Origin of the sequence: Shewanella marina JCM 15074, from assembly GCF_000614975.1 — a bacterium.
In the GTDB taxonomy this organism is placed as follows: domain Bacteria; phylum Pseudomonadota; class Gammaproteobacteria; order Enterobacterales; family Shewanellaceae; genus Shewanella; species Shewanella marina.
Genome location: NZ_BALM01000003.1, coordinates 115,343 through 173,013, shown reverse-complemented (window position 1 = coordinate 173,013; position 57,671 = coordinate 115,343). Strand labels below are relative to the sequence as shown.

51 protein-coding genes, 7 pseudogenes and 1 riboswitch (2 of these 59 running past the window's edge) are annotated in these 57,671 nt (G+C 41.6%); of the genes and pseudogenes, 29 read left to right on the top strand and 29 right to left on the bottom strand.

The genetic code is table 11. The annotated features are described in order from the left end of the window. Positions 1-596: the 5' portion of an ABC transporter permease subunit gene (locus JCM15074_RS03990; protein ID WP_025820033.1), read on the bottom strand. The gene continues 1,660 nt to the left of window position 1, outside the view; the window shows 596 of its 2,256 coding nt (coding positions 1-596); the start codon lies at positions 594-596; its stop codon lies off the left edge, out of view. A gap of 213 nt (positions 597-809) precedes the next feature. Here JCM15074_RS03990 and JCM15074_RS03985 point away from each other — a divergent pair, with 213 nt between their 5' ends. The 8 genes from JCM15074_RS03985 to JCM15074_RS20800 all read left to right on the top strand — a co-directional run bounded on the left by JCM15074_RS03985 (position 810) and on the right by JCM15074_RS20800 (position 10,350). After that, positions 810-1,301: a glycine cleavage system transcriptional repressor gene (locus JCM15074_RS03985; RefSeq protein WP_025820031.1), complete on the top strand. Its 492-nt coding sequence runs from the start codon at positions 810-812 to the stop codon at positions 1,299-1,301. A 91-nt stretch (positions 1,302-1,392) separates the two neighbouring features. Continuing rightward, a complete protein-coding gene (locus JCM15074_RS03980; protein WP_025820030.1) occupies positions 1,393-2,211 on the top strand; it encodes a DUF2797 domain-containing protein in 819 nt (272 codons plus the stop codon). A gap of 9 nt (positions 2,212-2,220) precedes the next feature. After that, positions 2,221-2,784 (top strand): DUF1415 domain-containing protein, encoded by a 564-nt coding sequence (locus JCM15074_RS03975; RefSeq protein ID WP_025820029.1) that lies wholly within the window; start codon positions 2,221-2,223, stop codon positions 2,782-2,784. Continuing rightward, positions 2,777-3,199: a hypothetical protein gene (locus JCM15074_RS20810; RefSeq protein WP_037469016.1), complete on the top strand. Its 423-nt coding sequence runs from the start codon at positions 2,777-2,779 to the stop codon at positions 3,197-3,199. Before JCM15074_RS03975 ends, JCM15074_RS20810 begins: the two co-directional genes overlap by 8 nt. A gap of 155 nt (positions 3,200-3,354) precedes the next feature. Next, positions 3,355-4,896 (top strand): glutamate synthase-related protein, encoded by a 1,542-nt coding sequence (locus tag JCM15074_RS03965; protein ID WP_025820027.1) that lies wholly within the window; start codon positions 3,355-3,357, stop codon positions 4,894-4,896. 558 nt (positions 4,897-5,454) lie between these two features. Then, entirely contained in the window at positions 5,455-7,251 is a 1,797-nt protein-coding gene (locus JCM15074_RS20805) for a molybdopterin-dependent oxidoreductase (protein ID WP_234400159.1), read from the top strand. Then, the gene (locus JCM15074_RS24760) at positions 7,238-8,092 is read left to right on the top strand and encodes a molybdopterin dinucleotide binding domain-containing protein (RefSeq protein ID WP_234400158.1); all 855 of its coding nucleotides are present in this window, start codon (positions 7,238-7,240) and stop codon (positions 8,090-8,092) included. Before JCM15074_RS20805 ends, JCM15074_RS24760 begins: the two co-directional genes overlap by 14 nt. 140 nt (positions 8,093-8,232) lie before the next feature. Continuing rightward, a complete protein-coding gene (locus JCM15074_RS20800) occupies positions 8,233-10,350 on the top strand; it encodes an FUSC family membrane protein (RefSeq protein ID WP_025820025.1) in 2,118 nt (705 codons plus the stop codon). A 68-nt stretch (positions 10,351-10,418) separates the two neighbouring features. Here the strand turns inward: JCM15074_RS20800 and JCM15074_RS03950 are convergent, their stop codons facing one another. From JCM15074_RS03950 to JCM15074_RS24755, 3 genes and pseudogenes are all read right to left on the bottom strand, one after another. Further along, entirely contained in the window at positions 10,419-12,014 is a 1,596-nt protein-coding gene (locus JCM15074_RS03950) for an ABC-F family ATPase (RefSeq protein ID WP_025820023.1), read from the bottom strand. 212 nt (positions 12,015-12,226) lie between these two features. After that, the gene (locus tag JCM15074_RS20795) at positions 12,227-14,596 is read right to left on the bottom strand and encodes a heavy metal translocating P-type ATPase (protein WP_373278870.1); all 2,370 of its coding nucleotides are present in this window, start codon (positions 14,594-14,596) and stop codon (positions 12,227-12,229) included. Beyond that, positions 14,576-15,214, bottom strand: a pseudogene (locus JCM15074_RS24755) (cation transporter); the annotation flags it as partial. The gene JCM15074_RS20795 and the pseudogene JCM15074_RS24755, both read right to left, overlap by 21 nt. A 265-nt stretch (positions 15,215-15,479) precedes the next feature. Between JCM15074_RS24755 and JCM15074_RS03940 the strand changes: the two are divergent. Together JCM15074_RS03940 and JCM15074_RS20790 are read left to right on the top strand one after the other, a co-directional pair. Then, positions 15,480-15,887 carry a MerR family transcriptional regulator gene (locus tag JCM15074_RS03940; RefSeq protein ID WP_025820020.1) on the top strand — a complete coding sequence of 136 codons (408 nt, stop codon included), beginning with the start codon at positions 15,480-15,482 and terminating at the stop codon, positions 15,885-15,887. 86 nt (positions 15,888-15,973) lie between these two features. Beyond that, positions 15,974-16,297, top strand: coding sequence for a hypothetical protein (locus JCM15074_RS20790; RefSeq protein WP_025820019.1), 324 nt, complete (start codon positions 15,974-15,976; stop codon positions 16,295-16,297). Here the strand turns inward: JCM15074_RS20790 and JCM15074_RS03930 are convergent. Both JCM15074_RS03930 and JCM15074_RS03925 read right to left on the bottom strand, forming a co-directional pair. Beyond that, a complete protein-coding gene (locus JCM15074_RS03930; protein ID WP_025820017.1) occupies positions 16,294-17,544 on the bottom strand; it encodes a valine--pyruvate transaminase in 1,251 nt (416 codons plus the stop codon). The genes JCM15074_RS20790 and JCM15074_RS03930 overlap by 4 nt on opposite strands. Before the next feature lie 69 nt (positions 17,545-17,613). Continuing rightward, a complete protein-coding gene (locus JCM15074_RS03925) occupies positions 17,614-17,844 on the bottom strand; it encodes a DUF3565 domain-containing protein (protein WP_025820016.1) in 231 nt (76 codons plus the stop codon). 315 nt (positions 17,845-18,159) lie between these two features. Between JCM15074_RS03925 and JCM15074_RS23420 the strand changes: the two genes are divergently transcribed. Continuing rightward, positions 18,160-18,576, top strand: a complete 417-nt coding sequence (locus JCM15074_RS23420; protein ID WP_051536812.1) for an alpha/beta hydrolase — start codon at positions 18,160-18,162, stop codon at positions 18,574-18,576. Further along, a complete protein-coding gene (locus JCM15074_RS23415; RefSeq protein WP_051536811.1) occupies positions 18,576-19,031 on the top strand; it encodes a hypothetical protein in 456 nt (151 codons plus the stop codon). The genes JCM15074_RS23420 and JCM15074_RS23415 overlap by 1 nt, the downstream gene beginning before the upstream one ends. 31 nt (positions 19,032-19,062) lie before the next feature. Here the strand turns inward: JCM15074_RS23415 and JCM15074_RS03915 are convergent, their stop codons facing one another. The 10 genes and pseudogenes from JCM15074_RS03915 to JCM15074_RS03870 form a co-directional block, all read right to left on the bottom strand. Further along, a complete protein-coding gene (locus tag JCM15074_RS03915; RefSeq protein WP_025820015.1) occupies positions 19,063-19,293 on the bottom strand; it encodes a hypothetical protein in 231 nt (76 codons plus the stop codon). Between the two features lie 85 nt (positions 19,294-19,378). Further along, the gene (locus JCM15074_RS03910; protein ID WP_025820014.1) at positions 19,379-20,137 is read right to left on the bottom strand and encodes an SDR family oxidoreductase; all 759 of its coding nucleotides are present in this window, start codon (positions 20,135-20,137) and stop codon (positions 19,379-19,381) included. A 4-nt stretch (positions 20,138-20,141) separates the two neighbouring features. Next, positions 20,142-21,047, bottom strand: coding sequence for a 3-hydroxyisobutyrate dehydrogenase (mmsB, locus tag JCM15074_RS03905; RefSeq protein ID WP_025820013.1), 906 nt, complete (start codon positions 21,045-21,047; stop codon positions 20,142-20,144). 13 nt (positions 21,048-21,060) lie between these two features. After that, a pseudogene (locus JCM15074_RS20780) lies at positions 21,061-22,016 on the bottom strand (enoyl-CoA hydratase/isomerase family protein). 101 nt (positions 22,017-22,117) lie between these two features. Continuing rightward, positions 22,118-22,889: pseudogene (locus tag JCM15074_RS20775) on the bottom strand (enoyl-CoA hydratase). Positions 22,890-22,899: 10 nt separating this feature from the next. Further along, positions 22,900-24,057, bottom strand: a complete 1,158-nt coding sequence (locus JCM15074_RS03890) for an acyl-CoA dehydrogenase family protein (protein ID WP_025820012.1) — start codon at positions 24,055-24,057, stop codon at positions 22,900-22,902. Between the two features lie 12 nt (positions 24,058-24,069). Further along, positions 24,070-25,563 carry a CoA-acylating methylmalonate-semialdehyde dehydrogenase gene (locus tag JCM15074_RS03885; protein WP_025820011.1) on the bottom strand — a complete coding sequence of 498 codons (1,494 nt, stop codon included), beginning with the start codon at positions 25,561-25,563 and terminating at the stop codon, positions 24,070-24,072. Positions 25,564-25,586: 23 nt separating this feature from the next. Beyond that, positions 25,587-26,761: pseudogene (locus JCM15074_RS20770) on the bottom strand (thiolase family protein). A gap of 194 nt (positions 26,762-26,955) precedes the next feature. Further along, positions 26,956-27,899 (bottom strand): annotated as a pseudogene (gene metA, locus JCM15074_RS20765) (homoserine O-succinyltransferase MetA). Positions 27,900-27,976: 77 nt separating this feature from the next. Then, complete coding sequence (locus tag JCM15074_RS03870; RefSeq protein WP_025820010.1) at positions 27,977-28,381, bottom strand: YbaY family lipoprotein; 405 nt, start codon at positions 28,379-28,381, stop codon at positions 27,977-27,979. A 127-nt stretch (positions 28,382-28,508) separates the two neighbouring features. Between JCM15074_RS03870 and JCM15074_RS03865 the strand changes: the two genes are divergently transcribed. Next, positions 28,509-29,249, top strand: a complete 741-nt coding sequence (locus tag JCM15074_RS03865) for an SDR family NAD(P)-dependent oxidoreductase (RefSeq protein ID WP_025820009.1) — start codon at positions 28,509-28,511, stop codon at positions 29,247-29,249. Positions 29,250-29,337: 88 nt separating this feature from the next. Here JCM15074_RS03865 and JCM15074_RS03860 read toward each other — a convergent pair whose 3' ends face one another. From JCM15074_RS03860 to ompW, 4 genes and pseudogenes are all read right to left on the bottom strand, one after another. Next, positions 29,338-29,679, bottom strand: a complete 342-nt coding sequence (locus tag JCM15074_RS03860) for a GFA family protein (protein ID WP_025820008.1) — start codon at positions 29,677-29,679, stop codon at positions 29,338-29,340. Positions 29,680-29,813: 134 nt separating this feature from the next. After that, entirely contained in the window at positions 29,814-30,176 is a 363-nt protein-coding gene (locus JCM15074_RS03855) for a cupin domain-containing protein (RefSeq protein ID WP_025820007.1), read from the bottom strand. Between the two features lie 154 nt (positions 30,177-30,330). Then, positions 30,331-30,621 (bottom strand): hypothetical protein, encoded by a 291-nt coding sequence (locus JCM15074_RS03850; protein WP_025820006.1) that lies wholly within the window; start codon positions 30,619-30,621, stop codon positions 30,331-30,333. A 94-nt stretch (positions 30,622-30,715) separates the two neighbouring features. Next, a pseudogene (gene ompW / locus JCM15074_RS20760) lies at positions 30,716-31,335 on the bottom strand (outer membrane protein OmpW). A 289-nt stretch (positions 31,336-31,624) separates the two neighbouring features. On the opposite strand from ompW, the gene JCM15074_RS03840 reads away from it, so the two are divergent. Then, positions 31,625-33,025 carry a permease gene (locus JCM15074_RS03840; protein WP_025820005.1) on the top strand — a complete coding sequence of 467 codons (1,401 nt, stop codon included), beginning with the start codon at positions 31,625-31,627 and terminating at the stop codon, positions 33,023-33,025. 93 nt (positions 33,026-33,118) lie between these two features. On the opposite strand, the gene JCM15074_RS03835 is transcribed toward JCM15074_RS03840, so the two are convergent. The 4 genes from JCM15074_RS03835 to JCM15074_RS03820 all read right to left on the bottom strand — a co-directional run bounded on the left by JCM15074_RS03835 (position 33,119) and on the right by JCM15074_RS03820 (position 36,016). Beyond that, positions 33,119-33,493, bottom strand: coding sequence for a hypothetical protein (locus JCM15074_RS03835; protein WP_025820004.1), 375 nt, complete (start codon positions 33,491-33,493; stop codon positions 33,119-33,121). 241 nt (positions 33,494-33,734) lie between these two features. Then, the gene (locus JCM15074_RS03830) at positions 33,735-34,145 is read right to left on the bottom strand and encodes a YbaY family lipoprotein (RefSeq protein ID WP_025820003.1); all 411 of its coding nucleotides are present in this window, start codon (positions 34,143-34,145) and stop codon (positions 33,735-33,737) included. Then, positions 34,145-35,017, bottom strand: a complete 873-nt coding sequence (gene tesB / locus JCM15074_RS03825; RefSeq protein WP_025820002.1) for an acyl-CoA thioesterase II — start codon at positions 35,015-35,017, stop codon at positions 34,145-34,147. Before tesB ends, JCM15074_RS03830 begins: the two co-directional genes overlap by 1 nt. Before the next feature lie 117 nt (positions 35,018-35,134). After that, positions 35,135-36,016 carry an SDR family NAD(P)-dependent oxidoreductase gene (locus tag JCM15074_RS03820; protein ID WP_025820001.1) on the bottom strand — a complete coding sequence of 294 codons (882 nt, stop codon included), beginning with the start codon at positions 36,014-36,016 and terminating at the stop codon, positions 35,135-35,137. 350 nt (positions 36,017-36,366) lie between these two features. On the opposite strand from JCM15074_RS03820, the gene JCM15074_RS03815 reads away from it, so the two are divergent. Further along, positions 36,367-37,248 carry a 1,4-dihydroxy-2-naphthoate polyprenyltransferase gene (locus tag JCM15074_RS03815; protein ID WP_025820000.1) on the top strand — a complete coding sequence of 294 codons (882 nt, stop codon included), beginning with the start codon at positions 36,367-36,369 and terminating at the stop codon, positions 37,246-37,248. Positions 37,249-37,311: 63 nt separating this feature from the next. Here the strand turns inward: JCM15074_RS03815 and gnd are convergent, their stop codons facing one another. Then, a complete protein-coding gene (gene gnd, locus JCM15074_RS03810) occupies positions 37,312-38,823 on the bottom strand; it encodes an NADP-dependent phosphogluconate dehydrogenase (protein ID WP_025819999.1) in 1,512 nt (503 codons plus the stop codon). 303 nt (positions 38,824-39,126) lie between these two features. On the opposite strand from gnd, the gene JCM15074_RS03805 reads away from it, so the two are divergent. The 8 genes from JCM15074_RS03805 (at position 39,127) to JCM15074_RS03770 (ending at position 47,542) form a co-directional block, all read left to right on the top strand. Next, a complete protein-coding gene (locus JCM15074_RS03805; protein WP_025819998.1) occupies positions 39,127-39,528 on the top strand; it encodes a MerR family transcriptional regulator in 402 nt (133 codons plus the stop codon). A 24-nt stretch (positions 39,529-39,552) separates the two neighbouring features. Then, positions 39,553-40,722, top strand: a complete 1,170-nt coding sequence (locus JCM15074_RS03800) for an isovaleryl-CoA dehydrogenase (RefSeq protein ID WP_025819997.1) — start codon at positions 39,553-39,555, stop codon at positions 40,720-40,722. A gap of 110 nt (positions 40,723-40,832) precedes the next feature. After that, positions 40,833-42,440 (top strand): carboxyl transferase domain-containing protein, encoded by a 1,608-nt coding sequence (locus JCM15074_RS03795; protein ID WP_025819996.1) that lies wholly within the window; start codon positions 40,833-40,835, stop codon positions 42,438-42,440. Between the two features lie 12 nt (positions 42,441-42,452). Then, positions 42,453-43,256, top strand: coding sequence for an enoyl-CoA hydratase-related protein (locus JCM15074_RS03790; RefSeq protein WP_025819995.1), 804 nt, complete (start codon positions 42,453-42,455; stop codon positions 43,254-43,256). Then, the gene (locus tag JCM15074_RS03785) at positions 43,249-45,252 is read left to right on the top strand and encodes an acetyl/propionyl/methylcrotonyl-CoA carboxylase subunit alpha (RefSeq protein ID WP_037469010.1); all 2,004 of its coding nucleotides are present in this window, start codon (positions 43,249-43,251) and stop codon (positions 45,250-45,252) included. The genes JCM15074_RS03790 and JCM15074_RS03785 overlap by 8 nt, the downstream gene beginning before the upstream one ends. Position 45,253: 1 nt before the next feature. Continuing rightward, positions 45,254-46,141 carry a hydroxymethylglutaryl-CoA lyase gene (locus JCM15074_RS03780; RefSeq protein ID WP_025819993.1) on the top strand — a complete coding sequence of 296 codons (888 nt, stop codon included), beginning with the start codon at positions 45,254-45,256 and terminating at the stop codon, positions 46,139-46,141. Positions 46,142-46,173: 32 nt separating this feature from the next. Then, positions 46,174-46,872: a CoA transferase subunit A gene (locus JCM15074_RS03775; RefSeq protein ID WP_025819992.1), complete on the top strand. Its 699-nt coding sequence runs from the start codon at positions 46,174-46,176 to the stop codon at positions 46,870-46,872. A gap of 13 nt (positions 46,873-46,885) precedes the next feature. Next, a complete protein-coding gene (locus JCM15074_RS03770) occupies positions 46,886-47,542 on the top strand; it encodes a 3-oxoacid CoA-transferase subunit B (RefSeq protein WP_025819991.1) in 657 nt (218 codons plus the stop codon). A gap of 72 nt (positions 47,543-47,614) precedes the next feature. Here the strand turns inward: JCM15074_RS03770 and JCM15074_RS03765 are convergent, their stop codons facing one another. The 4 genes and pseudogenes from JCM15074_RS03765 to JCM15074_RS03745 form a co-directional block, all read right to left on the bottom strand. Continuing rightward, positions 47,615-48,193 (bottom strand): thymidine kinase, encoded by a 579-nt coding sequence (locus JCM15074_RS03765; RefSeq protein ID WP_025819989.1) that lies wholly within the window; start codon positions 48,191-48,193, stop codon positions 47,615-47,617. A 108-nt stretch (positions 48,194-48,301) separates the two neighbouring features. After that, positions 48,302-49,863, bottom strand: a pseudogene (locus JCM15074_RS20755) (Na+/H+ antiporter NhaC family protein). A gap of 90 nt (positions 49,864-49,953) precedes the next feature. Beyond that, positions 49,954-50,131: riboswitch (Lysine riboswitch) on the bottom strand. A 90-nt stretch (positions 50,132-50,221) separates the two neighbouring features. Then, positions 50,222-51,145, bottom strand: coding sequence for an electron transfer flavoprotein subunit alpha/FixB family protein (locus JCM15074_RS03750; protein ID WP_025819988.1), 924 nt, complete (start codon positions 51,143-51,145; stop codon positions 50,222-50,224). Beyond that, complete coding sequence (locus JCM15074_RS03745; protein WP_025819987.1) at positions 51,146-51,895, bottom strand: electron transfer flavoprotein subunit beta/FixA family protein; 750 nt, start codon at positions 51,893-51,895, stop codon at positions 51,146-51,148. It abuts the gene before it with no gap. A gap of 709 nt (positions 51,896-52,604) precedes the next feature. Between JCM15074_RS03745 and JCM15074_RS03740 the strand changes: the two genes are divergently transcribed. From JCM15074_RS03740 to JCM15074_RS03715, 6 genes are all read left to right on the top strand, one after another. After that, positions 52,605-53,003: an H-NS histone family protein gene (locus tag JCM15074_RS03740; RefSeq protein ID WP_025819986.1), complete on the top strand. Its 399-nt coding sequence runs from the start codon at positions 52,605-52,607 to the stop codon at positions 53,001-53,003. 389 nt (positions 53,004-53,392) lie between these two features. Next, positions 53,393-53,770, top strand: coding sequence for an Rcs stress response system protein RcsF (rcsF, locus tag JCM15074_RS03735; RefSeq protein ID WP_025819984.1), 378 nt, complete (start codon positions 53,393-53,395; stop codon positions 53,768-53,770). An 8-nt stretch (positions 53,771-53,778) separates the two neighbouring features. Continuing rightward, complete coding sequence (gene tsaA / locus JCM15074_RS03730; protein WP_025819982.1) at positions 53,779-54,543, top strand: tRNA (N6-threonylcarbamoyladenosine(37)-N6)-methyltransferase TrmO; 765 nt, start codon at positions 53,779-53,781, stop codon at positions 54,541-54,543. Then, positions 54,530-55,174 carry an acyltransferase gene (locus JCM15074_RS03725; RefSeq protein ID WP_051536810.1) on the top strand — a complete coding sequence of 215 codons (645 nt, stop codon included), beginning with the start codon at positions 54,530-54,532 and terminating at the stop codon, positions 55,172-55,174. The genes tsaA and JCM15074_RS03725 overlap by 14 nt, the downstream gene beginning before the upstream one ends. 118 nt (positions 55,175-55,292) lie before the next feature. Beyond that, positions 55,293-57,002: a proline--tRNA ligase gene (locus JCM15074_RS03720; RefSeq protein ID WP_025819979.1), complete on the top strand. Its 1,710-nt coding sequence runs from the start codon at positions 55,293-55,295 to the stop codon at positions 57,000-57,002. A gap of 127 nt (positions 57,003-57,129) precedes the next feature. Beyond that, on the top strand, positions 57,130-57,671 hold the start of the coding sequence (locus tag JCM15074_RS03715) for a patatin-like phospholipase family protein (RefSeq protein WP_025819978.1). The gene runs 583 nt beyond the window's last position; 542 of the gene's 1,125 nt are visible here — the first part of the coding sequence; the start codon lies at positions 57,130-57,132; the stop codon falls past the right edge of the window.

Here is a 57,671-nt window from a genome sequence, read left to right as displayed (position 1 = left end):
ACTTGCTGTGGGTTATAACCAAAAACTAAACCTGAAAGATCTGCTACATCATGGGCTAATACTAACTTCTTCGCAGCTAATGGAAAATCAACAACAGGCGTGATTTGGCGTTGGTTATTGGGATAACTTACCGAAAATTTAATCGCCGCAATTAACACCTCGCCATTACTCAGCCCCAAAGCATACAGTTGCTCACTGGCACTGGCGAGGCTACTTGAAACGACTTTAACGCCCGTTGCGAGTGGAATTTGAATATCACTGATTAAATGGTGACTCACCACATCATAAAATGAAACGGCGCCTGTAGTACTGACCCGATAAACAATCTGATTCTGCTCATCAAAACCTAGCATTAATGGCGCCTCTGCAGACGCTTGCAAACTTATTTCAGTAATAGGTTTTACGCTTGCATCATCAAAAATAGGCTTTACCACATAGAGTAAATAGAGAAAAATCATCAATAAAGCGACAAACACCAGCACGCCACCCAGCGTCACACCGACTTGGGTTAACTTTTCGATCATCCGCCGACGATTACTTTTTGCCACTAAAAATGGTGGCAGCTGTCGATGCAAATGATCAGCTTGATGTTCCATTGACAGCCTCGAATAGTTGAACAAAAAATTATTAGATAAGGGTGCTCAAAAACTGGGCTAGTATATGTATACTTAAGTCGTTTGCAGAATTTCAGTATCAATAAGAGCTGATACCCTTAGCCTATATTGGACCCATAATTATGATTACGCGCTATTATATGACGTAAACATGACATTAATGTTACACACAGCACAAAGATAAGGAGTCTATCGATGCAACGATACTTGCTGACTTTACAAGTCACCGACAGAAAAGGATTAGTCGAACAAATCGCGCATGCAATCAACCATCATCATGGTAACTGGCTCAACTCAGAACTACACCATATGGATGGTATTTTTGCTGCGATTATCTTGCTCGAAGTGCCTAAAGCAAACTGGGATACATTACTTGAAAACATCGAATGTATTGAAGGCATTAGTTTAACTTACCAAGCCGTTGCCGCGACTCAAAAACAACAAACCTTTAGTTTTACCCTTGTTGCCAATGATCGCTTAGGGTTAGTCAAAGATGTCGCTAATGTCATTAATAGTTTAGGTCATAATATAGAGAAACTCAGTACCACCTATGAATCAGCCAGTCATAGTGGTACCGCACTATTTAAAGCGGACATCTGTGTCAATATTGGCGCTGAAGTACAGACCGATACCATCATTGAAGCCCTGTATAAACTAGGTAACGATGTGCAAATCGATCTGGACTAGTCAGCTTTATACTATAACAATCGATAAAACCGTTCGTAATTTTGATATTTAAGCTGGTAGACTTAAACAAAATCACCAGCTTAAAGTCATCATGCAAGGTACATTAAAAAAAATGCGTGGCCATTTGGACGCCAACAACCAAGTCCAATACCAACTTCCTATTGGTGACAACTTAGTTGAACTCACCCCTTATCTAGGCCAAAACCTAAAGCTGACCCATACCGGTAATATTTACTGTTGTAGCTGCGGCAAAAAAACTAAAAAGAGTTATTCACAAGGTCACTGCTTTGTGTGCATGAAAAAGCTGGCCAGCTGCGACATGTGTATAATGAAGCCAGAAACTTGCCATTATGAACAAGGAACTTGCCGCGAACCACAATGGGGATTAAGCAACTGTTTTGTCGACCATTATGTTTACCTATCAAATACCTCAGGAATCAAAGTTGGTATTACTCGCCACACTCAAATCCCTACCCGCTGGATAGATCAAGGTGCGACTCAAGGTTTACTTATTTTCAAAGTCAGTACCCGTCAGCTATCAGGTCTAATTGAAGTTGAATTAGCCAAATTAATTGCTGATAAAACCAATTGGCAAGCGATGCTAAAAGCCAATGGTGCAGATATCGATTTAAAGCAACGGGCTGCAGAATTAATTCCACAGATTGAACCTGTTTTGCATCAATTAGCGATGCAATATGGTGACTATAAAATTGAGCGTTTAGACAGTGAAATTCAATCAATTGATTTCCCGGTGACGCAATTCCCAACCAAGGTAAAATCGCATAACTTCGATAAAGATCCTGTAGTTGAAGGCGTTTTACAGGGTATTAAGGGACAATACTTAATCTTTGATAATGGCGTTATCAATATTCGTAAATTTGGCTCTTATGAAGTGACTTTAGGCGAATAGGTAATCATCATGCTTGAACAACAACAGATCCAACAAGCCACCGCCAATTGGGTAAAACAAGTTATTATGAAATATAATATTTGCCCTTTTGCGCGTCGTGAAATAGAAAAAGACTCGATTCGCTACCATGTTTGCCAGTACCAAGCCATGGATCAAGTGCTTGAAGACTTTATTGTCGAATGTCAGCGCCTAGATAAGCAGCCAGAAATAGAAACCTGTCTGTTTATTCTGCCGCAGGGATATGAAGGTTTTTATCCCTACTTAGACTTAGTGGATATTGCTAATGACTTACTGGTTGAGCAGGGTTATGAAGGGACTTACCAATTAGCAAGCTTTCATCCAGATTACTGTTTCGATGGTGAACCTATGGATGATGCGGCAAATTATACTAATCGTAGCCCTTACCCAACGATTCACATTATTCGTGAAGAAGGAATGGCGATCGCACTTGCGAGTTACGATGAGCCAGAGTCAATTCCTGAACGTAATATCAGTTTTTGTCGCCGTAAAGGCAGTGATTTCTTTGAACAAAAACTGAAACAATGCCAACACTTGGACACTGATAATGATTAAGCAATTACATCAAGCCTATCTCGGCGAATTGTATGGCATCGCCTTTTTTGAAACCATGATTAATGCCGCTACCCCAGACCATAAACCAGAGGTATGGCAACAATTACTGCAAGTTGAAATCATTACCGCTAAATTGCTACGCGATGCGCTACCTAAACTAGGTCAGCCATGTGAAGAGTTCGATCAACACATGCATGATAAAGGGGTGCAAGATGCACAAAAATGGCAGCATTTATCATGGTCAGAACTGATTGATACTATGGTTGATTGGGTGGCGCCCTATCAATTGACTTATCATCACCAAGCCATGACAGCAACTGAACATCAAACACTGTTCAAATTAGTCGATCAGCATGAAAGCTGTATTTATGACTTTTTACTGGCAGAACAACGCATGATGAGCACGCACTCATGATTCTAAATCGTTTTTGTGATGAACACGGTGCAGCTTGAATATTACCCAAACACCATTGCTTTTAACATAAATTAAACATACTGTAACACTGGTCAAACCAAAGGAATTAAAAAAATAATAGGGACATTTCTTTTTCTATCAGTGTGAGAAGTATTATGTCGAAACCAATTGTTGCAGATAATAAACCCAAGCAAGTACCACTGACCGTCGGCGAGCAATATTTCTATTGCCGCTGCGGCAAATCTAAAGACCAACCTTTTTGTGACGGCGCCCACGCAGGTACCGATTTCAAACCTTTAGCATTTAAAGCAGAAGAAGAAAAAGGCTTTTTATGCATGTGCAAACACAGTAAAAACTTTCCATATTGCGATGGTAGCCATGCACAATTTAAAGCCGAAGATGTTGGTAAAGAAGGCCCTGGAGTAAAAGCTGAGACTTCAGCAGGTGCGATTCCCGTCGCCACTATAGAAGAACCCACTGTAAGTTTTATTCATCAGCTCGCCAAAGATGGGCTATCGCAGTTTGGACATCATGGCCCCATGACATCGATGGGCGTTCCTCGCGGCCAATTACCCCATTGGGACGATATCCAAATTATGGTGGCACAAATGGCAACGAAACCATTAATGGAAGATGTTGCTGTTGGCACTGAACTTGTCATCGGCCCCAAAGCCAATAAACCATTGACCTTAAAAATCCCATTGTTTGTATCCGATATGAGCTTTGGCGCATTATCAGAAGAAGCTAAAATTTCTCTCGCTACTGGTGCTGAATTAGCGGGTACGGGGATTTGTTCTGGTGAGGGCGGCATGTTGCCAGAAGAACAACAGGCGAATTCCCGTTATTTCTATGAACTAGCCAGTGCTCAATTTGGTTATGATGAAGCCCATTTAAGTAAAGTTCAGGCTTTTCATTTTAAAGGGGGACAAGGCGCAAAAACGGGCACAGGTGGTCACCTTCCCGGTGCTAAAAACATTGGCAAAATAGCCCAAGTCCGCGGCATTGCTGCGGGTCACGATGCAGTATCGCCACCGACGTTTGCTAACCTACATACCAGCGACGATTTTAAACGTTTTGCTGATCGAGTACGTGAAGTATCAGGTGGTATTCCTGTTGGCTTTAAACTCAGCGCCAATCACATTGAACGTGATATTCAATTTGCCTTAGATGCGAGCGCCGACTATATCATTTTAGATGGCCGCGGCGGCGGAACTGGCGCTGCACCTGAAATTTTTAGGGATCACATTAGCGTGCCAACCATCCCTGCACTTGCTAGAGCGAGACGCTATTTAGATGAACAAGGTGCGAGCGGCGATACCACCTTAATTATCACAGGCGGTATTCGTGTACCAATGGACTTTGTTAAAGCGATGGCGTTAGGCGCTGATGGTGTCGCCATTTCAAACAGTGCGATGCAGGCGATTGGTTGTGTTGCTGCACGTATGTGTAATAGCAATAACTGCCCTGCTGGCATCGCCACCCAAAAAGAATCTTTGCGTAAAAACTTAAATATAGAAGTGGCATCCCAACGACTATTTAACTTTTTTAGCGCTTCGGTTGAGCTGATGTCGGTCATGGCTCGTGCTTGTGGTCATAACCATCTTAATCAATTTAACCAAAATGATTTAGCCACATGGCACCATGAGATGGCTCGCTTATCGGGTATTCATTTTAGTGGCTATGACAGCAAGCTTTAACTCATTGATGCTATAACGGTATGTAAATTGACCATTTAATATGGTCAATTTACTTCATTAGCATTTAATGAATAAAAATTAACTAAAAAGATATTTTCACAATTCCATTCATAATTATTCATCAATATAAATTAGCCTATAGTCAATTTATTGTCTGTAACAAGCCTCGCCACCAAAACAACAACTAACTAGTTGAAATATAAATAACTGACAAGAAAATATGACCTATATCAAATTCCATAATTATCACTTTAATCGCTATTATTTAACACTCACGTAGCAGATATGAATAGTTTTAATTCATATATTTATATGCAATTTTTGCTGGTATTTACTCAATTCTCTATCCGACTTAATCTAATTCGCGGTGGATATGTCACCTAATAAAATGATGAACATTCAGCGAATATTAGCTTGTAATAACAATATTGAGACTGCTAACGGAGCATCTCAAGCTTTCCATCGATACTAAGCTGAAAAACTTTAGAGGCTCTGAATTGTTCATCAATAGGTATACATATTCTTTATTTTGTTCCGCCTAAAAATGGAATCGTAAACATGGCTTTATCAAGACGCGAATTTTTAAAATCAGCACTCGCAAGTGCTATTGCAGCAAATGGATTATCACTTTTCCCAGCAGGCCAAGTTTTTGCAGATGATCACCATGTCATCCCTCATGCGACTCACTATGGTCCATTTAACGCTATCGTTCATGAAGGCAAACTTATTGGTGTTCAACCTGTCACCGCTATCGACCCACTACCAACCAAAATGCTACTGGAAGGAGTATTAAGTCGTACCTATTCAGATACTCGTATCAACTACCCAATGGTACGTAAGTCATATCTTGAAAATCCACTTGGTGACACTAAACCTAATTTACGTGGTAAAGAACCATTTGTTCGCGTCGATTGGAATACAGCCCTTGCATTAACCGCAACAGCCATTGCCAACACCATTGAAAAACATGGTAACGAAGCCATCTTCAGCACGTCATATGATGGCTGGGCACATGCGGGCTTAATGCGCCCACAAACCCTACAAGGTCGTTTCTTCAACTTGATTGGTGGTCAAAGTACCTGTAGTGGTGACTACTCAGCTGGTGCCTCTGAGGTGATTTTGCCACACGTGATTGGTGACTTAGAAGTTTACTCACCACAAACTGCATGGCCTGTAATTGAAAAACACACTGAACTCATGGTATTTATCGGCTGTGACCCATTCAAGACAAACCGTGTTGAATACCGTGTTGCAGACCATCAAATGCATCAGCATTGGCAACAATTTGCCAAGAAAGGCATTAAGTTTGTGTCAATCAACCCACAACAAACCGAAACTGACAAAGGTCTGGGTTGTGAGATGATTCATATTCGTCCTAACACTGACGTAGCGCTATTTACTGCAATGGCTTATCACATCTATAAAAAAGATTTATATGATAAAGCTTATGTTGAAAAATATACCGTTGGTTTTGATAAATACCGTGATTACCTATTAGGCAAACAAGATGGTGTTGAGAAAACACCTGAGTGGGCTGAAAAAATTACCACCATCAAAGCAGATAAAATCCGCGAACTTGCAGAATTAACCATCAATAAGAAAACCCAATTAGCAGCAGGTTGGGCGATCCAACGTGCGCAACATGGTGAGATGGTTCACTGGGCAATTATCAACTATGCCGCTATGGCAGGTAAAATTGGTAAAGAAGGTGAAGGCGCAGGTTTCAGCTGGCACTATGGTAACGGTGGCATGCCACAGTCAGGCCAAAAAATGCCTATCGGTTTATCACAGGGCCGTAACCCAATCAGCGCAACTTGCCCAGTGGTACTCGTGCCTAAAATGCTGAATAACCCAGGCATGAGCTTTACTCGTAACGGTGAAACGCTCACCTTCCCTAAAGCAAAAATGATCTATAACTCAGGTAACAACCTGCTTTCTCACCAACAGGATACCAACGAGTTAATTCAAGCACTGAATGATCATGTCGATACCATTGTCTGCCAAGACCCTTGGTGGTGTGCTGCCGCGCGTTATGCCGATATCGTGTTACCTGCAACCACCACATTAGAGCGTAATGACATAAGCTCTGGTGGCACGTATAGCAACAATAAAATCTATGCGATGAGACAGGTCATTGAACCTGTGGGCGAAAGCTGGGATGACTATAAGATCTTCTCTAACTTAGCGTTCTTATTTAACGTGCAAGATCAATTTACTGAAGGTAAAACCATGATGCAGCATCTTGAAGATGCTTATCATTCATCATCTGCAACCGAAAGCTTTGCCACATTTTGGGATAAAGGTATCACCGTCTTACCTACCACAAACAGCCAACAACTATGTGCGCCATGGTGACTTCTACCAAGATCCGATTAAACACGCATTGCATACACCGTCAGGCAAAATTGAGCTTTACAGCGAAACCATCGCCAATATGCAACTACCTGATTGCCCCGGTATGCCAATGTGGATGCCACCCATTGAATGGCTAGGAAATGCTGACCCAGATCAAGTGCATGTACTAAGTCCACACCCTTGGATGCGTTTACACTCACAAATGGCCAATGCTGATGTGAATAGCTATGAAAGCGTTGATGGTCGCCAGTTTGTCTTAATCAATAAACAAGATGCGGCGAAACGCGGCGTTAAAGAAGGTGACTTGGTCGAAGTATTTAATGAACGCGGCAAGTTATTAGCAGGCGCGAAATTGGCTGATAACGTAATGCCAGGGGTTATTTATATTCACGAAGGCGCATGGTTACAGCTAGATGTATATGGCCGTTGTAACTCTGGTTCAGTCAATATGCTAACCTCTAGCCGCCCATCAAGTGGTTTAAGCCAAGGCACCAGTGCCAATACCTGTTTAGCTTATTTTAAAAAATGCGATAACCCACAATCACCAAACAAAGCTTACCAGCCTCCAGTGATTGAAACCTTGAAAAAACCATTCAATATTGAACAATTAGGTATGGGCGCCGCACTGAATGCGATTAAACCGGGCCATAAAGCCGTAGAATCACAAGGCGAAAAAATATTCTACAGTGCATGTACTATGTGTCACGCGGCTCCAAATCCGAGTGATTATACTTATATGCAGTGGCAAGGTATTACTAAGAGTATGTTCCCACGTGCAGGTTTATCTGCCAGTGATCAAAAATTAGTGCTCGAGTATTTACAAGCTAACGCTAAAAAATAATTCGTAACGCCAGATAAACATAAAAACCAGAACATTTGTTCTGGTTTTTTAATCTTTATTAATGACCATATTACTAGCAATGACATATAATTATAAAAGTAACACTTTGTATCACTCATTCATGCTGGGCAATCCAAATTATGCCAACTGTTCCAATTGCTTCAATGTTTAAGCACTCTGTCTTTCGACATCCTATTTTCAAATATGTACTCAATATTCGCGCTAATATTGCTGCGCTCAGTTTTATAAGCTCATCTGTTCCTTGCTTTTTAATTGGCCAAGTCACAACTGGTATCGCATTATCATTAGGCAGTATTGCTTGTGGTATGGCAGATACATCAAGTGTCAGCAAACATCGTTTAATAGATTTTCTACTGATCTATGTGCTGTTTTTCAGTATTAGCTTAGGCGTTGAAAGTTTATATTCACACACGGTGTTATTTACCCTCTACTTTGCTAGCTGTAGTTTTTTATTATTTATGCTGGCGGTATTTACCCCGCGTTTAGGTGCGATTGGTTTTGCCACTATTTTATTGGCCATTTATGGGATGATTTTACATCAACCCGATGCCAACGTGTTCTATCTGCCAATTTGTTTAACCCTTGGTGCAATGTGGTATAGCTTATGGCAATGGTTAGCACACCTATTATTGCCTTACCAAGAAGACAAAGATTTACTTTACGAACTGTACCAAGATTTAGCAAACAAACTTTATTCACACGGCTACCCACTACTTAAAAAGCAAGTTGATCATAATCAGGAATTTATTAGTAGTGCCAAGTTTAGAGCCAGTTATATGGTCAAATACAATACCTTGCAAGATAGACTGCATCAGCAATTAAGTGCTGGTGAAGCGTCAATCAAGCAAGCCCGTATGACCCGCTTTCTTGAAATTGCCGATATTGTGGCCCAGCAAACGCGATTAATGCATTTCAAACCAAGCGAATCTTGCCAAAAACAGCATCATAACTGGCTCAAAGCCATTAACTTTGCCACCAATGAAATTATTGGTTACTTGGCTAAAGTAAGCTTTAGTAACGTTACCCGTTTAAAGTTACCCAGTATCGATTTTACTGAATTACGTAACTATCAAGCGGATATTCCCGCCGATGCCCAGATATTACAAGCTCATGCTTATATCAATAAACTTGAGATTATCTATATTGCGCTGCAAGGCCTAGCTGCGCCTTCTGAGTTACAACAATCTCATAAAACCGCGCACACATCAGCTAAGCAACGCCGTATTCTGTGGGCTAGACAATGGCATAAATTCAGCCGTCAATGGACCATTAAATCTAACTACTTCCGCCATGCCTTTCGCGGTGCATTATGTCTGACCTTAGGCTTAGTGATTGTGCGAGCACTTAATTTAGAGTTTGGGTTTTGGACCTTAATGACCAGTTTATTGGTATTAAAACCGAACCTCTCAATGACATGGAATCGACTTTTAAGCCGTCTAGCAGGCACGCTCGTGGGCATACTCGTCGTCGGTTTTATGCTTGAAAGCCATGTATCGGACACTATTCTACCAATTGTTTACTGTATTGCAGCGGTAGTGTTCTTTCACACCTCAGCAAGAAAGTACAGTGTGGCTGTTTTTGCCGTTACCATTTTTGTGTTCTGCGCATTCTCGCTTAATGGTCAAGGTAGCATGGTAATTTTGCCGCGCATTGAAAATACCCTACTAGGGGTGGCACTGCCGATCCTTTGTGTTTTACTGATTTCACCGGGCTTCCAGAAACACAGCTTTCCGACTAAATTTGCCGATACCATTGCCAGTTATCAACAATTTTTTGCTCATATGACTGAGTTTTTGCGCCAATCGTCTGAAGATGAAAAAGCCAAACTAAATCAATATCTCAATGCCAGTGTGATTAATGACACTAACTTATTTGACCATTGGCTAGGGTATTTAGGCGAGCCTAAGCAACATGCAAGAACCGCCGAAAATATGCTACTTTGCTGCCATACCTCTAACATTATGTTACGCATTGTGACCTTGCTTAATGAGCAATCAATGCACAGTGAACAGCAAAAAAATGAAGTTATTGCACAATTAGCATTAACCCGCGCCGCTTTTCTTACCTTGCATAAAAAGCTCAGCACCCATTTAGATGTTGATAGCTTCTTCTCGCACATCAATAACCATGCAACCCAAATTAATTTATTGATTGCACCGCTTGCGGATCAAATTACTCAAACCGATCCTGTCTATTTGCTGAAACAACTAGAGTTACAAGCGCAAGCATTGAGCTAGTTGATAAAAAGCAGTTAATAAAAAACCCGCATTATGCGGGTTTTTTATTGAGTAACTTAGGTCAGCGATTAAGCATCGACACCCTTGCTACGTAATAGTTCGTCGTATGTACCACGGAAATCATTAACATTGTCAGCTGTGATTTCAAAAATACGAGTCGCTAGAGAAGATACGAATGCGCGGTCATGACTCACGAAAATCAAGGTACCGTCGAACATTTCAAGTGCGTTGTTTAACGACTCGATTGATTCCATATCTAAGTGGTTAGTTGGCTCATCCATCACCAAAATGTTTGGCTTTTGCATGATTAATTTACCGAATAACATACGGCCTTTTTCACCACCAGAAAGTACTTTAACAGACTTCTTGATATCGTCAGCACCAAATAGCATACGGCCTAAAATACCACGTACAGTTTGGTCGTCATCGCCTTCACGAGTCCACTGACTCATCCAGTCGAACACGGTCATATCATTTTCAAAATCACTTTCATGATCCTGAGCATAGTAGCCAATCTGTGTATTTTCAGACCACTGGATGGTACCAGATGTCTGTGGCAAGTCATGAATCAAGGTACGTAACATGGTGGTCTTACCCACACCGTTTTCACCTAGAATAGCAATACGCTCACCTACTTCAGCAATAAAGCTAAAGTCTTTAAATAGTGGCTCAGCATCAAAACCTTTGGTTAGGTTTTCAACAATAAGCGCGTTACGGAACAATTTCTTATCTTGTTCGAAACGAATATATGGGTTAACACGGCTAGAAGCTTTAATTTCTTCAAGCTTAATCTTATCCATTTGCTTAGCACGAGATGTTGCTTGTTTCGCTTTAGATGCGTTAGCAGAGAAGCGCGATACGAATGTTTGTAATTCAGCAATCTGTGCTTTCTTCTTTGCGTTATCCGATAATAGACGCTCACGTGCTTGTGACGCAGCCATCATATATTCGTCATAGTTACCTGGATATACGCGTAGCTCGCCGTAATCTAAGTCAGCCATGTGAGTACATACTGAGTTTAAGAAATAACGGTCATGCGAAATGATGATCATAGTACTGTTACGTTGGTTTAGCATCTCTTGCAACCAGCGAATAGTATCAATGTCCAAGTTGTTGGTTGGTTCGTCAAGTAGCAACACATCTGGATCAGAGAAAAGTGCCTGTGCAAGTAGCACACGTAGTTTCCAACCCGGAGCGATTTCGCTCATTAAACCAAAATGTTGCTCTAATGGAATACCTACACCAAGTAGTAATTCGCCAGCACGAGATTCAGCGGTATAACCGTCCATCTCAGCAAATTCCATCTCTAGCTCAGCAACTTTAATACCATCTTCTTCCGTCATATCCGGTAAAGAATAGATACGATCGCGCTCTAGTTTAATGTCCCATAACTCTTTATGACCCATGATAACGGTGTCAATAACATTAAACTCTTCATAAGCAAACTGGTTCTGGTTTAGCTTACCTAGACGCTCATTAGGATCCAGTGAAACATTGCCACCACTAGGCTCTAATTCACCACTTAAGATCTTCATAAAGGTTGACTTACCACAGCCGTTAGCCCCGATAAGACCATAGCGATTGCCGCCGCCAAATTTAACTGAGATGTTTTCAAACAGTGGCTTAGAGCCAAACTGCATGGTGATATTTGCTGTTGTGATCAAAATGACATTCCGAATCTAATATGTACATGAATTTTCAACGCTATAAAGACATTATAACGTTGACGTTTCTCTCGGCAATTAAAGGCCGCTAGAAAATAAACGCGACACTATAGCATTATCGCTCGATTTATCAACTCAAATCGCGTTATTGAGCCGATAGAAAAATCGCAATAGTGGCACTATTGCGATTTAATTCCTCGTCAAAAATTGACTTATAACTTTTTACTTCTCAATCGGTTAGCATTAGTAACTACCGTTAATGATGATAATGCCATTGCCGCGCCTGCAACAATTGGACTCAATAAAGTTCCGGTTAATGGGTACAATAAACCCGCAGCAACAGGAATACCTAAGGTGTTATAAATAAAGGCACCAAATAGATTTTGCTTAATATTATTAATCGTCGCTTTAGCTAACGATAATGCTTGCGGCAAACTGGTTAAATGGCCTGAAATCAATGTTAAGTCAGCACTTTCAATGGCAACATCAGTCCCCGTCCCCATCGCCACCCCCACATTAGCACTCACCAAAGCTGGCGCATCATTAATGCCATCGCCAACCATAGCAACAATTTCACCTTGGTTTTGTAGCTTAATTACATGTGCTTGTTTTTGATCTGGTAACACTTCAGCAATCACATGCTTAATGCCCACTTGAGTTGCAACTGCTTGCGCAGTTTGTGGGTTGTCGCCGGTCAACATCACTACCTTTAAGCCCATGTCAGTCAATTGCGCGACGACCTCAATGGCTTCATCTTTAATCGGATCACTAATTGCAATCGCGGCAACCAATTGCTTATTTTGCACTACAAAAATAGGCGTTTTCGCTTCATTGGCCCATTGCTGCATAGTGCGCTCAACATCACGGTTAATCACCACATTTAATTTAGCCAATAATGCTTTGTTACCCAATGCCCACTGGCTATTAGCAACCGTACCCGTGATACCCATCCCTTGATGATTACTAAAATCATCAGGCTCAATGAGCGCGACCTGTTGCGCTTTACAGTACTGCACTATTGCGCTGGCAAGCGGATGCTCTGAATGTTGCTCAAGACTGGCGAGTGCCGTTAATAGTGTGGCTTCTGATAACGAATCTTGCAGCACTAAGGTATCGGTAACACTTGGCTTACCTTGAGTCACAGTGCCTGTTTTATCTAACACCACACAAGTCACTTTACTAGCGGTTTGCAGTGCTTCACCATTTTTAACCAAAACTCCAAGCTGGGCAGCGCGGCCAACTGACACCATAATTGACATCGGTGTGGCGAGTCCCAAAGCACAAGGACAAGCAATAATTAACACACTCGTTAATACCACTAATGCATGCGATAGCTGCGGCGCAGGCCCTACCAACAACCATGTTAATGACGCTAATAGCGCAATAATCACTACGGTGGGTACAAAGTAAGCTGAAATTTTATCGGTTAAACGACCAATAGGCATCTTAGAGGTTTGTGCTTGCTGCACTAAGCTAATAATTTTCGCTAATTTGGTATCTTGCATCTGCGCGATAACGCGATATACCAAGCTACCATTGCCGTTATTGACTGTACCAGCACTGAGCTCATCACCCACTTGTTTCGCCACAGGAACAGGTTCACCCGTTAACATCGACTCATCCAATAATGAATGTCCGACCTCAACTACCCCATCAAGCGCAACTCTGCTACCCGGTTTTAGTCGTAATTTATCACCCAGTTGCAACTCGCTAATTTCCACTTCTTCATCGCCATTAGTACCAATACGAATCGCCTTTGAAGATTGCATACCTAATAATTTTTGCACCGCTTCACTGGTTTTACCGCGAGCTCTTAATTCAAGCGCATGGCCTAAGTTAATTAAACCAATAATCATGGCGCTGGCTTCAAAGTACACATGGCGAGTATCTGCAGGGAACCATTGCGGCATTAACACCACCAGCATTGAATAGCCCCAAGCACTGGCCGTACCTAATGCAATTAGGGTATCCATATTACTGCTGCCAACTTTTAATGCACGCCACATCCCTTGATAAAAATGACGTCCACAAGTGACCATTAATAACAGGGTTAATAATCCCATTAGCCCCCAACCTACCTGTTGGCTAGTGCTATTAATCATCATGTCACCGCCAAGTAAGCCCCATGCCATCATGGGTAAACCTAGTCCTAGACCGAGCACAGCTTGTTTAATGCGGGTTTTATACTCATGTTTATCAGTTTCAATTTTAGCGGCAGCGCTGGCTTTAGCATCGGTCACAACTGACGCTTGATATCCTGCATTAGTTAAACGTTTAAGTACCTCTTTATGGCTTATATCGCCAAAAACTTGCAGCTGTTTATCGGCTAAATTAACTCGCGCTTCAATATTATCGAGTTGACTAAACGCCCCTTCAATTTTAGCTACACAACTGGCACAGCTCATATCCGCTACGTAATAAACTTGACTGGTGTTCGCGACCGATGGCTGATTAGCTATAGGCTCAGCGACTTCAACGGCATCATTGCTTTCAGGCGCTAATACTTCATCAACCTGCGGCGACGTTGATGAAGTATTAGCGGCAGTTGCATGGTAGCCAAGACGAGTAAACAGCGCTTGCAATTCGGTCATGTTTAATTGACTGGTCACAGTGACTAACTTATTGGCTAAATCAATTTCAAATAGTGTAATGCCAGCATCCAACAAACCTTTGCTGATGGTTTGTTGGCAGTGGCCACAAGTCATATCGGCCACAAATATCTGCAATTCATGCTCAATATTCAATGCTTGAGCTGGCACAATTTGCATGTCAATATCAGTTAAAACTTGCTCAGCTTGCGCTTGGCTAATATTACCCACCACGGTTAATTGTTTAATGCTGGTGTCAGCACTAATTTCAACTTGTGGATAGTGCTCGCTAAAAGCCTGTTTAATTTTATTAACACATTTACCGCAATGCATATTGCTGATGGTAAATTGCCAAGTTTGAGTCGATTCAGTAGCAGACTCTTCAGTGACAATCTGCATACCGATTTCAGCTAAAACTTGCTCAGCTTGCGCTTGGCTAATCTCACCCACCACGGTTAATTGTTTAATGCTGGTATCAGCACTAATTTCAACTTGTGGATAGTGCTCGCTAAAAGCCTGTTTAATTTTATTAACACATTTACCGCAATGCATATTGCTGATGGTAAATTGCCAATGAGAAGTCTCGATAGGAGTGATTAGGCTCGGCTGCATCGCAAGTGAATCTAACAGCACCATTGCATCTGCTTGACTAATATCGCCTGTAACTAGTACTTGCTTTAGCTGTGTATCCGCAATAATAGTGACTTGCGGATACTGTTCACTAAAGGCCTGCTTGATTTTGTTGACGCATTTACCACAATGCATATTGTCAACTTGAAAACGAAATTCCATGATTAAACTCCTACCACTTTTCTATCAATGCCGATAAGGGTAAACTCTCCAGTAACAGGAGAGTCAAGCAAGAGATTAAAAAAATATGGCGATCATCAATAATCAATTCAAAATTGGCCAAGTGGCTAAATTAACGGGCTTATCCGTCAAGAGCATTCGTTATTATCACGACATAGGCTTGGTACAAGGTAAAAGAAACGAGGCTGGTTATCGTCTTTATAGCGATGCCGATATTAATTCACTCAATTTTATTCATCAATGTCGTGATTTAGGCTTTAGCTTAGAACATTGTCAACATTTACTAAGCTTAAACAACAACCAACAACGACAAGCTGAAAATGTGCGTCAACTCGCCATCGAGCATCTTGCAGAGGTGAATCAGAAAATCACTAAACTTGAAAAGTTGAAACGCGATTTAGAGCAGATGATTGGTCATTGCCAAGGTGGGAAACAGTCAAAATGTGCCATTCTTGATGGTATCAATAAAGCGTAAAGAATGCTTAAGCTATGCTTCAAGTATTACAACTACCTTAACCACCTGCGCGGCGTTATAGTGTTATCTTTAACAAGGAAACACTCATGATAAACTTTAAACAGGCAGTCAGTTTATTGGAGCATGCGCTAAAAACAATGCTCATATTTGAAGCCATTGAAATCAAAACCTATAAAAAAGACCGTAGTGTGACGCTATATAAAGCTGCCGCCGATCAATTTATCATTATTCAACATGGCTTTAAGCAGCAACAAATTCAGGCCGATAGCAAAACCGCTAAAACCTCGTTAAAGCAAGCCATCAAAACAGAATTTCCACGCAGTAATATGGTATGGATGTCGCATTTTAAAGAAGTGCCGTGCGCCAATGAAATAGGCGCACAGTATGATCGCCAAACTAGTCTATTTTAAGCCTCAACATAGGCGTTATTGACTTCTTCAGCAATAATATCGATACCTCGACGCATAGTTGCTTCATCTTGCACATAGTTCATCCGCAAACATTGCTGCCCATGTGACCAAGGCTCACTTTGCCCAAAGAAGAAATATTCACCGGGAATAACCAACACGCCTCGCGCTTTCAAGCGTTGGTATAACTCGGTGGTTGAAATCGGCAGTTGATCAAACCATAACCACAGAAAAATCGCCCCTTCAGGCTTATGAATTTTAAAGCGAGGATCGGTAATGGCTTGTTGTAACCATTGCACCACTTGTAATGATTTCTGTTGATAATAAGGCTTAATGACCTGCTCACTTAACCTCAATAAATCACCCGATTGAATCATATGATGTGCAAAAGCAGGCCCTAAACTGCCGGGAGCAAGGCTTATAATGCCATTCACATTGGCCATCGCCTTGGTCATTTGCTCACTGGCGATCACAATACCGCAGCGCACACCGGGTAAGCCCAATTTAGATAAACTCATACATAAAATAGTATTGTCATTCCAAAATGGTTTAACAGACTCGAAAATAATATTAGGGAAAGGCGTACCATAAGCATTATCAATAATCAGCGGAATATTGTGCGTTTGTGCAATATGATCTAAGCGACTAATTTCGTCATCAGTTAGTACATTACCAGTTGGATTAGTTGGCCGAGACACACAAATCGCCGCAATAGAATTGTCTATTTGCAATTGTTCAAAATCAACATGATATTTAAATTGATTATTATCCAGCAGCTCAATTTCAGGTCGATAAGAAACAAAGATATCGTCATCAATACCCGCATCGCTATAACCAATATAATCAGGAGCTAGTGGTAATAAAATACGCTTGTGTGAACCATCTTGCTGCTTACCGGCTAATAAGTTAAACAAGTAGAAAAAAGCACTCTGACTACCATTGGTTAAGCTAATATTTTTTTCGGTGATCGGCCAGCCATATTCATCGGCTAATAATGCTGCCAGTGCTTTTAAAAATTTGGTTTTACCTTGCGGGCCGTCATAATTCGTCAGCGCATTAACCAACTCACCTTGATTGAGCATATCGGCGCACATTTGATGAAAATAATCGAGCATTTCAGGGATCGCCGCAGGGTTACCACCTCCGAGCATAATCGCCCCCGGTGTCTGTAAGCCCTGATTAAGATCGTCCATTAACTGAGTAATACCTGAATAACGAGTAAACTTTTCACCAAACTTGGATAATTCCATTACACCTTTCCAGCAAAATTGATATCAAAGCCTTTAAAGATGCCATAATTAATTATATTAAAACAGTGGCTAATATGAGTTATTTGGTGCTCGTTCTATTTTATCTTTTGGCGCATCCACATCGCATTTAAGGCAATACAACAAATAACCAATAAATTGCTCTCTTCCTTGCGGACTAACTACCCATTCCCTCACTTGCCAAGGTGGATTATGGCGTACATGCTGAAAATGGCCGCAGCCTAATTCAGCCACCCAATCTCGCAGTTCATCTTGGTGATAACTAATAATCGGTTGCTTCATAGCACCTCTAAAATTAATCCTTTTCCAAATTGCCGATAGCCACATTATATTGCTGCATATAAGCCCATAACCGCTGTGAATTTAAATTCATATTTAAATCAACGTAACACGGCTAATTGCTGACGGCTAGAGAGTAGAAGGTGCAACATTTTATCATTTGGTTTTGTCACCCTCCCATAAAATCAGCCATACCCCACCTAAAACTAGATGATATTTATCACTAAATTAAGATTTATAGTCGCCATAGGGACTTACCATCTTGTGTGTTTTATTGATATACGATATTTAATTTCTTTTATCTAACAACAAACCACAATGGATCTAAAACCTCTCATTTGCGCAGGACTAATCAGTAGCAGTTATACGGCTGAAGCAGTAGAACAACGTGTCGTTATTGACAATGACATTGTTGGTATTCTAGAAATGCCACAAGGACAAACAAAAGGCCCCGTCGTGTTAATTTTGCACGGTTTTATGGGTGATAAAAATGATGTCGCCATCGCAAATACTAACGAAGGTGTGCTTGAACGAGCAGCCAGCACTTTAGCGCAACATGGTATTGCAAGTTTACGTATTGATTTTCGCGGTGCAGGCGAAAGTGGTGGTGAATTCAAACACACTACTTTTACGGGCCTTATTAAAGATGCTAATGCCTCACTCGATTGGCTCCGTCACAACTCTATTTATAAAGCCGATGATCTTGGCGTACTAGGCTGGAGCAAGGTGGATTAGTGGCAAGCCACCTTGTTCGTGATAACAAAGATGTAAAAGTGACTGCCCTATGGACACCAGTCACTAACCCTTATATGACCTATTCTAAATTACTTGGTACAGCGCTGATTGATAAAGCAATAACCAGTGATGACAATACTAGCTTTAGCTATACGACGCCTTGGGGAGTATCAGCGCAGCTTAACGCACCTTTCTTTAAAGAGATGATCTATACCCAACCGTTGGCAGCAATTAGCCAATACGAACGACCACTGTTAGTGATTATGGGAAAGCAAGATGATTTGGTCGTAAATGGTTCTGGTCAAGCTTGGCTTAATTACCATCAGGGAGACACAGTATTAAAAGAGCTCGATACTGACCATGTGTGGGAAACATTTAACGGTCCTCAAATCATGGATAATCAAGTCATGCCAATTACGGTTCAATGGTTTAATGCGCATTTTAACAACAATTAATACCACTAATACCACGGGCGGCTCACATGATTTATCGCCGCCAAAACCCTTTGTGCTTAAACCACTTAAATACCGCAGCTTGTTGGGCGTCTGACAAACCATAAAAGACACATAACCAAGGACTAAGTAGAAAGAACCAGTGGATTGACGAAATAGGGAAACCTACCGCTAACATATAAAAGAAGCCCGCATAGTTGACTACAATACCGGTGATACCTACACCGAGTAATAATTGTTTAACGATACGAGTTAGCCGATCCATTGGCATTCCTTTATCTTAACTAATTAATTAGATAATAAAAAAGCCGAACAATGTCGGCTTTTGTTGTCAATAAAACTATCTCAAGTTATAAACGAATGCCACCGTCGATTTCAAATACACGGCCATTTACATAATCGTTTTCAATAATAAACTTAACCGTAGAAGCGACTTCTTGAGCTTCGCCTAAGCGTCCTACAGGTACCATTTGCTCCATACGAGCTAAGGCTTCTGGCTTCATGCCTGCCGTCATTTCAGTCGCAATCACACCTGGTGCAACAGCCGCGCTGCGAATACCAAATCGAGCTAACTCTTTCGCCCAACCAGTAGACATAGCGACTACACCTGCTTTCGATGCAGCATAGTTGGTTTGGCCTACATTGCCCGCACGCGCCACACTTGAAATATTAACAATCACACCTTGTTGCTGGGTTTCAATCATTGCCGCTGCAGCTTCGCGGCCACATAGGAATGAACCCGTAAGATTAACGTTAATCACGGCTTGAAACTGCTCAAATGACATACGTTCAGTGACTTTGCCATCTTTTGCTTTAAGCAACATACCATCAACTAAAATGCCGGCATTATTAACCAATACATTTAATTGACCAAAGTCTTCAACGATATAGCCAAAACCTGCGATCACATCTTCTTCATCAGTAATATCAAATGCATAGCCTTGCACTTCAGTCAGTACGCTTAAATCAGCACAAACTCGCTCTAGTTTGTCTTGATCAAGATCGATAAGTGCTAACTTTGCGCCAGCATTTGCTAGTTCTGTTGCCATTGCTTGGCCTAATCCACCAGCTGCGCCAGTAATCGCGACAACCTTATCTTTTAACTGCATTTGCTTACCTTTTATCTTTAAATTGTTCAAAAATACTCGAAAAATCGAGTTTACCGTGTCCTTGCCTTGCATGGCTGGTATATAAACTACGGGCCAAGGCGCCCATCGGAGTACTTGAATTTGATGCTAATGCCGCCGCCATTGATAGCCCTAAATCTTTGACCATCAAATCTACCATAAAGCCGCCCTGATATTGATTAGATGACGGTACATTGGGCATCACATCTGGGCATGGATTATATTTATCTAGGGTCCAGTTACCGCCACTGCTCACTTGCATAATTTGCGACAACACTTTGGGATCTAAACCATGATCGATTCCTAAAGACAGTGCTTCACTGGTACCCACCATTAATATAGATAACAACATGTTATTACAGATCTTAGCCACTTGCCCAGCACCAGCTTGACCTGCATGGAAAATATTTGATCCCATCACCTCTAAAAAGGGTTTTGCTCGCTTAAAACCATTATCTGTACCACCACAAATAAAGGTCAACGTGCCCGCTAATGCTCCTGCCGTACCGCCAGAAACGGGTGCATCAACCATTTCTATTCCTGTTTGCGCTGCACGTTCGGCCACTAATACTGCGGTTTCGGCATCAATCGTTGAACAATCAATCACTAAACAGCTGGCTTTTAATTTAGCTAATATGCCTGTTTGCTCATCTAGATATAAGCGATGTACATGTTGGCCGGCTGGTAACATACTGATCACCACATCAGCATCTTTAATAGCAGCTAAAGCTGATGATGCAGCAGTGGCACCTTGCTTAACCGCATCTGACATATTATCTGCAACAATATCAAACACTGAGAGTTCAAGCGCTAACGCCTGCTTAGCTTTCGCTAAATTAACAGCCATTGGGCCGCCCATGTTTCCTAATCCTATAAATGCCACTTTCATCATTACATGACTCCTTTTAGGCTGACATTAACTGTTTAGCATGTTCACTAGCAGCTGCACTAAGCTGGTTATATTGCCATTGCGGCGCAAGATCTTTATCGACCAGTAATGCTCGTACCCCTTCACAAAAATCACCCTTTACACAGCAGTTAATACTTAAATTAAGCTCCCACTGAAAACATTCTGCAAGACTCAATTCTGATGATAATTGGCTTTGGGCATAAGCAATGTACCAACTCAGCGGACTGCCTTTTAACAGTGACTTTTGCGCGCGTTGCAACCACACTAATTCTGTATCTAATTGCTGAAATCGACCAATAATATCGGCTAATGAGCCCTGCATTAATTGGTTAATTAATGCTTGATGACTCACTAAAGTACTAGCGGGTTGTAAGCTAGCATGCTGACTCATTAATTGATCTAAACCGTGATTAATATCATCTCGCATCCAATCAAATGTTTGTAAGTCTTGTAATATTTGAGCATGGCTATCACGGTTAACCGCATGAGTAGCAACGCCAGTATAGAGTGCATCTGCAGCATTCATTCGATAAGCGGTTAATCCCAAAAACAAGCCTGTTTTAGCAGGCATCCTTGGCAAAAAATAACTGCCACCCACATCAGGATACAGTCCAATACTCACCTCCGGCATGGCAATCATTGACTGCTCAGTCACAAGTCGATGACTGCCGCCCATCATAAGCCCTAAACGTCCCCCATCACGATGCCGTCCCCCCATACTATAACGGGTTTAACATATTGATGAATCAATAGATCAAGCTGATATTCTTGGCTGAAAAAACCATGACTGACATTAACCAAATCGCTATTGTCATCAACTGAGGCTTGATAAATGGCACGAATATCACCGCCCGCACAAAAGGCCTTTTCACCCGCGCCCTGTAGCCAAACCGCGACAATGCTGTCGTCAACTTGCCAATCGAGCAACTGTTGATATAAACGCTGTGCCATTTCGAGGTTTAATGAATTGAGTGACTTGGGTATATTCAAGGTCAAGCAGCCAAGTTGCTTACCATGACTGGCCGCGATGGTTTCAACTAATACGCAATCCATTAGCAATTCTTCCACTTTGCTTTACGCTTCTCTAAAAAGGCGCTTACGCCCTCTTGTTGATCTTCGGTATCAAACAACCCCACAAATAACTCACGCTCTAACGATAAAGCCTGATTGCGTGGCATGTGACGGCCTGCTTGAATAAGCTGTTTACACACAGTGACACTACTTGGACTCTGATTAGCGACTTTGTCTGCTAATGCCTGTGCCGCCGTCAGAGCTTGGCCTTGCTCTACCACTTCTTCCACTAATCCTAGCGTTAATCCTTATCGGCTTTAATGCGCTCACCACACAAAATCATCCGTTTAGCCCAGCCCTCGCCCACTAACGCAGTTAAATTCTGAGTACCGCCCGCACAGGGTAATAAACCGACGGTGGCTTCAGGCAATGCCATTTGTGCTTGTTGCTCTACAATACGAATATCACATGCTAATGCCACCTCAAGGCCGCCCCCCATGCATAGCCATTAATCGCCGCAATTGATACCCCACGAAAGCGGCTCAAGGTTTCAAACGCCTCACCAAAAGTAATTGCCATGGTAGCAGCTACGCCTTTATCACCCTCGGCAAACAGGGTTAAATCAGCCCCTGCAGAAAAGAACTTGTCGCCTTCACCAGTGAGCACTAACGCATAAACATCAGGATCATTATCAAGTTCAAGCACCAGTTGCGTTAAGGATTTTAAACTTTGTTCGGTCCATGTATTAGCAGGTGGATTTGCCATTGTAATCGTGGCCACATGCCCATCAATTTTAAAATTAATACCGTCCATCACCTGCTCCTTATTCAATTAACGCTGCATTGGCATCTAATAATCGCTTGGCGATAATCAGCCGCATAATTTCATTCGTCCCTTCTAGAATTTGATGCACGCGTACATCACGCACATGGCGCTCTAACGGGTACTCTTGAATGTAGCCGTAGCCACCATGTATTTGCAAAGCACTGTCGCAGACTTTAAAGCCAACGTCGGTTGCAAACCGTTTAGCCATGGCGCAATAGGTGGTCGCTTGGGGATCTTGCTGATCGAGTTTAAAGGCAGCTAAACGCACCATTTGCCTCGCTGCCACCAGCTCTGTCGCCATATCGGCTAATTTAAATTGCAGTGCTTGAAAGGCGGCTAATGGTTTACCAAACTGACTGCGCTCATGCATGTAATCACGGGCACGCTCTAATGCGGCTTGCGCAGTTCCTACTGAACAGGTCGCAATATTAATACGGCCACCATCAAGCCCTTTCATTGCAAAGGTAAAGCCTTGTCCCTCTTCGCCTAATAGATGAGTGGCTGGCACTCGCACATTATCAAACGTGACTAATCGGGTTGGCTGTGCATTCCAGCCCATTTTCTTTTCGGCTTTACCGTAACTGATACCATCACTGTCTGCTGGAATCGCAATCGCAGAGATCCCTTTAGGCCCCTCGCCTCCTGTACGGCACATCACCACCAGCATTTCAGTCTCGCCCGCACCTGAAATAAACATTTTCGAGCCAGAAACCAAATAATCGTCACCCTCTTTGACGGCTTTGGTTTGTAGTGATGCCGCATCACTGCCAGCGCCGGGTTCAGTTAAGCAATATGAGGCCAGATACTGACCTGTTGTAAGAGGTTCGGCCCATTGTTCTAATAACGCTGCATGGCCAAAACTGGTGATCATCCAAGTTGCCATATTATGAATTGTCAGCATCGCAGTCGTGGTAGTACAACCCTGTGCTAACTGCTCGAATATCAACGCAGCATCTAAACGCGACAAGCCCATGCCACCTTGTTCTTCAGGACAATACAAAGCGCAAAAGCCTAACTCGCCAGCTTGCTGCAATGTGGCTTTGGGAAAAAAGTGTTGCTCATCCCACTCTGCGGCATAAGGCGCTAACTCATCAGCGGCAAATTGCCGCGCAAGTTCTACAAACTGACGTTGATCATCATTTAAATTAAAATCCATTTAGGCCACTCCTTATTTCAAATTAATGGTCATATTCGGCCCAGATACACTGTCATCATCAAACCAACGCGCGGTAACGGTTTTTGTTTCGGTATAAAAACGTATCGCTTGCTTACCGTAAGCGTGCTGATCGCCATAAAAACTGCCTTTCCAGCCAGTAAATGAGAAGAAAGGTAATGGCACCGGAATCGCGACATTGATCCCCACTTGCCCCACTTCCACTTGATGCTGATATTGCCTTGCTGCGCCGCCACTGGCAGTAAATATTGAAGTCCCGTTGCCATAAGGGTTAGCATTAACAAGGGCAATCGCTTCTTCTAAACTATCAACACAAACGCAGCAGAGCACCGGACCAAAAATCTCTTGCTGGTAAATACCCATTGTTGGCGTAACGTCAGTAAACAATGTTGGCCCAACCCAATTGCCTGACTCGTAACCCGCTAAAGTAAACTCGGAACCATCTAATAAACAAGTTGCTCCTTGCGCTTTACCTTCGGCGATAAGATTCAATACTCGTTGCTTTGCTTGTGGGTTAATCAAGGGGCCATAAGCCGCATCGGGATCATCCCACAACCCGGGTTTAACCTCGGCTAATTTAGCCGCTAACTCATCAATCCATTGTTTCGATTCTCCCACAAACACCGCCACTGAAATCGCCATACAACGCTGACCACCAGCACCAACAGAGGCGCCGACTAAGTTGTTGAGCACTTGACCTTTATTGGCATCTGGCATAATCACGCAATGGTTTTTAGCCCCTGCGAATGCCTGCACTCGTTTAAGGTTTTCGGTGCCGGTTTTATAGATATATTTGCCAACATTAACAGAGCCAACAAATGACACTGCTTTTACGTCAGAATCTAATAACAGTTGATCGACCACGGCTTTATCACCATGCAATAACTGCACAATATGGGCAGGCGCACCGGCTTCAATAAACAGCTCTATCAGACGCTGCGGTGTCATGGGATCTTGCTCTGAAGGTTTTAGAATAAAGCTATTACCGCATGCAACGGCTAACGGGAACATCCATAACGGGATCATGGCAGGAAAATTAAATGGGGTTATACCAACACAAACCCCAAGTGGTTGGGTATAGCTATAACAATCGATATCACGGGCGACATTTTCAACGGTTTCGCCCATCATTAATGACGCAATATTGCAGGCATGTTCAGCCACTTCTATGCCTCGCCAAACATCACCTTTAGCATCAATCAAGGTTTTACCCGTTTCTAGAGCTAAAATTTCAGCAAGTTCATCATGATGATCTTTAAGCAGTTGCTGATAACGCAACATTACCCGCGCTCGCTCAGAGACAGGCACTTCACGCCAACTCATATACGCTTGTTTTGCACTCTGTACCGCTTGATTGACTTCATCAGCGGTCGCGCAATTAATTGTAGAAATGGCCTGATTATTAGCAGGATTAGTCACCAATATTTGTTGTGTGCCAGCCCCTTGAGTAAACTGACCATTAATATAATGCTGAACTTGTTTCATCAATATCTCCTTACCTAATGGCCTGATTAAACTTCAATCGCAATCGCAGTTGCTTCACCACCACCAATACATAAACTCGCCACGCCTTTATGCAGACCCGCTTGTCTTAATGCATAAATCAGGGTCACCAAAATCCGTGTCCCAGAGCAGCCGATGGGATGACCTAACGCACAAGCACCGCCATTGATATTAACCTTGCTAGCATCGAGTCCTAATTCACTGATCGCCAGCATGGTCACCATTGCAAAAGCTTCGTTAATCTCATATAAATCAACCTCATCTTTACTCCAGCCCACTTTGTCAAACAGCTTATTGATGGCTCCCACTGGCGCGGTGGTAAATTGTTCCGGCTGTTGTGCATGGGTGGTATGCGCCTTAATGGTCGCTAAAATAGGCAGGCTTAAAGATTCAGCTTGAGTACGACTCATCAACATAACAGCTGCGGCACCATCAGAAATGGAGCTAGAATTAGCCGCTGTAATGGTGCCATCTTTAGCAAATGCAGGTCGTAATTGCGGAATTTTTTCTGGTCGTGCATTACCCGGTTGCTCATCTTCTGCAACCAAGTTTGAACCTTTTCGATGGGTGACGGTGACTGGCGTAATTTCATTTAAAAATGCGCCGCAATTAATTGCATCATTGGCTTTGGCTAGCGATGTGAGTGCAAACTCATCCATTTGTTCGCGTGAAATTTGATGTACATCGGCGGTGGTTTGAGCAAAGGTGCCCATGGCACCACCAGTGTAGGCATCTTCAAGACCATCGAGGAACATATGATCTAAGATGTTGTCATGCCCCATGCGTAGTCCACTACGGGCTTTTTGTAATAAATATGGGGCTTGGCTCATGCTTTCCATCCCCCCGCAATCACCACATTGGCACTTTCAGCTTTAATTAAATCATGAGCAAGCATGACGGTTTTCATGCCTGAACCACAAACCTTATTAATAGTTGTGGCACCGATATGTTGCGGTAACTGTGCTAATAAGCTCGCTTGTCTTGCAGGGGCTTGTTTAACACCAGCAGTTAAGACACAGCCCATAAGCACTTCATCAATCATATCAACATCAACTTTACTTTGATTAATGACGGCTTTTATCGCCTCAGCCCCCAATTGTGGCGACGTCATACTAGAGAGAACTCCCTGAAATCCCCCCATAGGTGTACGTTTTGCGGCGACTATCACAACATCATTTGGCATACTCATACTGCTCAATCCTTATTCAGTACTTACTCTTAATAACACTTTGACGTTTACGAGAACGTAAAGCAAGTGTTATTAAAATGTTCAAAATAAGGATGAGGAAACAGGTTGGCAGAATAGCTTTACAAACAGGTGTATTAAAGATTTAGCAGTTGTGGCTACATCCGCTAAATCAATCAATTAAAGAGTATTTATGGATTACTTTCCCATGGAGTGGTAGCAGAAAGATCTGAAAGATCATAAGGGGTAAGCTGGTATACATAGTAATTAAGCCAATTGCTTATCAGCAAACTACCATGGCTGTGCCAACGTGCAATCGCAGCAGCATTCGGATCATCATTTTTATAATAATTTTGCGGCAATTGTGGCGCAAGCCCTAGCTCGACATCACGTTGATATTCATCATTAAGCGTGACTTTATTATATTCAGGATGCCCAGTGACAAATAGATTACGATTATCACGACTCAACACTAAATACGCCCCAGCCTCATCTGAACTGGCTAATACCGTTAGATCTGGGTGCTCGTGTATTTGCTTAATATCCATCTCGGCAAAACGTGAATGCGGTGCATAAAATTCATCGTCAAAGCCACGTAACAACGGGAAATGTTGATTGACTCGTTGATGCAAAAATACCCCTGAACGCTTAACCGGTAAGATTGTTCTTTCTAAACCATATAAATGATATAAGCCAGCATGAGCCGCCCAACATAAAAACAATGTTGAAGTGACATGAGATTGCGACCAATCAATAATCTGTTGAATATGCTGCCAGTAACTTACCTCAGCAAAGTCGATCTGCCCTAACGGCGCCCCCGTGATGATTAGACCATCATAATTATTGTGGCGTACCTGTTCAAAATCACGATAAAACGCATTCATGTGATCAACCGAAGTATGTTTTGAAGCTTTGTCGTGAATACGTAATAGATCAATATCAACTTGCAATGGCGTGTTACCCAACAAGCGCAATATTTGCGTTTCAGTTTCAATTTTATTGGGCATTAAATTGAGTAACAGTACCCGCATCGGTCTGATATCTTGATTAGCAGCACGGGTTTCAGACATCACAAAGATGTTTTCAGACTGCAATATTTCAGCAGCGGGAGATGATCGGGGATCCTAACTGGCATAAACAGCGCCTCTTCCTTAAATTAAAAGCGGCGCTGTCATAAGACTCTATTACAAAATGAGTACAAACTCGTACAAATTAGCGGCCAACTTTCTGTAACATCACAGAGATAGGAGCTTGCGACGCTAAATCAACCGGATAAGACTGAGTATTAATAAACAGAAGCTTATCGTTTAAGGTAATTTTAGCCGCAATAGTATATCTGTGACCCTTAACAAACTGATCTTTATCCATAGTAAATGAGAATGGTGACGGCGTACTCACATCATCGCGCGCCAATTCAGCCATCACAATCGCAGGTGCATCTGCGCGAGATACATCTTGTAGTTGTACTGTTAATACCGCTTCAGGTGGCAGCACCATACGCTCACGGAACCAAGTATCACCATGAATTTCAACCATGGAGTTTGATGTTGCACAACCACTTAATAAACCCACTACAGCCAATAATGGCACTGCTAACACTTTTGCCCACTTTCTCATTTGCTACTCCTAATAATACAGAAAGACTTCTAGATGTCTATACTTCCATATGTGATATATGATAAATCTTGTCCTGTGGCATAGAACCTCATATCATTAGCATCCCTTTATGCTTTCTTATGACATTATGACTCTAGCAACTGCCATTATTGTGGGCGCCAGCTCGCAACTTAGCCAAGAAATTGCCCGCCAACTCGCACAGCAAAATGTTGAATTAGCGCTTTTTGCTCAACAGCCAGAACAATTACATGCTTTTGCAGAATCATTGCCAACTAAAGCAACGGTACATGCACTTGATATTGAAAATCCGCAGGCTATTATCAATCAAATTGAAACCGTCTGGCAACAACTTGGCGGCGCTCATTTAGTATTAGTGAACACAGGTCTCAATGGCTATAACCCAGAGTTACCTTGGCAGATGGATGAAGACATCATTAATGTGAATGTGATGGGCTTTGCCGCAATCTGTAATACCGCATTTAAATTATTTGTAGAACAAGGTTATGGTCAATTAGGTGCCATTAACTCAATTGCAGGCTTACGTGGCGGCCCAAGTGTGGCTTACCATGCATCAAAAGCATTTGGTATCAATTACCTACAAGGCTTATCAATGCACGCGCAGCGTTTAAAGCTGCCAATCACCATTACCGACATTCAATTAGGCTTGCTAGACAAAGCGGCAATGCAAGGCAGCAAATTATGGCTGTCACCCATTAATGTGGTTGCTGGCCAAGTGCTAAAAGCCTTAGCCAAAGGCAAGCGTCATGCTTATGTCACTAAACGCTGGCGTATGATTGCTTGGCTCACTAAATATTTACCAGAGTTTGTGTACAACACACGCCACTGGAACAAGAAACAAAAGAAGTAATTATAGAGACTAAAAAGGCTCGCAATGAGCCTTTTTTTATACGAATTTTCACCTAAATGTAGAACGACAACATCGCTACTCAGCGATCTTACATACTGGCACCATCAAAATAACGCACATCAATTTGATTAATATTATCGGCATCAGTCATACGTAAATTAACTGCAACTCGCGACATATCGATACGCTCAGTCATCGTATAATGAGTACAACAACCACACACAGGGCAATGATGGAAATCGATATATTGGTCGCCATGCCGATAGGTTTTAGTTGAAGTGACAGAACAATTAACTTGTACTTGCTCGGGTAAAAAGTAAGCCCAGATTGCCCCTAGACGATAGCATATTGAACAATTGCAATGAGTAACTTGCTCAATTTTAGCTGCCATAGAAATAGTGACATTACCGCAATGACATTGTGCCAGCATAAATAATCCTTATACCTATCTAACAAACAACGATTAAATAGTAAACTAGCGCAACAACGGTTAGATTTAAAGGTGTGAACGCTTTAAAGCCGGTCAGCCTTTATTTTTGACTTGATTTAGCGAAATGTTGATTGTTAAACCCAAATATCATTATTTGCGGTTAAATGACTTGGTGCTTCACCTGTATTTATTACACCTTTAGGTTCAATAAGCATGATATGGCATTCTTGCTCCGCATAGGGTTTATGTTTTACTCCCTTAGGCACAACATATAATTCCCCCTCATTAAGCGTAATAATCTCATCATTAAAGGCGATATGAAGTTGGCCTGAAACCACAAAAAAAACCTCATCGGTATCATCGTGTTGATGCCAAACAAACTCACCTTGTACCTTTGCTAATTTAAATTGACAGTCATTCATTTCAGCAATCACTTTAGGCGACCAATGTTGTTGAAATAAATCGAGCTTATTTTTCAAATTAATGACTTGGCTCATGTTCATACCCCCAATGTTGATACAGTAAAGAACGTCCTACGGTAACAAATAAGACTATGATACAGAGTAACCTAACTCACTTTAGCGAGCAGGTTAATAGTGACGGCGCAGCAAAGAGCTTGTACTTATAAAAATATTCTCATCACATTCCTAATTACGATGAGCTTTGACCCGTAACGCGACACATATAAGCTTTAGGGCCAACAATAATGGTTGAACGCTCACCTAATGATTGCGTTAATTCAAAAATGGTCACACCACTGGGTAAGGTTTTCATAGTGACTGACGCAGCCTGTCCCATCTGCTGCATACCGTTATCGGTCGCACATTCAATAACACAACCACTCATACCACAATTAAACTGAGTACGATCAACATCATCATCAGCTACGGCCGCGGTAGACAAAAGCAACCCCAGTAACGCCACAAGTCTAATTTTATACATACTCAATAAACTCCAATACAGACATCATCAAAATTTTACTATAGCGCTTAATACCAAAAAGCTCCCGTAGGAGCTTATAAATTATGATTAATATTTAAAATTTATAACCCACACTCAGCATATACACCCAAGGATCAATATCTGTTTCAATCGTAGTCGCTTGTCCCGCGAGTTTAAACTTAACGTCAGTGTCAATTTGAGCATACCAAACCGCAGCATTGACAAGCCAATCATCATTAACAATATAATCAGCGCCTATTTGCCCTGCGATACCCCAAGAATTAGAAAGACTAAGATCAGTTAATGCACCATCTAAATCATTAGTAAAATGGTTATCAAAGAAATTGGTAAAGTTAACCCCAATACCAATATATGGCCGCAATTTATTATGACCATCAGCAAAATAATATTGCGCATCAAGGTTGGAGGTAATTGTTTTGTTTCAGCTATTTTGCCTACCCCAGCTAAGGAAACATCATGCTCAAAAGGTGTCGCGGCTAATAATTCAACCCCTATATTATCAGTTACCATATAAGCAAAGTTGATACCTAGCTGAGTATTTGAGTTAACTTGAAATTCGCCAAAAGTTGCAACAGGATCTGACGACTCATTAGGGGCGACGACTGCAATACCTGCACGAACAATCACATCTCCAGCTTGATGAGCGAATACTTGTGTTGAAAATAGACCTGAAACAATCAAACCTGCAATCATTGATTTGCGCATAACTTTTCCCTTATTTATGGCTAACATTTACAATATTGGTTAAATTTCGATCTACCCTGCCACACTCAAATTGCTTTTAAATTGATCAAAATCAATCAAGCGATTAACTCTTAATTAACAATTTATTTTTGCGATAGACATCACATTGGGTAATTTAATCAAAACCAACTACAGTTATTAATTAACGAAACTTAATTAACGGCTAGCGTGGTATCAAGCCTATAATTAACTGTTGTAAAACATATTTTTACCTTTACTTGTTACTAAGGCTTAACTTATGACTGTTCTCGACATGGTTACAAATGTAATCAGTACATTTGCCAATATGGTTTGGCAAATCTATTGGCCCTTAGCATTTGGTCTCATGCTTTCATCATTTATCCGCAACCTCATTCCTGTTAATACAGTGCAATCCTATTTAGGCAAAACTAACGTCAAAAGTGTCTCCATCACAACCCTGCTGGGGATGATGTCGTCTTCATGTTCCTATGCAGCAGCGTCACTCACCCACACCTTGCTGCAAAAGAAAGCGACCTTGGCAAACTCAATGGCACTCTTGGTTGCTAGTACCAACCTTATTGTTGAAATGTTCATTGTATTAGTCGCCTTACTGGGCTGGACCTTTATGTGGGGCGAAATTGTTGGTGGCTTAATTTTAATTATTACCGTTGCCCTGCTGTTCCAACACTTCTATCCCAAATCAGCACTCGAATCATTGCAGCAACACATACAAACCAAAGCAACAAACCCAGATATGGGCTGCGGTATGGATATGTCTTCAGGTAGCATGGATATGACGGCTAAAACTATGCCTGAAATGCAATGCGGCGCAGACATGAAACATGACGATAAAGCCATGCCAGAGATGATGTGTGGCGCAGACATGAAGCATGACGATAAAGCCATGCCAGAGATGAAGTGCGGCGCAGACATGAAGCATGACGCTAAAGCCATGCCAGAGATGATGTGTGGCAGTGATATGCCAAAAGACAATAAGAGCAGCACAGAGATGAAATGTGGTGCTGAAATGGGCTGCGGCGCTAATATGCAAATGGATATGGCCACTGAGTCAAAAGGCCTTAAAGCTAGCATTAATAAAGCGGCTAGTTTCTTCCAAATGGATATCGCCATGATAGGTAAAGAGATCGCTATAGGCGTGGTGGTCTCTTCAATTATTATTGCACTAGTGCCACTAGATTTTTGGCGTACTTTGTTTATCAGTAACGATGCAAATCTACCAATGTGGTTGCACTCAGCTCTTGATGTAGTAATCGGTATTTTTGTGGCAATGATTGCCTATGTTTGCTCTGTCGGTAATTTGATTTTAGCAGCAGCACTTTGGCATGGCGGTATCTCATTTGGTGGCGTAATTGGTTTTATTCTCGCTGACGTACTCACCATTCCAATGCTCAAAGTTTATAAAAACTACTACGGCGCCAAAGCCACTAAATGGATAGTATTACTGCTGTTTATCGCCATTTTATTTACTGGCATCATGGTTGACCTCATCTTTAGCAATATTGATTGGAGCGCTTCTAAAGCTGCAGTAAGACAATTAAACACTTCTGGTTTTGGCTTAAATAGCACCACCATTTTAAACTTTATCTTTATCCCGCTTTCAATTTGGTTTTACTTCACCGGTAAAAAACAAAACACTGGCATGGATATGAAGATGTAGTAGATGCTGTTGTACTAATAATACAAAAGGCGTTAGCAAACTTTACTCTGCTAACGCCTTAACTCAGTAAAACATGATGACTTAATTTAATACTTAATCAATATTGCAATTGCTACATTTTACTAGTGTAATTTCATGTTCATAAATTGTTTCATTGCTACCGTCTGCAAATAGCTCTGCCATTTCATCCGCAACTTCTTGTTCATCTTCGGCTTTAACTTTATTTGCTAGATCTGCTTCAGAGTAACCATAGTAATTCAGCAATAAGTAATCGCGTACTTCATCTTTAGTACAAGTCACATTCACCGAAATATCAGCCTCTACGTCACCTTGTTCGATAATCGCAGCCACTTGCGCGATCACATCTTCTTTCATCGCTGCAGTTAACCAGCCAAGATCGGTACTTACCATCGTTTTTTTGCAGTCTAAACAAGGAAGTTGATGAAAGTAATATTGAAAATCAGTCATAGGTAATTTCTTCTGTCAGTGTTGTATCACGAGATTATGAGCCTTTTTTCACAAAATACTATCTTAATAGATAATGAAAAACCATTTAGCATAACTCACGCATTTAATTCTCATTTAAAAATTAAAAGCGAAAGCTAATTTATGCCTCATCCTTACTCAAGTAGAGATACACAGGCTTTTTCAAATTAAATAACAAAAAGGAGCACGATGCTCCTTTTTTGATCTTCAATCATATTTTGGATTATCGCTGTAGCTGCTTATAAGGCACCGCTTTCATAATCACTTCAGTGGTATATTTACCATTGTTAACCACAGGATAACGATCATAAGTTTGGAAAATCACTCGGCCTTGATATTCAATCATTGCCACTACGCCATAATGAATCTTGTCACTAATGGTATCGGCCGGTAATAAAAACTTAAATGGCACAGGTGCTCTAGCAATATTGAAGGTCTTTTGCGCAATGATGGCACCAGGAGTATCTAAATCGATCACCGCAATGGTAATTTGACTCCCCTGCGGCAATGCAATTCTTTCTAAATAACCAGCTGCACCATTAATCACCACTGGTTTTGGCGGCTGTACCGTCACACAGGCAGATAAAAATGACAGGCTGACAATGACCATTAATGATCGTATAAACATACGCATTACTTAGCTTCTCCTTGACTGAAACGAATTAAACCTTCTTGGGTAGCGGATGCCAATAATTCACCTTGAAGATTATAGAACTCCCCTCGCACATAACCACGACCATTACTCGCATTTGGGCTGTCTACGCTATATAAGATCCAATCATTTAGATCGCATGGACGATGGAACCACATTGAATGATCTATGGTAGCAAAACGCATACCCGGTGTCATAAATGATACGCCGTGCGGCTGCGTTGCCGTTACTAAAAAATTAAAGTCAGCGGCATAAGCTAACACATAGGTATGAATGGCTTGTAGATCTGGCAATTTACCATTGGCTTTTATCCAGATATAACGCTTTGGTGCCGTTGCTTTAGGTGCAATTGGATTAATAGGATCAACAATACGCATCTCAATTGGGTAATCAGCAATAAACTTTTCTAACAATCTTGCTGGTACTTTATCTTTTAATGTCAATGCTAATTGCTGTTGATTCAATAAGCCTTCTGGCCCTGGTACATCAGGCATCTGGTTTTGATGACTAAAACCATCTTCATGCTGCTGAAATGAACAGGTCATATAAAAAATTGGCTGACCTTTTTGAATTGCCTTGACTCGACGAGCACTAAAACTGCCACCATCTCGCATAATCTCAACGTCATACACAATTGGCAGTTTTTCATCACCTGCACGTAAAAAATAAGAATGGAATGAATGAACTTTGCGATCTTCAGCAACCGTTTGACTCGCCGCGCTTAACGCCTGCCCCATCACCTGACCACCAAATACATGACCAAAACCTAAATCTTGACTTTGACCTCTAAATAACCCTTTTTCGATCTGTTCTAAGGATAATAAATCCACTAAATCATTCAAAACCTGACTCATCAGTTACCACTAATATTAAATAATCGTGGCCCAAGATTAACTCAAGATAATAGCGAAACACTAGTAAAGAATATTAACCAAATATATCGCCTGATTAATTGCGTATTTATCATGCAACTATTTTAATTTTATGCCATGTTCTGGTGCACTTCGTTGCGCCCAGGCCAAAATTTGACTTTCACCACTCTCATGAAAATTCATCGGAAAAATATGATAGAGCTTGTGCCAGCAACTTTTAAGCTTTTCAGGGGTACAGGTATCAGCTTTAAAATAATAGGGGTGAAATTCAGCAAATTGACCGTGACTAATACTTCCTGCTGCCGTCAATAGATGTTGCCCCTGCGGTGCGTACTGACTTGCCAGAAATAGCATGGTTGAAATTACCGCGCTATGACCAAATAGTGGTTGCACTACATCAGCAAGATGACGTCTAACCGAATTGGTATTTACCATGGGACTAATGCTATTAACACAAATGTTCAGCGGTTTTCCTTCACGGCTTAAGCTATTCACTAGGCCAACCAATGCCATCTTACTGCTACTAAAACAGCTTTGATTATCGTCACCATACAGTGCACTGGCGCCAACACTCATAATAATACGGCCATATTTTTGTTGCTTCATATACGGCCAAACCGCTTGCGTTAAGTAAAAGCAAGCATCCACATCTATGGCAAATTGACGTTTCCAATTAGCTAAGGTGAGTCGCTCAAAAGCCACATTATGATTCTCACTGGCACAGTGTACAAGTATATCAATGTGATCTAACTCTGATATTACGTCAGCAACAATCTGATCCATTTTGTCAAAATCGGTAATATCACATTGATAGCAAGTTGAGCTCGCGTTAAGCCGGCTAATTTGTAATTCAGTTTGACTCAAATCAGCACAATCAATTAAGACGAGATGCGCCCCTCTTTCAGCCAATGCTAATGCATACAATCGACCAAGACCAGATGCTGCTCCAGTGATAATTGCTACTTTCTGTTCAAACCGCATTCCTATATACCTTAATTAGTTATCCGTAACTTATTCACGGCTTAGACACTTAAATAGCACCAATTGGATTAGTGGGTGGATTATCAATGGTTATCCGCTGCAATTCTTTGATACAAGTAACAAAAAAGTGTTTCAAAAAAAGTAAGTTGTGAATAACTTCAAACATTTAGCAATAGTGTATAGTGGCGCACTTCGCTTTATGGGGCAGCTGAAATGTGGTATAACTGTAAGATTGGGCTTATTATTTATAGTCAAACAATATTTTAAATTTAACAACATCAACTCTGGGTGTTGATTTAGTCTGTTCAATACTGATTAATTCACATACCTCTTAAAATGAATTAGGTACCATGAATCCTTGGATTTTAGCAATTAGACCACGCACTCTGCCTGCGGCAATTGGTCCTCTTTTAGTGGGTAATATGTTAGCCATCGCTAACGAAAAATTTAGCTGGTTAATTGCAATAACATCTATGTTATGTGCGGTGTTATTGCAAATAGCCGTTAACCTTGCCAATGACTATTTTGACTTTAAAAATGGAATTGATACCGAGGAACGTTTAGGGCCAACTCGAGTCACTCAAAGCGGTATGATCGCCCCTGAAAAAGTACGTAACGGTATGATTTTATCCTTGGTATTAGCGGTATTAGTCGGCTTTTACTTAATAAGTCACGGTGGCTGGCCTATCGCGATTCTTGCAGTAGCGACGGTACTTGGTGCATTAGGTTATAGTGGCGGCCCTTACCCTATGGCTTCTCACGGCTTAGGCGAAATCGCTGCATTTGTCTTTTTTGGCTTAGTTGCCGTAGTCGGTAGTTATTATTTACAAGCTGCTACCACGGACATAGATGCTTGGTTATTAGGCAGTGCGATTGGTTTTTTTAACGCAGCGATTATGCTAGTAAATAATACACGTGATATTGCTACCGATACTAAAGCAGGCAAAAAAACCTTGGCAGTTCGTATTGGTGAACCACAAGCTAAAATGCTTTACCAAGCATTTGTATATTTACCCTACGTATTATTAATCGGCGGATTTTTAATGGGTGTGTTACCGGGTGCGCCAGTATTATTAGCCGGCTTATCATTATTAATTGCTCGTAAACTTGCCGTTTTATTTAGCGAGCAATCAGGCCAAGCGCTTAACCCTATTTTAGGTCAAACAGCTAAACTGACCATGATTTTCAGTCTATTGTTTAGTGTAGGTTGGTTATATTCCGTCTTTCTATAAGCAGTAACACATGTAATAAAAAAGGCTTCGATAATGAAGCCTTTTTTGTTACTGCTAAACTATTTACCTTGGCTCAAGCCCTTGCTCTGGCTCACTCCAATTAAAATGATAGCTTTGCTCTGGTTGATCAATACGTTTAAAGGTATGAGCACCAAAATAATCTCGCTGTGCTTGTAACAAATTAGCCGGTAGCACTGCACTTCGGTAACTATCAAAATATGCCAACGACGCACTAATGGATGGAATAGGCACACCATTAGTTACCGCGGTAATCACCACTTGTCGCCATGCACTTTGGGCATTGTTCAAACTGCTCACAAAAAACTCAGCTTGCAATAAATGTTGGTTCTCTTGGCTTGCATAAGCCTGCACAATATCTTGTAAAAAACTGGCTCGAATAATACAACCCGCACGCCATAACTTGGCTATTTCTGCATAATTTAGCTGCCAATCTTGTTCACTTGCTTGTTTTGCTAATAACTCGAAACCTTGTGCATAACAGCACACCTTGGCAGCATATAGTGCTTGTTCTAATGCACCAATAAGTTGTGCCAATTCAATTTCTGATAATGCAACCACATCAACAGGGTTATATTGTTGACTTAATTGAACACGTAATGATTTTTGTGCACTCATCGCTCGAGCATAAACGGCTTCAGCAATGGTAGGAGCTGGTACCCCCAACTGTAAACTGCTTACTGCCGTCCATAAACCTGTGCCCTTTTGCCCTGCTTGATCGGCAATGATCTCAACCAAAGGCTTACCTGTTAATGGATCTTGCTGGCGTAAAATATCAGCCGAAATCTCCATTAAATAACTACTTAATCGACCTTGCGCCCAGCCATCAAAAATATCAGCAATTTGCAGAGCTGTTAAATTAGCGGCCTTTGATAACAGATCATAAGCTTCGCAGATCAGCTGCATATCCGCATATTCAATGCCGTTATGCACCATTTTGACATAATGACCCGATCCCGCTGGGCCAATATAACTACAACATGGTTCGCTATCAGCCGTTGTTACTTCACCTGCTTGGCGGACTATTGGCTTAAATGTAATAGGGTCAACTTGAGCTGCAATGCGAGTAAAAATAGGGGCGATATGTTGCCATGCTTGCATGCTACCGCTTGGCATTAATGAAGGCCCAACTCGCGCGCCCTCTTCTCCACCGGAAACCGCCACCGCAAAAAACTGTAACTGTGACTGGTATTGCTTGGTTCGCGCAATCGTATCTGTCCATAAACTATTACCACTATCAATCACAATATCGTCAGGCTCAATTCCTGCATCAATTAACTGCTGACAAATAACATCAACAATCTTGCCTGCAGGTACAGAAAGGAGAATACGTCTAGGAGTTGTTAAACTGGCAAGTAAATTTGTCATTGAATCAACAGCACGAATACGTTGATGCCCAAATGTCTGCCCAGCATCGACAGCGGCCTGCACCTTGTCAGAATCAATATCAAACACACTCACATTGAAATGATTATCGGCAATATTTAATGCTAGGTTTTTGCCCATGACGCCAAGGCCGATAACGGCAATATCACTGAGGCTTTTATCTTGGTTCATATAGATTACTCATGTGAAGTTATTGTTACTAATTATACTGATTTATCCGCTAATGTCCTGCCAAGATAATCGATTAACCTGTTCGTAATCTTCATACTATTAACTACAAACGAAATTAATTATAAAATAAATAGCCTATATTTTTAATAAGTTACATAGCAATTCTCTGTAAATGCATTCATTTATTTGAATTAAAAAACGTCAATTTCAATTGACACCAAAAAGCAAACAACAAACAACCAATTCGTTTACCTTTACGTAACTTCATATATCGTTAGTAACAACCATATTAAGGGGGAATGCATGACGCTAACGAGCAGTTCGCAAGCCACATATTCGATTAGTGAGCTATCTAAAGAGTTTGATATTACCACTCGTAGTATCCGCTTTTATGAAGACCAAGGCTTATTAAAACCCGCTCGTAAAGGTCAAACTCGTATTTATAGTCTTAAAGATAAAGTCAGATTAAAACTAATTCTAAGAGGTAAACGGTTAGGGTTTTCGCTTGCTGAAACTCGACGTTTATTTGAACTTTATGATGCAGATAAAAGTTCCACCAGCCAGCTCCACACCATGCTCAACCTAGTAGAAGAAAAGAAAATTGCATTACAGCAGCAAATGGATGATATCAAGGTCGTATTAATGGAATTGAAATCAGCTGAACAACAATGCAAGGACGCACTATTAAAAAGTGATGACAAATAACTTATCAGGCAATAGGAATTCACCATGAGTCAGTTATACAGTAATTTTAATTTTGGTTTAGGCGAAGATGTCGACATGCTACGCGACGCAGTAGCTCAATTCGCACAACAAGAGATTGCGCCACTGGCTGCTCAAGTTGATATTGATAATGCTTTTCCTAATCAGCTATGGCCTAAACTGGGTGAAATGGGCTTACTTGGCGTCACTGTTGATGAACAATATGGTGGCGTCAATATGGGCTATCTTGCCCATGTTGTAGCAATGGAGGAGATCTCCCGAGCATCAGCCTCTATCGGCTTAAGTTACGGTGCGCATTCCAACCTTTGTGTAAACCAAATTTACCGTAATGGTAATGAACAACAACGCCAACAATATCTGCCTAAATTGATTTCTGGTGAACATATTGGTGCCCTTGCCATGAGTGAACCCAATGCAGGTTCTGACGTCGTTTCTATGAAGCTACATGCGCGCAAAGAAGGCGACCACTACATTCTGAACGGCAATAAAATGTGGATCACTAACGGCCCTGATGCTCATACTTTTGTGATTTATGCGAAAACAGATTTAGATCTTGGCCCTCACGGTATTACTGCTTTTATTGTGGAAAAAGACACCCCAGGTTTTAGCCAAGCACAAAAGCTCGATAAATTAGGCATGCGCGGTTCAAATACCTGTGAATTGGTGTTTGAAAATTGCATGGTGCCAGCCGCCAATATTCTAGGTGGCCTTAATAATGGCGTAAAAGTGTTAATGAGCGGCTTAGATTATGAACGCGTTGTACTTGCTGGCGGCCCACTCGGCATTATGACTGCCTGCATGGACATTGTATTACCCTATATTCATGAGCGTGAACAATTCGGCAAATCTATTGGTCAATTCCAGTTAGTACAAGGCAAGTTAGCTGATATGTACACAGGCATGAATGCCGCCAAATCTTATATTTATACCGTAGCCAAAGCCTGTGATCGTGGTGAAACCACTCGTAAAGATGCCGCAGGTGTCATCTTATATAGTGCTGAATTGGCTACAAAAATGGCATTGGATGCAATTCAACTACTTGGCGGTAACGGCTATGTCAATGAGTATGCCACAGGTCGATTACTGCGTGATGCTAAGTTGTATGAAATTGGCGCAGGCACCTCTGAGATCCGCCGTATGCTGATTGGTCGTGAACTATTTAACGAATCAAAATAGTTGCTATTAAGGCTAACACAATAAACAACATAATAGATTTAACATCAATGTGTTAGCCACTAACAAACTGTTCGGTATGAGCGTCATCCACAAGAATAAGGAATATCATTGTGACCCAGCTTTTGACCCGTATTAATCCTCGCGCCAGCGACTTTATCAATAAAGCGGCAGCAATGGCCGAATTGGTTGACGACCTTAGTCACAAACTCGCCAACATTGAACTAGGCGGCGGTGAAGTTGCAATGAGTCGTCATCTTGCTAAAGGGAAATTAGCCCCGCGCCAGCGTATTGATAAATTGCTCGATAGTGGTTCGCCTTTCCTTGAAATCAGCCAGTTTGCCGCATACCAAGTTTATGATGAAACCGTAGCTGCAGCAGGAGTTATTGCAGGTATTGGCCGAGTCAGTGGTGTTGAATGCATGATTATTGCTAACGATGCTACCGTAAAAGGCGGCACTTACTATCCGCTCACCGTCAAAAAGCATTTGCGCGCGCAAGATATTGCTAAACGTTGTCACCTACCTTGTATTTATTTAGTCGACTCAGGTGGAGCTAACTTACCCCGCCAAGATGAAGTTTTCCCTGACCGTGACCATTTTGGCCGCATCTTCTTTAATCAAGCACAAATGTCAGCCTTAGGGATCCCGCAAATTGCCGTAGTGATGGGCTTATGCACCGCAGGCGGCGCTTATGTGCCAGCCATGGCCGACGAATCAATTATTGTCAAACAGCAAGGTACTATCTTTCTGGCAGGTCCCCCTTTAGTTAAGGCGGCAACGGGGGAAGAGGTTAGCGCAGAAGATTTAGGTGGCGCAGAAGTGCATACCAAAATTTCAGGAGTGGCGGATCATTTAGCAGAAGATGACAGTCATGCCCTCGATATTGCTCGTAATATCGTCAAACGTACTAATCATAACAAACAGTTGAGCGTCACCCTTGAGACGGTTAAAGCGCCTAAATACGATATCAATGAACTGTATGGCATTGTCGGTACCGACTTAAAAAAACCATTTGATGTTAAAGAAGTCATTGCCCGTATTGTTGATGATTCAGATTTTGACGAATTTAAAGCAAATTATGGCACCACATTGGTTTGCGGCTTTAGCCGAATCTTTGGTTACCCAGTCGGCATTATTGCTAATAACGGCATTTTATTCTCAGAATCGGCCCAAAAAGGGGCGCACTTTATTGAACTATGCTGCCAACGAAAAATCCCATTGCTATTTTTGCAGAATATTACAGGTTTTATGGTGGGGCAAAAATATGAACATGAAGGCATTGCGAAACATGGCGCCAAAATGGTGATGGCAGTGTCTTGCGCCAAAGTGCCTAAGTTCACTGTCATTATTGGCGGCAGTTATGGTGCTGGAAATTATGGCATGTGTGGCCGCGCCTTTGACCCAACCATGATGTGGATGTGGCCCAATGCCAGAATATCGGTAATGGGCGGCGAGCAAGCAGCAGGCGTACTCGCCACCGTGCGTAAAGACGGTCTCGCCCGTAAAGGTGAAACCCTTAACGCCGCACAAGAAGCTGAATTTAAAGCGCCAATTATTGAACAATATGAGAAGGAAGGTCATCCCTATTATGCCAGTGCCAGATTGTGGGATGATGGCATTATCGACCCAGTTCAAACCCGTGATGTTGTCGGCTTAGCGCTATCGGCAGCCTTAAATGCACCAATTGAAGATAGCCAATTTGGCGTCTTTAGAATGTAATCAGGAGCATTTATGACAACTCAATTTGAACATGTGCAATTACAAATAGATGCTGGCGTAGCAGCGTTAATACTCAATCGTATTGCGGTGCATAATGCTTTTGATGATCAAATGATCAGCGAGATGATTAGCGCGTTAGCCATTGCCGCTGATGATCCGCAGGTGCAGGTGTTATTGCTTAAAGCCAATGGCAAACATTTTAGTGCTGGCGCAGACCTCAACTGGATGCAACGTCAAGCACAAATGGATATGCAACAAAACGTCCAAGATGCGCAACTACTTGCCCAGTTAATGCATGATTTAGATAACTTCCCTAAACCCACCATTGCAGCGGTACAAGGTGCTGCTTTTGGCGGTGCACTAGGTTTGGTGTGCTGCTGCGATATCAGTATTGCTACGCCAACAGCCAGCTTTTGTTTATCAGAAGTAAAGCTTGGATTAATTCCTGCCGTCATTAGCCCTTATGTCATTAGAACCATAGGCAGCCGCCAAGCAAGACGCTATATGCTCACGGCAGAACGCTTTGATGCCAATACCGCTCAGCAACTCAATATCATCCATGTGGTTGATGCCGATATTGATCAAATAAGTCAATCATTCTGCCAACAACTACAACAAAACAGCCCACAAGCATTAGCTTGGTGCAAACAGTTAATCCACCAGCTTGAAGATGGCGTGATTAATGGCGATACGCGTCAATACACCAGTGAGCAGATTGCCAAAATCCGAGTCTCAGCCGAGGGTCAAGAAGGTCTGAGTGCATTTTTTGAAAAACGTCCTGCGACATGGATTGCCCAAGGAAATAATCATGTTTAAAAAAATACTAATTGCTAATCGTGGTGAAATCGCTTGTCGTATTATTGAGACCGCTAAAGAGATGGGCATTAAAACCGTCGCTCTCTATTCAGATGCAGACAACCAAGCCAAACATGTGACCTTAGCCGATGAGTCCTATTACATCGGCGCCAGTGCGCCCGCTGAGTCTTATCTAAAAGGCGAGCAAATTATCGCTATCGCCAAAAAAACCGAAGCCCAAGCAATCCATCCCGGCTACGGTTTTTTATCTGAAAATGCTGAGTTTGCTGCAAGTTGTGAACAGCAAAATATTGTTTTTATCGGTCCAACAAGTGCGGCAATTGCGGCAATGGGCAGTAAAAGCCAAGCCAAAAATATTATGGCTAACGCCAATGTGCCATTAGTGCCGGGTTATCACGGTGACGAGCAATCTGATGCTGTGCTACTTGAAGCCGCCACTCATATTGAATACCCACTATTAATTAAAGCGGCCTATGGCGGTGGCGGTAAAGGCATGCGTATTGTTGAGCAGCCACAGCAGCTCCAAGCCGCTATCGACTCAGCCAGACGTGAGGCTAAAGCCTCATTTGGCAACGATAAATTACTACTGGAGCGTTATATTACCCAGCCACGCCATGTAGAAGTGCAAGTGTTTGCAGATCAATATGGTCACTGTATTTACTTGTCTGATCGTGATTGCTCAGTACAACGTCGTCACCAAAAAGTCATTGAAGAAGCGCCCGCTCCGGGATTGTCACCACAACTGCGAGCCGCAATGGGCGAAGCGGCTGTGGCGGCAGCTAAAGCGATTGATTATCGCGGTGCAGGTACCGTTGAGTTCTTATTAGATAATCAACAACGCTTCTACTTTATGGAGATGAATACGCGCTTACAGGTTGAACATCCTGTCACCGAGTTGGTCACTGGCCAAGATTTAGTTAAATGGCAATTAATTGTGGCGAGCGGAGGCAAACTGCCACTCACCCAAGCACAAGTTCAAATTCATGGTCATGCTTTTGAAAGCCGCATTTATGCCGAAGATCCTAACAATGATTTCTTACCTGCTTGTGGACACATCACCTTTTTAAAAGAACCTGTGGCCAGTCAATATGTCCGCATTGACTCAGGTGTACGTCAACATGATGAAATCAGTAATTTCTATGACCCTATGATTGCTAAATTGATCACATGGGATGAAAACCGCTTACGGGCATTGCAGCGGATGCAAACCGCATTAACCGAATATAAGATTGCAGGCTTAAATCATAATATTGAGTTTCTCAGCAATATTGCAGAGCACCCTGCTTTTATTAATGCCGAATTAGCTACCGACTTCATTGAGCGCCATCAGCAACAACTGATTGGTGAGATGAGCTCAGATACTGATAAAGCGCTGATCTTGGCCTGCTTATATCAACTCTGTATTCAAGCTCAGCAAGCACAATTGCAGGCTGAAAACAGCCAAGACCCGACTTCACCATGGGCACAAACAACTGGATTTAGGCTTAATCGTGCAGCCATTCAGCAGATGACTTTGGTTGATGATGAGGGTAAGGAACACCCATTAACCATATACCAGCAGCAACAACAATTTACATTAACGCTTAATGATCAAAAAATTGTTATGCAAGGCCAGCTTGTGGGCAACCTGCTGCATGCACAAATTAACGGTCATAAATCCAAACTCACAGTCGCCCAACAAGCGCAGCAGCTAACACTGTTTATTAATGGTTTGCCGCAATCATTTACACTGAAACAAAATAGCCCACTACAAACTGACGAGCAGCAACAAGGCGGACTCACTGCGCCAATGAGTGGCACTATTGTCAGTCATTTGGTTGAGCCTAAAGCCCTCGTTACCGCTGGCCAAGGCTTGATGGTAATGGAAGCGATGAAAATGGAGTACACCATTAATGCCCCCGCCGATGGTCAAGTTGATAGCTTCTTTTATCAAATTGGCGAACAAGTCAGCGATGGCGCACTGCTGCTTGAGTTTATCGAAAAGGGGGCAGATTAATATGCTACCTAAAAGGGTCAGTATTGTTGAAGTAGGTGCACGTGATGGCCTCCAAAATGAGCAGTTAGTCAGTACTCAAGCGAAAGTTGATTTAATTGAATCACTCGTCAATGCTGGGGTTAACCGCATTGAAGCTGGCAGTTTTGTATCACCTAAATGGGTACCACAAATGGCTGACTCGGCCGAAGTATTTGCTCATATTACTCGGCAGCAAAGCGTTTGTTACAGTGCACTCACGCCCAATATACAAGGACTTGAGCGAGCCATAGCCGCAGGTTCAAATGAAGTCGCGATTTTTGGTTCAGCCAGTGAGTCATTTAGTCAGCGTAATATTAATTGCAGTATTGATGAATCGATTGAGCGTTTTATTCCTGTTATTGAGCAAGCAAAAGCCAATAATCTTGCGGTGAGAGGCTATGTCTCTTGTACCCTTGGCTGTCCTTATGAAGGTGATATTGATATTAAGCAAGTGGCACGAGTTGCAGCTAAATTTTATCAACTCGGTGTCTATGAAGTCTCCCTTGGTGACACCATAGGTGTTGGTACACCAATTAAAGCTCGGCGTATGGTAGAAGCCGTTGCCGCCAATATCCCGGTGGAAGCCCTCGCCCTCCACTTTCACGATACTTATGGCCAAGCACTCGCCAATATCTTTGCTTGTTTAGACACTGGCATAACTACCATTGATAGTGCCGTTGCCGGTCTTGGCGGTTGTCCTTACGCTAAAGGCGCTTCAGGCAATCTCGCTACCGAAGACTTAGTCTATATGCTGCATGGCCTTGGCATTCACACAGGCATTGACCTTAATCTACTCGCCAGTGCGGGTGAAACTATTAGCCAAGCTCTTGGCCGACATAACCAAGCTAAAGTTGCCCAGGCAATTTTATAACCCTTAGCGAACATCACTAAAAGGATAATAATATGGCTGGATTAGATAAACGTGTAGCAAGTTATGACGAAGCCTTAGCGGGTTTAACAGACAATATGACCATTATGGTCGGCGGCTTTGGTTTATGTGGTATCCCTGAAGGCTTAATTGCACAAATGGTCAAAATGAAAATTAAAGGACTTACCGCAATCTCTAACAATGCGGGGGTCGATGATTTTGGTTTAGGTTTACTGCTTAAACAACATCAAATCAGCACCATGATCTCATCTTATGTAGGTGAGAACGCCACCTTTGAACAGCAAATGTTAAGCGGTGAACTCAATGTTATTTTAACGCCGCAAGGCACGCTGGCTGAAAAAATTAGAGCTGGCGGTGCGGGTATTCCGGCATTTTTTACCGCAACAGGTTATGGCACTCCCGTTGCAGAGGGTAAAGAAACTCGAGAAATAGATGGTCGTCATTACGTACTTGAGCCAGCATTGCACGCTGATTTCGCATTAGTGCGGGCATGGAAAGCCGACACCATGGGCAACCTTGTATTTCGTAAAACGGCCGCTAACTTTAATCCTATGATGGCTACTGCAGGCAAAATTACCGTGGTAGAAGCTGAGCATATTGTAGCGCCCGGTGAACTCGATCCTGACCATATCCATACCTCAGGTATTTATGTTGACCGGATTATTCAAGGCACCTTTGAAAAACGTATCGAACAACGCACAGTCAAAGCTTAAGGAGGCAAACATTATGGCATTATCAAGAGAACAGATTGCACAACGTGTCGCCCAAGAGCTGCGTGATGGTTATTATGTTAATTTAGGTATTGGCATTCCCACTTTAGTGGCTAATTATATCCCTGATGGTATGCAGGTAATGCTGCAATCTGAGAATGGCTTACTGGGAATGGGCGAGTTTCCTACTGAAGAAACTATTGATGCCGACCTCATTAATGCAGGCAAACAAACGGTTACCGCCATTGCTGGCGCTTCTTTTTTTTCATCTGCCGAAAGTTTTGCCATGATCCGCGGTGGTCATGTGGACTTAACCGTATTAGGCGCATTTGAAGTCGATGTTGCAGGTTCTATCGCCTCTTGGATGATCCCCGGTAAACTCATTAAAGGGATGGGTGGAGCCATGGATTTAGTGGCAGGGGCTGACAATATTATCGTCACTATGATGCATGCTGATAAGAAAGGTAACTCAAAACTATTACCACAATGCGAGTTGCCACTGACAGGTTTTGGCTGCATTAAAATGGTATTAACCGATTTAGCACTCGTTGCCATTAAAGATGGTGCATTTCATTTACTAGAGCGAGCACCGGGCGTATCAGTTGAAGAGATTAAGAGTAAAACTGCAGGTAAATTAATCGTGCCCGAGCATGTTCCTGAAATGCAGTTTTAAGTCTTAGCCACTATATAAAAGCATATAAAAAAACGGCGCATCAAGCGCCGTTTTTATTGGATTAAATTAAGATTAATCCCAAATGAGTTCGCGATAGTGTTTACGGCAAACTGACTCATAGCTTTCATTACCACCAATCGCCACTTGCTCACCTTCACGCATTGCACGGCCTTCGCCATCTAGACGCACAACCATACTGGCTTTGCGGCCGCAGTGACAAATGGTTTTTAACTCGACCAACTTATCAGCCCACGCCAATAAATATTGGCTACCACTGAACAATTCCCCTTGGAAATCGGTTCTGAGTCCATAACATAATGCTGGAATATCTAGAATATCAACCACATATGTTAATTGCTTTACTTGTTCTTTAGTTAAAAACTGACATTCATCAATTAAGATACAATGTAATGGCTTTTGTGTGTGTACTTTGCTAATCATAGCGACTAAATCATCACTACTATTAAATACCTGCGCATCAGACTCAATGCCGATCCGTGAAGCAACTTTACCAACCCCGTAACGATCATCAATTGATGCTGTCATCACGAGTGTATTCATACCACGTTCGCGATAGTTATAAGATGACTGTAATAGTGATGTCGATTTACCTGCATTCATCGCAGAGTAATAGAAATAAAGTTGCGCCAATGTCGTGTTCCTAGTTGTACTGAGTTATTGTGGCAATTGTACCACTGAGCCGTAATGACACTCAAAAAAAATGCTGCCCTTTGGCAGCATTTTCAATCTTATGTAGATTTATTGAGTACGCGTTTTAATTTTTAGAGCAATAATACTCAGCACAAGTAAAATACTACAAGTTGCGAACCCTGCGACAACTGATTCAGTAAAGCCCATTACCGTATAACCAATCACACTAATCACAGCGACAATCAACGCATAAGGTAACTGAGTCACTACGTGGTCCATATGGTGACAACTAGCACCTGTTGACGACAAAATTGTGGTATCAGAAATCGGAGAACAATGATCACCAAATACTGCGCCAGAAAGTACCGCTGCTAACATAGGTAACATCATCGCTGAGTGACTACCCATCGCCATATCTGCGGCAATTGGCAACATAATACCAAATGTCCCCCAACTGGTGCCGGTAGAAAATGCGGTAATACCCGCTAACACGAATATCATGGCAGGTAATAGTGCAAACGGAATATTACCACTGGCCATACTCGCCATATATTTACCTGTTTCTAATTGGCCAATAACGCCGGCAATAGTCCAAGCAAATAATAAGATATAAATAGCAGGCAACATAGATAATGCCCCTTTATATACCCCTTTATTAATAAATGACTTCGGCGTACCTTGCACAAATACCATGACTAAAGTTGTAGCAAAACCAATCATTGAACCAAAAAATAATGAATAAGCAACATCAGTTTTTTCAAATGCACCAATAATACTAAATGCTTTGTCGCTATCAGCTAATGCTTGTGCACCTGAACTAATCATAAAATATACGGTGGCAAACACTAAGACTGCGATAGGTAAAAATAAACCTATAATTTTACCGGTATCTGCTTCAGGTAAATCAGGATCTGTACCGGTGGTGTACCTTTAGCTTCATCATATAATTCGCCCTTTTGCGCATTTAATTCATGAGCACGCATTGGCCCAATATCTAAATCCCAAATCGCGACTGCAATTAATAACAACAAGGCAAAAATAGCGTAAAAATTCATTGGGATCATTTCAATAAATACATTGAAATGACCAGCATCAGCCATGCCGTGAGTTGCCAAAATACCGCCAATTAACGCGATAATATAAGCACCCCAACTCGATACAGGTGAAATAACACAAATAGGTGCCGCAGTTGAATCCAATAAGTACGCAAGCTTTGCGCGTGATACTTGATATCTGTCAGTCAATGGTCTTGAAATACTTCCCACGACTAAACTATTAAAATAATCATCAATAAAAACTACACAACCTAAAAATACAGTCAGTAATCTTGCATCGCGTTTATTACGAATGTGCTGTCTGGCCCAGTCAGCAAATGCGCGAGCAGAACCGCTCACACTAATTAATGCAGTAATCATTCCCAAAAAGATAAGGAAACCTAAGATATACATATTCCAACTACTAATAGCACCATCACTCCAAAATAATGAGGTGGCTTTATTTAGAATATATTTAGCAGAATCAACTAGCGCAAATTGATTTAAGAGTAACGCACCAACAATAATACCTAAGCCTAATGAAACTAATACACGGCGAGTTATAATTGCTAATACAATAGCTACCAATGGTGGTAATAGGGATAATGCTGAGTCAGCATAGCTTGCAACGGTCATATTATTATTTTCTTCTTCGTTTGGAATACGAATGGAGGCAACTGGAACTGGTGAAGGGAGATATGCAGACGCATACCTAAAGGCACCTGTCCTATATGTAGCGCTCCATAGTATTAATTTATACTATGGCAGTGTTGTATCTATTGAATACAACCCCAGCAATCAACTTTGATAAGTATGACCACTTCGGCACCAAATCCTTTTACGATATATCAACGGTATCACCCTACTTATCGTGACTAATATTTGGTGCGCCTCTACTTAAAGGACGCCTGTAATCAGGCGTGAAGGACATAAGAACATAAGCCGCTTACTAGATTCTACCCCAACGCCTGATTATCGTGAACTAGTTCACAGATTAAATCAACTTAAGTAACTTAGGGATAACATCAAATAGGTCAGCTTCTAATCCATAATCGGCAATTTGGAAAATTGGCGCTTCTGGATCTTTATTAATCGCAACGATTACTTTTGCATCTTTCATCCCCGCAAGATGTTGAATTGCACCAGAAATCCCCACTGCGATATACAAATCAGGAGCAACAATCTTACCTGTCTGACCGACCTGAAAATCATTAGGCACAAAACCGGCGTCAACCGCTGCACGTGAAGCACCTAATGCAGCACCTAATTTGTCAGCAAGTTGTTCTAAAATTGCAAAATTCTCAGCACTACCTACGCCACGGCCACCAGAGACCACAATACGGGCCGTCGTCAATTCAGGACGTACTGACTCAGTTAAGGTTTGCGAAATAAACTCAACTAATGAAACTAGATTCTGATCTAATTTCTCAACCTGAGCGGCACCATCTTGTGCAACCGCATCAAAAGCACTTGAACGTACGGTAATCACTTTCTTAGCATCAAGACTTTTTACCGTTGCTAACGCGTTACCTGCATAGATAGGCCGCACAAAAGTATCTTCACTGACGACCGCAGTGATATCCGAAATTTGGTTAACATCTAACAATGCCGCTACACGAGGTAAAGTATCTTTACCTGTACTGGTTGCAGCCGCCAAAATATAATCATACTTCGCCGCTAAGGTATTGACTAACTTACTCACATTATCAGCTTGTTGATGCTCAAATGCAGCATCATCCACCAGCAGTACTTTGGCAACAGAAGACAATTTTGCAGCGTCATCAGCAACACTTTGGCATTGATGACCAACAACAAGCACTTCAATTTCACCACCAAGCTGCTGCGCGGCAAAGACAACTTTAGCAGTCTCAGCACTTAACTGTTGGTTATCGTGTTCAGCTAAAATTAAAATACTCATTTAGATCACCTTCGCTTCATTTTTTAATTTATCAACTAATGTCGTTACGTCTGCAACCATTTCACCAGCTTCGCGAACTTTTGGCGCATTAACACTAATAATTTGCTGATGCTGTTTTAATTCAATGCCAAGCTCATCTATAGATTTAATATCTAGAGGCTTACGTTTAGCTTTCATAATATTAGGTAATGATGCATAACGCGGCTCGTTTAAACGAAGATCAGCAGTAATCACAGCAGGAAGGTTTAACGATACTGTTTGTAGGCCACCATCAATTTCACGACAAACAATGACTTTATTTGCTTCAACTTTAACTTCAGAAGCGAATGTTGCTTGTGCGACATCCAACAATGCGGCCAACATTTGACCTGTTTGATTATTGTCACCATCGATAGATTGTTTACCGAGAATAATGAGATCGGCTTGTTCAGTTTGTTGAATTTTTTGTAAAATTTTAGCAATAGATAAAGGTACTAACTCGGCATCAGTCTCAATCAAAATACCTCGGTCAGCTCCTAATGCCATAGCGGTGCGGATTTGTTCTTGAGCTTGTTTAGCACCAATACTCACAACAACTATTTCATCAACCGTACCAGCCTCTTTTAAGCGGACGGCTTCTTCGACTGCGATTTCACAAAATGGATTTAATGCCATTTTTATATTGGCTGTTTCAACTGCGCTGTTATCAGACTTCACTCTGACCTTCACGTTAGAATCAACCACTCGTTTTACCGGCACTAATACTTTCATAGTGTTTCCTTAATCTATGTTGAATCAAGCTGCGCTAATATTACTCTGTCTATTAAGCACTTATACATAAGCATAACGACTGCATCGAATAGCTAAACCATATAAACCATGCCGTTCATCTTCTTGTTACAAAAGTGCGGTGTGGTGCCATGCCTAATATACTGTTAATAGTGTTTTAGGCACTTTAAGCCGTGTTAACGTTAACGTCAACTAGACTCAAGCGCTAAAATAACATTTGATCAACATCTAACAGGAAACATTAGTGGACACTATAAGCGGTGAAGAAAATAGCCATTCTTCAGAAAAGTACATCTAGAGGAATATCAACTCAGAAAGCATCAGGCTGATGCCAATCAAATACACATAAAGATTAATTGATTAGTATTAATACAACAATAATAGCTAAATTTATTTGTTATAAATTTCATTTTAAGCAATTTATATGAAATCGAAGGCAAGTTTTCGTACACTTATTTAACGTATCCTGAAACAAGCACTCAAGATACTCGGTCAATATTTTAACAATTGGCGGACTTTAAACTGACCATTTAAGTTTATTAAGGTTCATTTATTTATAAAAAACCATGAATATAAAATTAATTTATATTTTTTTTGCACATTTTAATAAAAATCATTTGATAAATTGCATATAAATTTCTATTATTTGCTTATTAGGCATATATCCTATTTTAACTATCTGGGAAAAATTATGAACGAGTTTCTTGAAATATTAATGCACGGTCGCCGTTTTAAAGCAGCTGTTAAAGAATTATCACTTGAAGATTTAAATGAGCTTGCTGGTAAATTAAATAAGATTATTGAAGAGCGCGAAGCAAATGCTGAAGAAGAGCAAGCTGCTGTAGCTGAGCGTAACGCAAAAATCGAAGAGATCCGTAAGCAAATGGAAGCTGTTGGTTTATCTTTAGATGATTTAGGTGGTTCTGCTGCTGTTAAAGCTGCACCAAAGAAACGTGCTCCACGTCCAGCTAAATATAAAATCATGGTAGACGGCGAAGAAGTAACATGGACTGGTCAAGGCCGTATGCCAACAGTATTCAAAAATGAAGTTGAAAACAAAGGCAAATCTATGGATGATTTTTTAATCTAACCCACAAGATTGCTTACATAATACCTACCTTCTTGGTGGGTATTTTTTTATCTAAATTCTGCTAATGTCTATTTATTTACACAAGTTGTGAAATTTTATTAATATTTATAATTATAAAACTGGACAAGTTTCTCTTATCAGAAGGCTTTTATATCATCTGAGCCGATGTTAGGACGTGATTTTATATAAAAATAGCAAAAAAAAGGAAATGCTTAAGTTTTATTTAAGTTTCTCATATTATGAATATTAAATTTACATACTGTTACAATTACATCCCATCCAGTTAAACCTTGATCCTATATCCAAGTTTGTTAATTGAAGCTCAGCTTTATCATTCAAGGATTAACAGGTAAAATTAAAAACTAACTAAACAGATAAAGAATCCTGCCATGAAAGTTATTCTATTAAGCATAAGTTTACTCCTATTATCAGCTTGCTCTAGCCAGTATAGTTTTAATAGTAATATCAATCGTGATGCAATAACTGATTACTATAAAGCGGCTAACGTTACCCTTTATCAACACGACCAAACACCATCTGCACCGTTTTCTAATATTGCTATATTGGAAGCTCAATCATGCCAAATTAACCATAATGATCCAGCAGCTTCAGATATTGCAGCTAGAACAAAGTTAAGAGAGCAAGCAGCAAATAAAGGCGCTAATGCCATTATTGTGAAGCGTTGTATGGAAATTAATGACCCTAGCTCTGGCTGTATAAGCCAAGTTATTTGCATGGGCCAAGCAATCAAAGAAATTAAGCAGTAATAATACTTATGACATTCACTAATCAAATTCAAGCAGTCGCAACCTGCCATACGCCCTATAAACAAAAATTCGGCATTCCACGACAACCAGGGCTCGTTGATGCCGCACATGGATTCATTGAATTGGTTCCGCCATTTAATCATTTAGATTGTGTCAGAGGACTAGAGCAATATTCACATCTATGGTTACTTTTCTGTTTTCATGAAAACCTATCACAAGGCTGGAAGCCAACGGTAAGGCCCCCTCGCCTTGGTGGTAATGATAAACTTGGCGTCTTTGCGACTCGCTCAACCTTTAGGCCCAATGGTATTGGTCAATCAGTAGTTAAGCTGCTAGGTATTGATCACAGCCATGGCAAAGTCAGACTCGAAATATCAGGCATGGACTTACTAGATGGTACCCCTATCATCGATATCAAGCCTTATATCCCCTTTTCTGATGCACATACCGATGCCATTGGTGGGATAGCCCAAGAAGCACCAGCGATAATCCAAGTAAACTTTAGTGATAAAGCCAGCCAGCAGTTAGCTCAATTAAGCCAATTGCCACAATATCCTCGATTAGAAGCACTTATTCGCGGTGTATTAGGCCAAGACCCACGTCCGGCTTATAAAAAGCATCAAGATGATCCTAAACTTTACCAAGTGGCTTTATATGATCTTGATATTTTCTGGCAGGTAATAGAACAGCAAATATTCATTCATGAAATTAGCCTGTTTGACCAACCCCAAGTTAAAGCAAATTTATTGGCCAAGCTCAATGCAAACACCTGATTATCAAAGCCAACATAAAAAACGCTTGTCTTGGATGCCATGGCTTTATTTTAGTTTGAAGCCTAAGCACTTGTTATGGGCTCAACCTTGGCAGCAACAAGTACAGCAACACCTTAGTGCTGTAGAAACCGTGACGATTGCCGAAAACTGCTTTATTGCGCCTGAAGCACAACTATTTGCAGAGCCAAACCGTCCAATCATCATGGGTAAACAATGCATGATTGCTGCTGATAGCTTTTTGCATGGGCCCATCACTATGGGTGATGAAGTAGCAATTAACCACAGCTGTTCACTGGATGGTGGTAAAAATGGTATCACGATTGGTCATCAAACTCGCATTGCCAATAACGTCACCATTTATGCGTTTAATCATGGCATGGCCGCTAATGCTCCTATCTACCAACAAAAATCACAGTCAAAAGGTGTCGTGATTGGTTGTGACGTCTGGATTGGTGCTCAAGCAGGTATTGTTGATGGCATAACTATTGGTAATTATGCAGTGATAGGCATGGGAGCCATTGTCACTAAAGATGTGCCGGACTATGCCATTGTAGCTGGTAATCCAGCGACGATTATTGGTGATAGACGTGATAAACCTGCGCATTTTGACCCGAATAAAATCCAACCATAATCCAGCTCAATTAAATTACAATCTCTTTGTCTGTGCTTTTTAACTAAAAGCACTAGAGCAAACAGGCTCTCAAATGATAAAATAGATTACATTCAACTCTAAATTTGGACTATTGGTAATGCGAGTTAGCAAATACCTGCTATCAACACTTAAAGAGACCCCTGCAAACGCAGAAGTCATCAGTCATCAGTTAATGCTACGTGCGGGTATGATCCGTCGTAACGCTTCTGGTTTATACAGCTGGTTACCGTCTGGTTTACGTGTATTACGTAAAGTAGAAGCCATTGTTCGTGAAGAAATGAACAAAGCAGGTGCGGTTGAGATCCTTATGCCGATGGTTCAGCCTGCTGATCTATGGGTAGAAACTGGTCGTTGGGAAAAATTTGGCCCTGAACTACTTCGTTTCCAAGATCGCCATAATCGTGACTTCGTTCTAGGCCCAACCCACGAAGAAGTGATTACTGACTTAATCCGTAAAGAAGTTAGCTCATATAAGCAGTTGCCACTTAATTTATACCAAATTCAAACTAAATTCCGTGATGAAGTTCGTCCACGTTTCGGTGTAATGCGTTCTCGTGAATTCTTAATGAAAGATGCTTACTCTTTCCATTTAGATAAAGAGACATTAGATGAAACATACCAAACCATGTTTAATGCTTATAGCAATATTCTTGGTCGTATGGGATTAGCATTCCGTCCAGTTGAAGCAGATACCGGTTCTATTGGTGGCAGCATGTCACACGAGTTCCACGTATTAGCTCAAAGTGGTGAAGACTTAATCGCCTACTCAACTGAAGGCGATTATGCGGCTAACATCGAAAAAGCACCTGCACCAATGCCAACAACAACTCGCGCAGATGCTACCGAAGAGATGCGTGTTGTTGAAACGCCGAATGCTAAAACCATTGCCGATCTAGTTGAGCAATTCAATCTTGATGCAAGCAAGATTGTTAAAACTCTTATCGTAAAAGGTGCAACTGAAGAGCATCCTCTAGTGGCACTTTTAGTCCGTGGCGATCACGAACTAAACGAAATTAAAGCTGACAAGCATGAGTTAGTTGCAGCACCATTAGAGTTCGCTTTTGAAGCTGAAATTGAAGATGCTGTTGGCGCAACTGCAGGTTCTATTGGCCCTGTTGGTCTAAATATGCCAATCATCATCGACCACAGCGTTGCGGTTATGAGCGACTTTGTTGCTGGTGCTAATGAAGATGGTAAGCACTTATTCGGCGTTAACTGGGTACGCGACTTACCAGAAGCACAAACTGCTGATTTACGTAACGTCATTGAAGGCGAAGCAGTACCAGGCTGTAATGGCGTTTACGCATTAACTCGTGGTATTGAAGTCGGTCATATCTTCCAACTTGGCAATAACTACTCTAAGTCAATGAACGCAACTGTGCTTGATGAAAATGGTAAAGCACAAGTGTTAGAGATGGGCTGTTATGGTATTGGTGTTAGCCGTATCGTTGCAGCTGCAGTTGAGCAAAACTTTGATGACCGCGGTATTATTTGGCCAGCGGCTATCGCCCCATTCCAAGTGGGTATTTTGCCAATGAACATGCATAAATCTCACCGTGTTAAAGAGATTGCAGAAAAGCTATACCAAGACTTAACTGCTGCGGGTATTGAAGTATTATTCGATGACCGTAAAGAGCGTCCTGGTGTTATGTTTGCCGATATGGAACTAATTGGTTTACCACATACAGTGGTTATTGGTGATCGTAATATTGATGCTGGCGTATTTGAATACAAAAACCGCCGCACAGGTGAAAAGCAAGAGATTCCATTTGATCAAATCGTTGATTTCATCAAATCAGCTTGCTAATCGCTAAAACCAAAATAACAACAAACGCACCTTAGGGTGCGTTTTTTATATCCATACGATTAGTGCTTTTCTTGTACTAATTTAAAATGCTATTTTAGCAGTATTGTAAATCTTTAAGGATGGAAGATTGACGACACAGACAGCATTAGTATTTGGCGGTGGTGGTGCTCGCGCAGCTTATCAAGTGGGTATTTTAAAAGCCATTGTACAATTCTACCCTCGCAACCACGCTATTCCTTTTGGAATTGTTGCAGGTACTTCTGCAGGCGCGATTAATGCCACATCAATTGCGACACACGCCTCTTGTTTCCATTTAGGGGTGCGTAAACTCGAATGGGTATGGCGTCATATACATGCTGCCCAAGTTTATCAATGCAGCCACTTTCAAATCGGCAAGCATCTGCTCAATAAACTACTGACAGGTCTTCAAGGTAATCATATCTACCGTGAAGCACCTAGCTTAATGAATAACGAGCCTTTACGGCACCTATTAAACCAGTTAATCGACTTTAAACGTATTGATCGCAATATTCATCATCAAGTCTTAACAGCTTTAAGTATTGATACCTCAAGCTATAACAGTGGCCGTTCAACCAGTTTTTTTCAGGGACAAAATCATATTAACAATTGGCAACGTGCCAATCGTGATGGAACTCGTGCGCTTATCAC

Bases quoted from the DNA above. Each gene is read 5' to 3' on its own strand.
- JCM15074_RS03725 (WP_051536810.1), top strand. From the start codon at position 54,530: ATGCAAACACCTGATTATCAAAGCCAACATAAAAAACGCTTGTCTTGG.
- JCM15074_RS03805 (WP_025819998.1), top strand. From the start codon at position 39,127: ATGACGCTAACGAGCAGTTCGCAAGCCACATATTCGATTAGTGAGCTA.
- JCM15074_RS03850 (WP_025820006.1), bottom strand. From the start codon at position 30,621: ATGTATAAAATTAGACTTGTGGCGTTACTGGGGTTGCTTTTGTCTACC.
- JCM15074_RS03910 (WP_025820014.1), bottom strand. From the start codon at position 20,137: ATGCAGTTAAAAGATAAGGTTGTCGCGATTACTGGCGCAGCTGGTGGA.
- JCM15074_RS20800 (WP_025820025.1), top strand. From the start codon at position 8,233: ATGCCAACTGTTCCAATTGCTTCAATGTTTAAGCACTCTGTCTTTCGA.
- JCM15074_RS23420 (WP_051536812.1), top strand. From the start codon at position 18,160: ATGGATCTAAAACCTCTCATTTGCGCAGGACTAATCAGTAGCAGTTAT.
- tesB (WP_025820002.1), bottom strand. From the start codon at position 35,017: ATGAGTCAGGTTTTGAATGATTTAGTGGATTTATTATCCTTAGAACAG.
- gnd (WP_025819999.1), bottom strand. From the start codon at position 38,823: ATGAACCAAGATAAAAGCCTCAGTGATATTGCCGTTATCGGCCTTGGC.
- JCM15074_RS03740 (WP_025819986.1), top strand. From the start codon at position 52,605: ATGAACGAGTTTCTTGAAATATTAATGCACGGTCGCCGTTTTAAAGCA.
- JCM15074_RS03745 (WP_025819987.1), bottom strand. From the start codon at position 51,895: ATGAAAGTATTAGTGCCGGTAAAACGAGTGGTTGATTCTAACGTGAAG.
- JCM15074_RS03930 (WP_025820017.1), bottom strand. From the start codon at position 17,544: ATGGAATTATCCAAGTTTGGTGAAAAGTTTACTCGTTATTCAGGTATT.
- JCM15074_RS03720 (WP_025819979.1), top strand. From the start codon at position 55,293: ATGCGAGTTAGCAAATACCTGCTATCAACACTTAAAGAGACCCCTGCA.
- JCM15074_RS03860 (WP_025820008.1), bottom strand. From the start codon at position 29,679: ATGCTGGCACAATGTCATTGCGGTAATGTCACTATTTCTATGGCAGCT.
- JCM15074_RS03790 (WP_025819995.1), top strand. From the start codon at position 42,453: ATGACAACTCAATTTGAACATGTGCAATTACAAATAGATGCTGGCGTA.
- JCM15074_RS03980 (WP_025820030.1), top strand. From the start codon at position 1,393: ATGCAAGGTACATTAAAAAAAATGCGTGGCCATTTGGACGCCAACAAC.
- rcsF (WP_025819984.1), top strand. From the start codon at position 53,393: ATGAAAGTTATTCTATTAAGCATAAGTTTACTCCTATTATCAGCTTGC.
- JCM15074_RS20810 (WP_037469016.1), top strand. From the start codon at position 2,777: ATGATTAAGCAATTACATCAAGCCTATCTCGGCGAATTGTATGGCATC.
- JCM15074_RS03925 (WP_025820016.1), bottom strand. From the start codon at position 17,844: ATGAAGCAACCGATTATTAGTTATCACCAAGATGAACTGCGAGATTGG.
- JCM15074_RS03750 (WP_025819988.1), bottom strand. From the start codon at position 51,145: ATGAGTATTTTAATTTTAGCTGAACACGATAACCAACAGTTAAGTGCT.
- JCM15074_RS03865 (WP_025820009.1), top strand. From the start codon at position 28,509: ATGACTCTAGCAACTGCCATTATTGTGGGCGCCAGCTCGCAACTTAGC.
- JCM15074_RS03820 (WP_025820001.1), bottom strand. From the start codon at position 36,016: ATGCGGTTTGAACAGAAAGTAGCAATTATCACTGGAGCAGCATCTGGT.
- JCM15074_RS03830 (WP_025820003.1), bottom strand. From the start codon at position 34,145: ATGCGTATGTTTATACGATCATTAATGGTCATTGTCAGCCTGTCATTT.
- JCM15074_RS03965 (WP_025820027.1), top strand. From the start codon at position 3,355: ATGTCGAAACCAATTGTTGCAGATAATAAACCCAAGCAAGTACCACTG.
- JCM15074_RS03815 (WP_025820000.1), top strand. From the start codon at position 36,367: ATGAATCCTTGGATTTTAGCAATTAGACCACGCACTCTGCCTGCGGCA.
- JCM15074_RS03915 (WP_025820015.1), bottom strand. From the start codon at position 19,293: ATGGATCGGCTAACTCGTATCGTTAAACAATTATTACTCGGTGTAGGT.
- mmsB (WP_025820013.1), bottom strand. From the start codon at position 21,047: ATGATGAAAGTGGCATTTATAGGATTAGGAAACATGGGCGGCCCAATG.
- JCM15074_RS03985 (WP_025820031.1), top strand. From the start codon at position 810: ATGCAACGATACTTGCTGACTTTACAAGTCACCGACAGAAAAGGATTA.
- JCM15074_RS03940 (WP_025820020.1), top strand. From the start codon at position 15,480: ATGGCGATCATCAATAATCAATTCAAAATTGGCCAAGTGGCTAAATTA.
- JCM15074_RS03975 (WP_025820029.1), top strand. From the start codon at position 2,221: ATGCTTGAACAACAACAGATCCAACAAGCCACCGCCAATTGGGTAAAA.
- JCM15074_RS03770 (WP_025819991.1), top strand. From the start codon at position 46,886: ATGGCATTATCAAGAGAACAGATTGCACAACGTGTCGCCCAAGAGCTG.
- JCM15074_RS03890 (WP_025820012.1), bottom strand. From the start codon at position 24,057: ATGGATTTTAATTTAAATGATGATCAACGTCAGTTTGTAGAACTTGCG.
- JCM15074_RS03800 (WP_025819997.1), top strand. From the start codon at position 39,553: ATGAGTCAGTTATACAGTAATTTTAATTTTGGTTTAGGCGAAGATGTC.
- tsaA (WP_025819982.1), top strand. From the start codon at position 53,779: ATGACATTCACTAATCAAATTCAAGCAGTCGCAACCTGCCATACGCCC.
- JCM15074_RS03870 (WP_025820010.1), bottom strand. From the start codon at position 28,381: ATGAGAAAGTGGGCAAAAGTGTTAGCAGTGCCATTATTGGCTGTAGTG.
- JCM15074_RS03835 (WP_025820004.1), bottom strand. From the start codon at position 33,493: ATGACTGATTTTCAATATTACTTTCATCAACTTCCTTGTTTAGACTGC.
- JCM15074_RS03785 (WP_037469010.1), top strand. From the start codon at position 43,249: ATGTTTAAAAAAATACTAATTGCTAATCGTGGTGAAATCGCTTGTCGT.
- JCM15074_RS20790 (WP_025820019.1), top strand. From the start codon at position 15,974: ATGATAAACTTTAAACAGGCAGTCAGTTTATTGGAGCATGCGCTAAAA.
- JCM15074_RS03855 (WP_025820007.1), bottom strand. From the start codon at position 30,176: ATGAGCCAAGTCATTAATTTGAAAAATAAGCTCGATTTATTTCAACAA.
- JCM15074_RS03775 (WP_025819992.1), top strand. From the start codon at position 46,174: ATGGCTGGATTAGATAAACGTGTAGCAAGTTATGACGAAGCCTTAGCG.
- JCM15074_RS03780 (WP_025819993.1), top strand. From the start codon at position 45,254: ATGCTACCTAAAAGGGTCAGTATTGTTGAAGTAGGTGCACGTGATGGC.
- JCM15074_RS20805 (WP_234400159.1), top strand. From the start codon at position 5,455: ATGGCTTTATCAAGACGCGAATTTTTAAAATCAGCACTCGCAAGTGCT.
- JCM15074_RS03840 (WP_025820005.1), top strand. From the start codon at position 31,625: ATGACTGTTCTCGACATGGTTACAAATGTAATCAGTACATTTGCCAAT.